This window comes from Hymenobacter roseosalivarius DSM 11622 (assembly GCF_900176135.1).
In the GTDB taxonomy this organism is placed as follows: Bacteria; Bacteroidota; Bacteroidia; order Cytophagales; family Hymenobacteraceae; genus Hymenobacter; species Hymenobacter roseosalivarius.
This window is the reverse complement of record NZ_FWWW01000095.1, coordinates 1-57671: the sequence shown is the minus strand read 5'-3', so window position 1 is coordinate 57671 and position 57671 is coordinate 1. Positions and strand designations below refer to the sequence as shown.

52 protein-coding genes and 1 pseudogene are annotated in these 57671 nt (G+C 57.3%); 39 read left to right on the top strand and 14 right to left on the bottom strand.

Going from position 1 to position 57671, the window contains the following annotated elements:
* Positions 1-49 precede the first annotated feature (49 nt).
* The 7 genes from B9A24_RS18285 to bshB1 all read left to right on the top strand — a co-directional run bounded on the left by B9A24_RS18285 (position 50) and on the right by bshB1 (position 8543).
* Positions 50-1483: an LptF/LptG family permease gene (locus B9A24_RS18285; RefSeq protein WP_084447459.1), complete on the top strand. Its 1434-nt coding sequence runs from the start codon at positions 50-52 to the stop codon at positions 1481-1483.
* 177 nt (positions 1484-1660) lie between these two features.
* The gene (rpsO, locus tag B9A24_RS18280; RefSeq protein ID WP_084447458.1) at positions 1661-1936 is read left to right on the top strand and encodes a 30S ribosomal protein S15; all 276 of its coding nucleotides are present in this window, start codon (positions 1661-1663) and stop codon (positions 1934-1936) included.
* A 198-nt stretch (positions 1937-2134) separates the two neighbouring features.
* On the top strand, positions 2135-4300 hold the full coding sequence (gene pnp / locus B9A24_RS18275) for a polyribonucleotide nucleotidyltransferase (protein ID WP_084447457.1): 2166 nt from the start codon (positions 2135-2137) through the stop codon (positions 4298-4300).
* A 109-nt stretch (positions 4301-4409) separates the two neighbouring features.
* A complete protein-coding gene (locus B9A24_RS18270) occupies positions 4410-5273 on the top strand; it encodes a sigma-70 family RNA polymerase sigma factor (protein WP_084447456.1) in 864 nt (287 codons plus the stop codon).
* A gap of 196 nt (positions 5274-5469) precedes the next feature.
* The gene (gene trxB, locus B9A24_RS18265) at positions 5470-6417 is read left to right on the top strand and encodes a thioredoxin-disulfide reductase (RefSeq protein WP_084447455.1); all 948 of its coding nucleotides are present in this window, start codon (positions 5470-5472) and stop codon (positions 6415-6417) included.
* Between the two features lie 199 nt (positions 6418-6616).
* A complete protein-coding gene (locus B9A24_RS18260; protein ID WP_234997499.1) occupies positions 6617-7729 on the top strand; it encodes a M23 family metallopeptidase in 1113 nt (370 codons plus the stop codon).
* Between the two features lie 94 nt (positions 7730-7823).
* On the top strand, positions 7824-8543 hold the full coding sequence (bshB1, locus tag B9A24_RS18255) for a bacillithiol biosynthesis deacetylase BshB1 (RefSeq protein ID WP_084447454.1): 720 nt from the start codon (positions 7824-7826) through the stop codon (positions 8541-8543).
* Between the two features lie 140 nt (positions 8544-8683).
* Here the strand turns inward: bshB1 and accC are convergent, their stop codons facing one another.
* Positions 8684-10195, bottom strand: a complete 1512-nt coding sequence (gene accC / locus B9A24_RS18250; protein ID WP_084447453.1) for an acetyl-CoA carboxylase biotin carboxylase subunit — start codon at positions 10193-10195, stop codon at positions 8684-8686.
* 299 nt (positions 10196-10494) lie between these two features.
* Here accC and B9A24_RS18245 point away from each other — a divergent pair, with 299 nt between their 5' ends.
* Together B9A24_RS18245 and B9A24_RS18240 are read left to right on the top strand one after the other, a co-directional pair.
* Entirely contained in the window at positions 10495-11739 is a 1245-nt protein-coding gene (locus B9A24_RS18245; RefSeq protein ID WP_084447452.1) for an aminotransferase class I/II-fold pyridoxal phosphate-dependent enzyme, read from the top strand.
* A 248-nt stretch (positions 11740-11987) separates the two neighbouring features.
* Positions 11988-12161, top strand: a pseudogene (locus B9A24_RS18240) (histone H1); the annotation flags it as partial.
* A 236-nt stretch (positions 12162-12397) separates the two neighbouring features.
* Here B9A24_RS18240 and tyrS read toward each other — a convergent pair.
* On the bottom strand, positions 12398-13711 hold the full coding sequence (gene tyrS, locus B9A24_RS18235) for a tyrosine--tRNA ligase (protein WP_084447450.1): 1314 nt from the start codon (positions 13709-13711) through the stop codon (positions 12398-12400).
* Between the two features lie 198 nt (positions 13712-13909).
* On the opposite strand from tyrS, the gene holA reads away from it, so the two are divergent.
* From holA to B9A24_RS18175, 12 genes are all read left to right on the top strand, one after another.
* Positions 13910-14962 carry a DNA polymerase III subunit delta gene (holA, locus tag B9A24_RS18230; protein ID WP_084447449.1) on the top strand — a complete coding sequence of 351 codons (1053 nt, stop codon included), beginning with the start codon at positions 13910-13912 and terminating at the stop codon, positions 14960-14962.
* A gap of 137 nt (positions 14963-15099) precedes the next feature.
* The gene (locus tag B9A24_RS18225) at positions 15100-15534 is read left to right on the top strand and encodes a response regulator (protein WP_084447448.1); all 435 of its coding nucleotides are present in this window, start codon (positions 15100-15102) and stop codon (positions 15532-15534) included.
* 289 nt (positions 15535-15823) lie between these two features.
* Positions 15824-16354: a hypothetical protein gene (locus B9A24_RS18220; RefSeq protein ID WP_143435038.1), complete on the top strand. Its 531-nt coding sequence runs from the start codon at positions 15824-15826 to the stop codon at positions 16352-16354.
* Positions 16355-16594: 240 nt separating this feature from the next.
* Positions 16595-19807: a tetratricopeptide repeat protein gene (locus B9A24_RS18215; RefSeq protein WP_084447446.1), complete on the top strand. Its 3213-nt coding sequence runs from the start codon at positions 16595-16597 to the stop codon at positions 19805-19807.
* A gap of 99 nt (positions 19808-19906) precedes the next feature.
* A complete protein-coding gene (locus B9A24_RS18210) occupies positions 19907-21604 on the top strand; it encodes a TonB-dependent receptor (RefSeq protein WP_084447445.1) in 1698 nt (565 codons plus the stop codon).
* 129 nt (positions 21605-21733) lie between these two features.
* Positions 21734-22978, top strand: coding sequence for an HU domain-containing protein (locus tag B9A24_RS18205; protein ID WP_143435037.1), 1245 nt, complete (start codon positions 21734-21736; stop codon positions 22976-22978).
* Position 22979: 1 nt separating this feature from the next.
* A complete protein-coding gene (locus B9A24_RS18200) occupies positions 22980-23681 on the top strand; it encodes a MotA/TolQ/ExbB proton channel family protein (protein WP_084447443.1) in 702 nt (233 codons plus the stop codon).
* 117 nt (positions 23682-23798) lie between these two features.
* On the top strand, positions 23799-24212 hold the full coding sequence (locus B9A24_RS18195) for an ExbD/TolR family protein (RefSeq protein WP_084447442.1): 414 nt from the start codon (positions 23799-23801) through the stop codon (positions 24210-24212).
* 56 nt (positions 24213-24268) lie between these two features.
* Positions 24269-25222 (top strand): hypothetical protein, encoded by a 954-nt coding sequence (locus B9A24_RS18190; RefSeq protein WP_084447441.1) that lies wholly within the window; start codon positions 24269-24271, stop codon positions 25220-25222.
* Between the two features lie 145 nt (positions 25223-25367).
* Positions 25368-26675: a bifunctional folylpolyglutamate synthase/dihydrofolate synthase gene (locus B9A24_RS18185; RefSeq protein WP_084447440.1), complete on the top strand. Its 1308-nt coding sequence runs from the start codon at positions 25368-25370 to the stop codon at positions 26673-26675.
* Positions 26676-26933: 258 nt separating this feature from the next.
* Positions 26934-27596: a tRNA (guanosine(46)-N7)-methyltransferase TrmB gene (trmB, locus tag B9A24_RS18180; protein WP_084447439.1), complete on the top strand. Its 663-nt coding sequence runs from the start codon at positions 26934-26936 to the stop codon at positions 27594-27596.
* A 9-nt stretch (positions 27597-27605) separates the two neighbouring features.
* Positions 27606-28457 carry a maleylpyruvate isomerase N-terminal domain-containing protein gene (locus B9A24_RS18175; RefSeq protein ID WP_084447438.1) on the top strand — a complete coding sequence of 284 codons (852 nt, stop codon included), beginning with the start codon at positions 27606-27608 and terminating at the stop codon, positions 28455-28457.
* 12 nt (positions 28458-28469) lie between these two features.
* Here the strand turns inward: B9A24_RS18175 and B9A24_RS23010 are convergent, their stop codons facing one another.
* From B9A24_RS23010 to B9A24_RS18145, 7 genes are all read right to left on the bottom strand, one after another.
* On the bottom strand, positions 28470-28595 hold the full coding sequence (locus tag B9A24_RS23010; RefSeq protein WP_262490611.1) for a hypothetical protein: 126 nt from the start codon (positions 28593-28595) through the stop codon (positions 28470-28472).
* 77 nt (positions 28596-28672) lie between these two features.
* Positions 28673-29641: a sensor histidine kinase gene (locus tag B9A24_RS18170; RefSeq protein WP_262490612.1), complete on the bottom strand. Its 969-nt coding sequence runs from the start codon at positions 29639-29641 to the stop codon at positions 28673-28675.
* 177 nt (positions 29642-29818) lie between these two features.
* Positions 29819-30202 (bottom strand): CZB domain-containing protein, encoded by a 384-nt coding sequence (locus B9A24_RS18165; protein WP_143435036.1) that lies wholly within the window; start codon positions 30200-30202, stop codon positions 29819-29821.
* 24 nt (positions 30203-30226) lie between these two features.
* On the bottom strand, positions 30227-31522 hold the full coding sequence (locus B9A24_RS18160; RefSeq protein ID WP_084447435.1) for a PAS domain-containing protein: 1296 nt from the start codon (positions 31520-31522) through the stop codon (positions 30227-30229).
* Positions 31523-31553: 31 nt separating this feature from the next.
* Complete coding sequence (locus B9A24_RS18155) at positions 31554-31844, bottom strand: hypothetical protein (RefSeq protein ID WP_084447434.1); 291 nt, start codon at positions 31842-31844, stop codon at positions 31554-31556.
* A gap of 271 nt (positions 31845-32115) precedes the next feature.
* A complete protein-coding gene (locus B9A24_RS18150) occupies positions 32116-32541 on the bottom strand; it encodes a hypothetical protein (RefSeq protein WP_084447433.1) in 426 nt (141 codons plus the stop codon).
* A 158-nt stretch (positions 32542-32699) separates the two neighbouring features.
* A complete protein-coding gene (locus B9A24_RS18145; protein ID WP_084447432.1) occupies positions 32700-33320 on the bottom strand; it encodes a beta/alpha barrel domain-containing protein in 621 nt (206 codons plus the stop codon).
* Between the two features lie 192 nt (positions 33321-33512).
* Here B9A24_RS18145 and mnmA point away from each other — a divergent pair, with 192 nt between their 5' ends.
* The 4 genes from mnmA (at position 33513) to B9A24_RS18125 (ending at position 37899) form a co-directional block, all read left to right on the top strand.
* Complete coding sequence (gene mnmA / locus B9A24_RS18140; protein WP_143435035.1) at positions 33513-34685, top strand: tRNA 2-thiouridine(34) synthase MnmA; 1173 nt, start codon at positions 33513-33515, stop codon at positions 34683-34685.
* 12 nt (positions 34686-34697) lie between these two features.
* Entirely contained in the window at positions 34698-35459 is a 762-nt protein-coding gene (locus B9A24_RS18135) for a hypothetical protein (protein WP_143435034.1), read from the top strand.
* Positions 35460-35801: 342 nt separating this feature from the next.
* Positions 35802-37448: a S8 family serine peptidase gene (locus tag B9A24_RS18130; RefSeq protein ID WP_159452101.1), complete on the top strand. Its 1647-nt coding sequence runs from the start codon at positions 35802-35804 to the stop codon at positions 37446-37448.
* 139 nt (positions 37449-37587) lie between these two features.
* Positions 37588-37899: a hypothetical protein gene (locus B9A24_RS18125; protein WP_084447429.1), complete on the top strand. Its 312-nt coding sequence runs from the start codon at positions 37588-37590 to the stop codon at positions 37897-37899.
* 107 nt (positions 37900-38006) lie between these two features.
* Here the strand turns inward: B9A24_RS18125 and B9A24_RS18120 are convergent, their stop codons facing one another.
* The 3 genes from B9A24_RS18120 to B9A24_RS18110 form a co-directional block, all read right to left on the bottom strand.
* Positions 38007-38717 carry a hypothetical protein gene (locus B9A24_RS18120; RefSeq protein WP_143435033.1) on the bottom strand — a complete coding sequence of 237 codons (711 nt, stop codon included), beginning with the start codon at positions 38715-38717 and terminating at the stop codon, positions 38007-38009.
* Positions 38718-38804: 87 nt separating this feature from the next.
* Positions 38805-39233, bottom strand: coding sequence for a DUF4932 domain-containing protein (locus B9A24_RS18115; RefSeq protein WP_084447427.1), 429 nt, complete (start codon positions 39231-39233; stop codon positions 38805-38807).
* A 64-nt stretch (positions 39234-39297) separates the two neighbouring features.
* Entirely contained in the window at positions 39298-39831 is a 534-nt protein-coding gene (locus B9A24_RS18110; protein WP_084447426.1) for a hypothetical protein, read from the bottom strand.
* A 403-nt stretch (positions 39832-40234) separates the two neighbouring features.
* Here B9A24_RS18110 and parS point away from each other — a divergent pair, with 403 nt between their 5' ends.
* Positions 40235-40660, top strand: coding sequence for a type II RES/Xre toxin-antitoxin system antitoxin (gene parS / locus B9A24_RS18105; protein WP_084447425.1), 426 nt, complete (start codon positions 40235-40237; stop codon positions 40658-40660).
* A gap of 12 nt (positions 40661-40672) precedes the next feature.
* Complete coding sequence (locus B9A24_RS18100) at positions 40673-41134, top strand: RES family NAD+ phosphorylase (RefSeq protein WP_084447424.1); 462 nt, start codon at positions 40673-40675, stop codon at positions 41132-41134.
* Between the two features lie 191 nt (positions 41135-41325).
* Here the strand turns inward: B9A24_RS18100 and B9A24_RS18095 are convergent, their stop codons facing one another.
* Entirely contained in the window at positions 41326-42546 is a 1221-nt protein-coding gene (locus B9A24_RS18095; RefSeq protein WP_084447423.1) for a hypothetical protein, read from the bottom strand.
* Between the two features lie 247 nt (positions 42547-42793).
* Between B9A24_RS18095 and rpe the strand changes: the two genes are divergently transcribed.
* Together rpe and B9A24_RS18085 are read left to right on the top strand one after the other, a co-directional pair.
* Positions 42794-43513 carry a ribulose-phosphate 3-epimerase gene (gene rpe / locus B9A24_RS18090; RefSeq protein WP_084447422.1) on the top strand — a complete coding sequence of 240 codons (720 nt, stop codon included), beginning with the start codon at positions 42794-42796 and terminating at the stop codon, positions 43511-43513.
* Entirely contained in the window at positions 43513-46020 is a 2508-nt protein-coding gene (locus B9A24_RS18085; protein WP_084447421.1) for a TonB-dependent receptor, read from the top strand. Before rpe ends, B9A24_RS18085 begins: the two co-directional genes overlap by 1 nt.
* A gap of 123 nt (positions 46021-46143) precedes the next feature.
* Here B9A24_RS18085 and B9A24_RS18080 read toward each other — a convergent pair whose 3' ends face one another.
* Entirely contained in the window at positions 46144-47064 is a 921-nt protein-coding gene (locus B9A24_RS18080; protein ID WP_084447420.1) for a DUF2911 domain-containing protein, read from the bottom strand.
* A 510-nt stretch (positions 47065-47574) separates the two neighbouring features.
* On the opposite strand from B9A24_RS18080, the gene hisG reads away from it, so the two are divergent.
* From hisG to B9A24_RS18030, 10 genes are all read left to right on the top strand, one after another.
* A complete protein-coding gene (gene hisG / locus B9A24_RS18075) occupies positions 47575-48426 on the top strand; it encodes an ATP phosphoribosyltransferase (protein ID WP_084447419.1) in 852 nt (283 codons plus the stop codon).
* 83 nt (positions 48427-48509) lie between these two features.
* On the top strand, positions 48510-49799 hold the full coding sequence (gene hisD / locus B9A24_RS18070) for a histidinol dehydrogenase (RefSeq protein WP_084447418.1): 1290 nt from the start codon (positions 48510-48512) through the stop codon (positions 49797-49799).
* Positions 49800-49937: 138 nt separating this feature from the next.
* The gene (gene hisC, locus B9A24_RS18065; protein ID WP_317044261.1) at positions 49938-50984 is read left to right on the top strand and encodes a histidinol-phosphate transaminase; all 1047 of its coding nucleotides are present in this window, start codon (positions 49938-49940) and stop codon (positions 50982-50984) included.
* A gap of 102 nt (positions 50985-51086) precedes the next feature.
* Positions 51087-52187 (top strand): bifunctional histidinol-phosphatase/imidazoleglycerol-phosphate dehydratase HisB, encoded by a 1101-nt coding sequence (hisB, locus tag B9A24_RS18060; RefSeq protein WP_084447461.1) that lies wholly within the window; start codon positions 51087-51089, stop codon positions 52185-52187.
* 271 nt (positions 52188-52458) lie between these two features.
* Positions 52459-53046 (top strand): imidazole glycerol phosphate synthase subunit HisH, encoded by a 588-nt coding sequence (hisH, locus tag B9A24_RS18055; protein ID WP_084447417.1) that lies wholly within the window; start codon positions 52459-52461, stop codon positions 53044-53046.
* A gap of 96 nt (positions 53047-53142) precedes the next feature.
* Entirely contained in the window at positions 53143-53859 is a 717-nt protein-coding gene (gene hisA / locus B9A24_RS18050) for a 1-(5-phosphoribosyl)-5-[(5-phosphoribosylamino)methylideneamino]imidazole-4-carboxamide isomerase (protein ID WP_084447416.1), read from the top strand.
* A gap of 91 nt (positions 53860-53950) precedes the next feature.
* Entirely contained in the window at positions 53951-54709 is a 759-nt protein-coding gene (gene hisF, locus B9A24_RS18045) for an imidazole glycerol phosphate synthase subunit HisF (protein WP_084447415.1), read from the top strand.
* A 366-nt stretch (positions 54710-55075) separates the two neighbouring features.
* Positions 55076-55714: a bifunctional phosphoribosyl-AMP cyclohydrolase/phosphoribosyl-ATP diphosphatase HisIE gene (gene hisIE, locus B9A24_RS18040; RefSeq protein ID WP_084447414.1), complete on the top strand. Its 639-nt coding sequence runs from the start codon at positions 55076-55078 to the stop codon at positions 55712-55714.
* Positions 55715-55964: 250 nt separating this feature from the next.
* Positions 55965-56741, top strand: a complete 777-nt coding sequence (locus tag B9A24_RS18035; protein WP_084447413.1) for a glycosyltransferase — start codon at positions 55965-55967, stop codon at positions 56739-56741.
* A gap of 9 nt (positions 56742-56750) precedes the next feature.
* Positions 56751-57410 carry a lipid-A-disaccharide synthase N-terminal domain-containing protein gene (locus B9A24_RS18030; protein ID WP_084447412.1) on the top strand — a complete coding sequence of 220 codons (660 nt, stop codon included), beginning with the start codon at positions 56751-56753 and terminating at the stop codon, positions 57408-57410.
* The last annotated feature ends 261 nt before the right edge of the window (positions 57411-57671 follow it).

Below are 57671 nucleotides of genomic sequence, written 5' to 3'. Positions count from 1 at the left end.
CTCCTTTTTTAGTGGAAGTGTCCCCCAGCGGTACATTTCTGGCCAATCAATGAAAAAACTCGATAAATTAATTCTGAAGGCCTTCGCTGGCCCTTTTTTACTGACGTTCGCGGTGGTAGAGTTTATCCTACTGACGCAGTATATGCTTAAGTATATGGATGATATAATTGGCAAAGACCTCGGCTTTGGGGTTATTGGCCAGTTATTATTCTTCTTTAGTGTGCTGATGGTGCCAATAGCATTGCCTTTGGCCGTGCTATTATCGTCGCTCATGACCTACGGGACATTGGGTGAACACCAAGAGTTGACTGCCATCAAGACCTCCGGGATTTCGCTTACACGCATTCTGAGGCCGGTACTGCTGGTGAGTCTGGTGTTGGCCGTTGGAGCATTTTGGTTTAATAATACTATCGTTCCTAAGGCAAACCTGAACGCCTATAGTCTGTTGTGGGATGTGCGCCAGCAAAAACTATCCTTGGATATTCGGGAAGGCGTGTTTTACAACGGTATTCCGGGCTACACTATCAAGGTGAATGAGAAGGCTGGTGAGAATGGTGACCTTCTCAAAGGGGTAATGATTTATGACCACACCAACACTGATGGCAACTCCAAAGTTATTCTGGCCGATTCAGGGCGGATGTTTATGCGCTTTGAGGGACAATATTTGGGGCTAGAGCTATTTAAAGGGGTAATTTATATGGAGCAACCTGATGCTCGCGACAGGGCAGGAGCCAGCTTCGTGCGACAGGCTTTTTCGCGCAACCTGATTACCTTTTCTTTGGCGTCTTTTGATTTGAACCGGACCCAGCAGGAACTGTTCACTGAGAACAAGATGATGATGAACCTGCCGCGCCTACATCAGTACACCGATTCGCTGCATAAGCGCCTAGGCACTGAGCGGCAGCAGCAGGTGCGGATGCTGAACCCTTATTATGTGCATATGCGCCTGGATACCACAGGGAAAGCTGCCAATCAGCGCGTGGCAAGCTGGCAGGTGTCAACCAAAAAATTGCCCCCTCTCACGCTCAATCAGGTGCAGCAGGCTACCAACCGGGCCCGCAACCTACGCGGCTATCTGAGTAGCTCGGTGGAGCGACTCACCACGCTAGCGCGCGAAACCGGCAACTACCGCATCGAAATTTACCGCAAATACACGCAGTCAGCTGCCGTACTGATTATGTTTTTGATTGGGGCACCGCTGGGGGCCATTATCAAGAAAGGCGGGTTGGGCGTACCGGTACTGATTTCTATTCTGTTCTTTATTATCTACTATGTGGCCTCCATTATGGGGGAGAAGTACGGCCGCGAGGGTGTGCTGCCAGTTGGGCTGGGCATGTGGATTGCCGATGCGCTGCTATTGCCAGTGGGTCTGTTTTTCCTCTACCAAGCACGGCGCGACTCAGGCGTACTGGAAGTAGACTTTTGGCGCCGTATACCAGCCAAGATTCGCTGGCCATTCGGTGGTTACCGACGGGTAGATTAATTCACTTTTTACGCCGTGATGCGCTTTTGCTATAATCTCAGGTAGCAGTAAGTGCGAATCTGAAGTAGCGAAAAAGAACAACGAGCAAGAAAAACCCTTACCTTTGCGGCCACTCCGAGATGCGGGGTGGCCTTTTTTCTCATATTTTAATTCCAGACGGGTAATTCCTATCTGCCGATGAAACTCACTACCGAAGCAAAACAGACTATTTTCGCTGAAAATAGCCTCACCAAATCCGCCACCGATACCGGTTCGGCCGAATCACAAATTGCGCTGTTTACCCACCGCATCACTCATCTGACGGAGCACCTGAAGGTGAACAAGAAAGATTTTTCGACGCGCTTAGGTTTGCTTAAGCTTGTAGGTAAGCGTCGCCGTTTGCTTGATTATCTGCAGCATCGCGAAATCAATCGCTACCGCTCTATCATCAAGGAGCTGGGTATTCGCAAGTAACCCCGTCCGTAGGAGCAGGGAGCCCTCTTTAGAGGGTTCCCTGCTCTTTTTTTGACCCTTTTGGTCACCTTTTGGGTAGGACAGGTTGTTTGCTTTACAAAATGCCCCCCCACACGATTCTAGAGTAAAATAGTACCGGAGGCCGGTACCATTTTTTTGGCTGCTCGCCCGCTGTCGCTTTTCTAAGCAATCTTCCCGATGCCCAATTACCACGCTATTACCAAAACTATTACGCTGCCAGATGGTCGGCAGATAACCCTTGAAACCGGCAAGCTGGCCAAATTCGCCGATGGGGCGGTAGTGGTACGCCTTGGTGATGCCATGCTGCTGGCTACAGTGGTATCGCAGCCCAGCCAGCGCGGAGACGTTGATTTCCTGCCTTTGTCAGTTGATTATCAGGAAAAATTCGGCTCGGCCGGCAAAATCCCTGGTTCATTCCAGCGCCGTGAAGGCCGCTTGTCGGATTCCGAAATCCTCGTTAGCCGCCTTGTTGACCGCATTCTGCGTCCCATGTTCCCCAAGGATTATCACTATGAGGTGCAGGTGATGATTTCGCTGATTTCAGCTGACAAGGATGTACAGCCGGACGCGCTAGCCGCCTTGGCCGCCTCAGCTGCATTGTCTGTTTCTGATATTCCATTTGCTGGCCCAATCTCGGAAGTACGAGTAGCGCGCATTGATGGCAAACTGCAAATCAACCCTAAGACCTCGGATATCGCCCGCGCTGACATCGACCTCATTGTAGGTGCCACGGCCGACTCAGTGGCGATGGTAGAGGGCGAGATGAATGAAGTGAGCGAAGAGGAAATGGTGCAAGCCATTGCCTATGCCCACGAAGCCATTAAAGAGCAGGTGCGTGTGCAGATGGAGCTAGGCGCTGTAGTTGAGAAAGCTGCCGTCAAGCGTGATTACCCAAAATACGAGGAGGATGCCGAACTGAAGCAGCGCATTACGGATGCTGTTTATCAGAAAGCTTATACTGTCGCTTACTCTGGCAATACCAGTAAGCAAGGCCGCAAGGAAGGTTTTGGCTCTATTAAGAAGGAGTTGATCGAAAATCTATTAGCTGAGCAGCCTGATCTGAACATGAAAATGTTCAGCCGCTACCACGCATCAGCTGAGAAGAAAGCTATCCGCGACATGATGATCAAGGAGCGTACGCGCTTGGATGGTCGGCAGCTCACGGAAATTCGCCCCATTTGGAGTGAAATCAACTATTTGCCCGGCGCGCACGGCTCTGCTTTGTTCACGCGGGGTGAAACTCAGTCGCTGACTACGGTGACTTTGGGCACTAAGCTGGATGAGCAAATCATTGATTCCGCTATGCTTTCGGGCTATAGCAAGTTTATGCTACACTATAACTTCCCAGCCTTCTCAACTGGCGAGGTAAAGCCGAACCGCGGTCCGGGTCGTCGGGAAATTGGCCACGGTAACTTGGCTATGCGCTCTTTGAAACGAGTATTGCCCAGTGAAGACGAAAACCCTTATACTATCCGCATCGTGTCAGACATCCTGGAGTCGAACGGCTCTTCGTCGATGGCTACGGTGTGTGCTGGTTCGCTGGCACTAATGGATGCGGGGGTGAAAGTTCGCGCCGCAGTATCGGGTATCGCTATGGGCCTTGTGCAAGACAAGGAAACCGGTGAGTACGCTGTCCTGTCTGACATCTTGGGTGATGAGGACCACTTGGGCGACATGGACTTCAAGGTGACGGGTACGGAAAAGGGTATCGTGGCTTGCCAGATGGATATCAAAATTCAGGGGCTAAGCAGCGGAATACTGACTGCCGCTTTGCATCAGGCTCGTGAGGGCCGTCTGCACATCCTAAGCGAAATGGCGAAGACTATCAGCCAGCCAGCCGCCGACATGAAGCCGCATACGCCTCGCTCGCATAAGATGCTGATTGAGAAAGAATTTATTGGTGCTATTATCGGACCTGGTGGCAAAGTCATTCAGCAAATCCAGAAGGACACCAACGCCACGGTAATTATTGAGGAGAAGGATGAGAAAGGTCATGTAAGCATTTACGCTTCCAACCAAGAGGATATGGAGGCTGCCATTGGCCGCATCCGCGCCATTGCGGCTCAGCCAGAAATAGGTGAGACTTATAAAGGCAAAGTGCGCAGCATCCAACCGTATGGTGCTTTCGTAGAAATCATGCCTGGCAAAGACGGCCTGTTGCACATTTCAGAAGTAGGTCACGAGCGCCTCAATAGCTTAGAAGGCGTACTGGAAGTCGGTCAGGAAATTGATGTAAAACTGCTCGATATCGATAAGAAGACAGGCAAATATCGTCTATCGCGTAAGGTCTTGTTGCCTCGCCCTGAGCGCACGGCTGCTGATAATGGTGAAGCCCAGGCTTAATCAGGCGAACTTTCGCGGGTACCGGTACGTTGCCCTTAACTGACCGATACCCGTAAAAGGTATCAGTAACATTCAAAAATTATCACAATACAACTCTTTCGCGCCCGCAATGAGACAGCTTAAAATCAGCAAGCAAATCACCAACCGCGAAAGCCAGTCGCTGGATAAATACCTCCAGGAGATTGGCAAAGTGGATTTGCTCACCCCCGACGAGGAGGTAACGCTGGCGCAGCGGATTAGGGAAGGCGACCAACAAGCACTGGAAAAGCTTACCAAAGCTAACTTGCGCTTCGTGGTATCAGTAGCCAAACAATATCAGAACCAGGGGCTTTCACTGGGCGACCTGATCAACGAGGGTAACCTAGGCTTGATTAAGGCAGCTAAGCGTTTTGATGAAACCCGCGGCTTTAAGTTTATTTCTTATGCCGTGTGGTGGATTCGTCAGTCCATTCTGCAAGCCTTGGCCGAGCAATCGCGCATTGTGCGCCTGCCGCTGAACCGGGTAGGTTCCCTAAATAAAATTTCGAAATCCTTCTCCGAACTAGAGCAAAAATTTGAGCGGGAGCCCTCGCCTGAAGAAATTGCCGAAGTACTGGAACTGACTACCTCTGAAGTAGTAGATACGCTCAAGATTTCAGGTCGCCATGTGTCGGTGGACGCGCCGTTCGTGCAAGGGGAAGAAAACCGCTTGCTCGACGTGCTCGAAAACGAAGACGAGGAATCGCCGGATACGGGCTTGATGAACGACTCTCTGCGCAAAGAAGTGCAGCGCGCCCTCTCCACGCTTACCAAGCGTGAAGCGGATGTGATTACTCTTTATTTCGGCCTGAATGGCGAGCATTCGCTCACGCTGGAAGAAATAGGGGAGAAGTTCAGCCTGACTCGGGAGCGGGTTCGCCAGATCAAGGAGAAAGCTATTCGCCGCCTGCGCCATACCTCGCGCTCCAAAGCCCTGAAGCCTTATCTGGGGTAAATTTTGCCCCCCAGCTTTAAAAACCCCAGCCTATTCGTTGGGGTTTTTTGTTACATGTGGCGTTAGTAAAGCCCCAGCATATTATTCTTATATAAGAACTGGGGGGCATTTTTGCTACTATTGCTTTGGCGTTTAAGGCTGAAGTAAGCGCCAGCACTACATTCACTTTTTTATTGCATCTCTGCTTTCACCAGCAATGGAACATACCAATTCAGAACACATCAAGTGTTTAATTATCGGCTCGGGGCCAGCTGGCTATACCGCAGCTATTTATGCGGCCCGTGCCAACATGCAGCCTGTCATGTATCAGGGCTTGCAGCCTGGCGGACAGCTTACGATTACCAATGATGTCGAGAACTTTCCCGGTTACCCGGATGGAGTGATGGGACCGGCTATGATGGAGGATTTGAAGAACCAGGCGTCGCGCTTCGGGACTGATGTTCGTTATGGTCTGGCCACGGCCGTTGATTTTTCGGGGCACCCGCACCAAGTAACCATTGACGAGCATAAAACCATCACCGCTGACACCGTGATTATTGCTACTGGCGCCTCGGCAAAGTGGCTGGGTTTGGAGTCGGAGGCGCGACTGAATGGCTCGGGTGTATCAGCTTGCGCTGTTTGCGATGGGTTCTTCTATCGCGGGAAGGAAGTAGCTATTGTGGGTGCCGGCGACACGGCGGCTGAGGAGGCAACTTATCTGGCCAATCTGTGCTCGAAAGTGTACATGATTGTGCGTAAGGGAGAGATGCGCGCTTCAAAAATTATGCAGAAGCGGGTCACTGATAACCCGAAGATTGAAGTGCTGTGGAATACCGTGACGGACGAAATTCTGGGCGAGCACGCCGTAGAAGCCGTACGCGTGAAGAATACATTGACGCATGAAACGCGTGAAATCCCTGTCGAGGGCTTCTTTGTCGCTATCGGGCATGAGCCCAACTCAAAGATTTTTCAGCCCTTTATGCACCATGATGAGCAAGGCTATTTAAAAACGATTCCGGGCTCATCCAAAACCAACGTGGATGGCGTGTTTGCTTGTGGTGATGTGCAGGATTATACTTATCGGCAGGCCGTAACGGCTGCCGGTACGGGCTGCATGGCCGCTTTGGATGCTGAACGCTATCTGGCTGCTTTAGGCGAGCATTAAGAGATTATTTGAGGAGAGAGTCAGGTCAGGCTGAGCAAAATACTTTGACTTGCCTGGCCTGACATTTCATTGATTTGAGTTTTCCGGACTCTTCGTCTTTCTCCACACACTAGCCACCACGCATTCACGTTTGGTTACTTACCTTGCTATCTTGAAAACTGCCCCCTAGGGGTGAGGAACGCCTCAACGCCATTCGCTTTTGTTGAATTTTTTAAAATACGGGCTACTGCTCCTGTTACTGATTGGGCTGCTACTCGCGTGGCCCACCTCAGCCCAGGCCCAACGCCGAAAAGCCCCCCAGCCGAAAGCCAAGGGTGGCTCGGCGGGCCAGCGGAAGGATTTCTTCCGCATAAAATCGCCCACGATCCGCTACGTACGGCCTGATACGACTGTTCTGATAAAGACGGAAGATCTGCCCGATGACAACTCGGAAGCGGCTAAATCCATCTTCTTTAACCCAGCCAAAAAGCTGTCCTTAGTTAGTGAGGATACCACCTCGCTTAACGAAGGCGAGCAGCACATTGTAGAAATGTCCGATGAAGTTCGCATCGACAGTGCATGGGTGAAAGTGGCCGGCTATTACTCTATCTGGGATACCCGCAACATCAATCCGTATCGGGTGGATGGTCGTCGGCTGCGTGATACGTTGACCCTGAAGTTAGTAGATCCGCCCCGGAAGCGCTACGCCAAGATGCCGCTGGAAACCACGCCTACCACCTCCGATTTTGGCTTCCGGGGTAGTCGCTGGCATTACGGCGTCGATTTGGATCTGGAAACCGGCGACTCCGTACGGGCTGCCTTCGATGGGGTGGTGCGCATCTCGAAATGGGATGGCAGCGGCTACGGCAATTATCTGCTAGTGCGTCATTATAACGGCATCGAAACCCTCTACGGCCACATGAGCAAGGCCTTGGTCACGACGGGTACCTTTGTTAAAGCTGGACAGGTTATAGGGCTGGGGGGCAATACTGGCCGTAGTACGGGCTCACACCTGCACTACGAGGTACGCTATGAAGGCAACCCCATCGACCCCGAGCGGATGTATGACTTTCCGGATTATAAGCTCCGCCAGGACAATTTTCAAATTACCTCGGCTTTGTTTAACTACTACAGCCGGGCTGTTCAAAGCCGCTCGCGCTCCACAAGCAGTAGTAAGCCATCAGCCGCCCGAAGAGTCGTAACGCATCGCGTCCGTAGCGGCGATACGCTGTCCGAAATTGCCCAGAAATACGGTGTTTCCGTTAGCCAGATCAAGCGTCTGAATGGTGGCACGGGTACTCTGCGCATCGGTCGTACGCTGCGGGTTAAATAAATGAATGGCAAAATGGTTGGCTGGTTAAATGGTTGGTCGTTCTAACAACCGTATAGAACATCAGCCATTTAACCAGCCAACCATTTAAAATAACATGAAATTAGATATTCTGGCCATCGCTGCCCACCCCGACGACGCGGAAATGTCCTGTGCCGGCACCTTGCTAGCCGCCGCCGCCCAAGGCAAAAAGATAGGAATAGTCGACTTAACGCGAGGAGAGTTAGGCACGCGTGGGACACCTGAAATACGGGCAGCAGAGGCGGCCGCCGCTTCCAAAATACTAGGCTTACACGCCCGCGAAAACTTAGGATTGTCCGACGGTTTTTTCCAGAATGACCGGGAGCACCAATTGCCAATAATTGCCGCCGTGCGCCGCTATCAGCCCGATATCGTGCTGCTCAATGCCATCCACGACCGCCACCCGGACCACGGCCGCGGCTCTCAGTTAGCCTCCGAATCGTGCTTTCTATCGGGGCTGAAGATGATAGAAACCCTGGACGAAAACGGCCAGCCCCAAGCGGCCTGGCGGCCCCGATTGGTGTACCACTACATACAGGACCGGCAGATTGCGCCCGACTTTGTGGTGGATATATCGGAGTTCTGGGATAAGAAGTGGGAGGCAATTCAAGCGTTCAAAAGCCAGTTCTTTAATGCTAACAGCACCGAGCTGGTTACCTATTTGTCCACGCCCGCCTTTTCCAAGTTTATGGAAGCCCGAGCCCGGGAGTTCGGACATTTGATAGGAGTAGAGTTCGGGGAAGGCTTCACCCGTGAGCGGACGCTTGGGGTAAGGCAGCTGTCAGATTTGGTTTAAGAGGATACTCTGTTTTTGGCTGGCCTAGTAAAAAGGGAAGCATACAAACCAAAAGCTCGGCCAATACAGCTTGTCCTTACCCGACACCACAAAGCCGGGGCGGCTTTGTGGTGTTGCAGCGCCGAATAAGTAGCTGCGGTTTACCGCACGCCCAAGCGGTTCCGCTTCCACGCCGAGCCAGTCACACTAGCAGCTGCCGTAGCGCCGTCAACTTGGGGTTTCTTCGCCGTGAGCAGCATGGCGCCCAGCACAGCGGCTAGCTTGTTGATTTCGGCTTCGTCGTCGGTGGTAGGAGTTAAATCGGCGGGGGTGAAGTGGTCGCGGATAAAGTTCGTGTCGAAATTGCCCCCTACGAAGGCCGGGTGCTGAAGCACGTAGCGGCCAAAGGACAGCGTTGTTTGGATGCCGGTAATCTGGTACTCGTCGATGGCGCGAAGCATGCGGGCAATTGCTTCCGCGCGGTCCTTGCCGAAGGTGACGAGCTTGGCAATCATCGGGTCGTAGTAAATAGGGATGTCCATGCCCTGCTCGAAGCCGTCGTCGACGCGCACGCCGGGGCCCTGGGGGCGCACGTAGGTGGTGAGTGTGCCGATATCGGGCAGGAAGTTATTGGCCGGGTCTTCGGCGTACACGCGCAGTTCCAGGGCGTGGCCGGTAATGGTGAGGTCGGCTTGCTGGAAGGGCAGGGGCAGGCCCTGGGCCACCCGAATCTGCTCTTTCACCAGGTCAAGTCCCGTGATCTGCTCCGTGACGGGGTGCTCGACCTGGAGGCGGGTATTCATCTCCAGGAAGTAGAAGTTATGGTTTTCGTCGAGCAGAAACTCCACGGTGCCGGCCCCGGTATAGTGGCAGGCGCGGGCCACGTCGACGGCGGCGCGGCCCATCTGCTCGCGCAGCTCAGGCGTCAGCACCGAGGAAGGTGCCTCCTCAATCACCTTCTGGTGGCGGCGCTGAATGCTGCATTCGCGCTCAAACAAATGCACGATGTTACCGTGCTCATCGCCCAGCACCTGAATCTCGATGTGGCGGGGCGAGCCGATGTACTTCTCGATAAACACAGCACCGTCGCCGAACGCGCTGGTAGCCTCCGATACGGCCAGTTGCATCTGCTCCTCAAACTCGCTCTCGGCATTCACAATGCGCATGCCTTTGCCGCCGCCCCCGGCCGAGGCCTTGATCAGAATCGGAAAGCCGACCTGGCGGGCTACGGCTTTGGCTGCCTCCACGTCGGTGATGGCTTCTTCGGTGCCGGGCACCATCGGGATGTTGAAGTGCGCCACGGCGGCTTTGGCGGCCAGCTTGGAGCCCATCAGCTCCATCGCCTCGGGCGTAGGGCCAACGAAGATCAGGCCGGCCTCCTTCACCTGCCGGGCGAAGGTGGCGTTTTCGCTCAGAAAGCCGTAGCCGGGGTGAATGGCATCCACGCCAAGCTGGCGGCAGACGGCCAAAATCTTGTCGCCGCGCAGGTAGCTTTCGCTCGATTGGGGGCCGCCCACGCACACGGCCTCGTCGGCGTAGCGCACATGCAAGGCCTGGCGGTCGGCCTCACTGTAGATAGCTACGGTCTGAATGCCCATTTCCTTAGCCGAGCGCAGCACGCGCAGCGCGATTTCGCCCCGGTTGGCGACCAATAGTTTTTTTATTTGCTTCATGGAGGTGGGGTGGGAATGCGGGAAGAGGACGCTGTGCTACCCGCTTAGGAGGACTACAAAGTCAGTTTTTTGTGCTATACTGGAAACTGACAAGGAACAATTTACCGCTAACTTAGCCCAAAGAAACACCAATCTGTCGGCTTGGGGAAGTGCTGGGGGGCATTTTTGTGCTGCCCCAGCAAAGTAGAAAGCCCCATCTTTGGCAGTTACCTTCGTGAATTGCCATAACTTTGCACAAACTCGGTAGTTGTGCCCAGTATACTACTGCCGTATTCATTTCACATTTAATTTATTCCTCCGTGGATCTTTTCGAGAAGATTGCTTCCAACCGCGGCCCATTGGGCAGCCACTCGCATTACGCGCACGGCTACTTTACTTTTCCCAAGCTAGAAGGCGAAATCAAGCCCCGCATGATTTTCCGTGGGAAGGAAGTGCTTACTTGGAGCTTAAATAATTACCTGGGTCTGGCCAATCACCCTGAAGTGCGTCGGGTAGATGGCGAATCGGCCGTTGAGTGGGGCATGGGTACGCCCATGGGGGCCCGTATTATGAGCGGCAACTCCAACCTGCACGAGCAGCTGGAGGCTGAGCTGGCCGACTTCGTGCAGAAGCCCGACGCGCTGCTACTCAACTTCGGCTATCAGGGCATCGTGTCTATCATCGACGCGGTGGTGAACCGCCACGATGTGATTGTGTACGACGCGGAGTCGCATGCCTGCATTATCGATGGGGTACGGCTGCACCAGGGCAAGCGCTTCGTGTATCCGCACAACGATATGGAAAGCCTGGAAAAGCAACTCCAGCGGGCTACCCGCATGGTGGGCGAAACCGGCGGCGGTATTCTCGTAATTACCGAGGGTGTATTCGGGATGTCGGGCAACCAGGGCAACCTGCGCGAAGTAGTGGCTCTGAAGGAAAAATATCAGTTCCGCTTGCTCGTTGATGATGCCCACGGATTCGGCACGATGGGCGCTACGGGCGCCGGAGCGGGCGAAGAACAAGGCGTTCAGGACGGTATTGATCTTTATTTTTCAACGTTTGCGAAGAGCATGGCGAGCATCGGAGCCTTCGTAGCAGGCCCTGAGAGTGTAATTGAATATTTGCGATACAATATGCGTAGCCAGATTTTCGCCAAATCGCTACCTATGCCGCTTGTAATCGGTGCAATGAAGCGTTTGGAGTTGCTCCGCACCCAACCAGAGCTGAAAGACAATCTCTGGACAGTGGTTAGAGCGTTGCAGAGCGGTTTGCGGGAAAAGGGCTTCAATATCGGCACTACGCAGTCGCCGGTGACTCCTGTATTCCTGAGTGGCGAAATCCCCGACGCAACCCAAATAACCTTCGATTTACGCGAGAATCACGGTATTTTCTGCTCTATCGTGGTTTATCCGGTCGTTCCAAAGGGGGTAATTATGCTTCGCCTTATCCCAACGGCCGTACATACGCTGGAAGACGTTCGTCAGACTATTACGGCCTTCGAGGCAGTGGCTGAAAAGCTCAATAAGGGCTTATACTCCAAGAGTACTGCGTCGGTGCAAGTCTAGTGAATTTAGCAATATATGGAAGCGCGCACGCCAATAGTCCTAATGGCTGTCGGCGTAGTTTTTTGCACTGTGCCGATATAAGCTCGAATTTGAGAAAGTGCTGATCAGGGTGTAAGAAGGGTAAAAATCGCCCTACTAAGCGCTGGGGGGCATTTTAGAAAAAAAATAGAAATATTGCTTGTATTTGAAATCCCTGTATATTAGGGCCAGTCAACAACAACCTTTCTTCCCCCATAAACCCTTTTCCAATGAACAATTTTAGCAAGCTCAAGGACCTGGTCATGTCGCTCGAGGGTGACTTCGACAAGTTTTACGACAAGCAGAACTCGGCCGCCGGTACCCGCGTGCGCAAAGGAATGCAGGAGTTGAAGAACATGGCCCAAGAGATCCGCACGGAAGTGCAGAACATGAAGAACACTAGCGGCGAAGCTGCTGGTGCCAAAGCTGCTCCCGCCGCAAAGAAAGCCGCTCCCGCTGCTGCCAAGAAAGCCGCTCCAGCGAAGAAGAAGTAAAGTCTGAACCACGGACTCCGTGGAAGATTCTTACAAAAAAGCCCCCCAGAATAAATCTGGGGGGCTTTTTTGTGTCTTAATTTAACGATGCGCCACGAGTGTAATAGTCAGCTGCAAAAGCCCCTAAATCCGCAGAAATCTGTGGTTCAGACCAGCGCAATCAGAAAGTAGCTCTTTTTGCCTTTCTGGGCCACCAGATACTTATCCTGCAGCAAAGGCAGCTCCGCTACAGCCTGATCAGCGGCGGCTACTTTTTGACGGTTCAGGCTTACCCCGCCGCCTTGAATCATCTTTTTAACCTCGCTTTTGGAAGGAAAAATCTGGTATTGGGTGGCTTCGCTGAGCAAATCGGCTACCAGCAGACTGTTGGCCTGCTCGCGGGGCACTTCCAGGCGCGGTACGCCGGCGAATACGTCAAGCAGCGTAGGCTCGTCGAGACGTTGCAAATCTTCCAGGTCACCTTTGCCGAACAGAATTTCGGACGCGGCTACCGCTGCTTCATACGCCTCGGCGGAGTGGACGCGGGTGGTAACGTCTTTGGCCAGTGCTTTCTGTAGAATGCGCTGGTGCGGTGCCGGGGCGTGCTGCGCTTCCAACTCCAGAATGTCGGTTTCGCTGAGCAAAGTAAACACGCGAATAAGACGGCTGGCGTCAGCGTCGGCGGCGTTGAGCCAGAATTGATAGAACTGGTAGGGTGAAGTCATCTGCGGTGAGAGCCACACGTTGCCGCTTTCTGACTTGCCGAACTTGCTGCCATCGGCCTTCGTGACCAGCGGGCAGGTGAGGGCGAAAGCCTTGCCGCCGTCGAGGCGACGGATCAGCTCGGTGCCGGTAGTAATGTTGCCCCACTGGTCGGAGCCGCCCATTTGCAGAGTGCAGTTCAGCGTTTGGAACAAGTGGCGAAAGTCGTAGCCTTGCAACAGCTGGTAGCTGAACTCGGTGTAAGAAAGGCCTTCGGCGCGCTGCTCGCCTTCGGCCTCGGGCGTGCCCAGGCGGCGCTTTACCGAGTCCTTAGCCATCATGTAGTTTACCGTGAGGTGCTTACCGACATCGCGCAGAAATTGCAGGAAGCCAAAGTCCTTAAACCAGTCGTAATTATTGACCACCACGGCCCCGGTCGGCGAGTCGTTGAACTCCAAGAACTTCTCTAATTGCGCTTTAATGCCTGCCTGGTTGCCGCGCAGCGTGTTTTCATCCAGCAGGTTGCGCTCCGATGACTTGCCCGAGGGGTCGCCAATCATGCCGGTGGCGCCGCCCACGAGGGCTACGGGCCGGTGGCCGGCCCGCTGCAAATGCACCAGCAGCATGATAGTAGCCAGGTTGCCAATGTGCAGGGAAGCGGCCGTCGGGTCGAAGCCGATGTAGCCGCTGATGGGCTGATTTTCAGCCAGGTGTTCGGCCATGCCGGGCATCGTATCGTGCAGCATTCCGCGCCAGCGGAGTTCGTCGAGAAGGTCCAATGAGTGAGTGGGTGAATGAGTGAGTGGATGAATGAGTCACTTGGGTAAGCTGAGTAAAGCCCAAGACTGGGCCAAGTGGCAGCTCCAATGTGTCCATAACAACTGGACAAAGGTAGTAAGCAATGATACCTTTGCTTACCTGGAGTGAATACCTAGCATTCACCCATCCACTCATTTACCCATTTACCCATTCACTCCGTGCCCAACTTCAGCCCCGACGAGATTCTGAAGCAGCTCCAGCAGCGGCAGTTCGCGCCCGTGTATTTCCTGCAAGGGGAGGAGCCGTACTATATTGATCTGATTGCCGACATCATCGAGAAAAGCGTGATGCCCGACCACGAGCGCGGCTTTAACCAGGTAGTGCTCTACGGCAAGGACGTGGACGTGGCGACTATTCTGGGCCAGGCGCGGCGCTTTCCGATGATGGCGGAGCGCTCGGTAGTTATTGTAAAGGAAGCGCAATCGGTCGCCGACCTGGAGCGGGAGAGCAGCTATCCGTTTTTTGAGGCGTATCTGAAAAACCCACTGGCCAGCACGGTGCTCGTATTTTGCTACAAGCATAAAACCCTGGACGGCCGGAAGGCGCTGTCCAAAGCAATGACCAAGCACGCGGCCGTGCTAACCAGCAAAAAACTTTACGATAACCAGGTAGCGCCCTGGCTGACGAGCCACATACGCAGCAAACAGCAGCAAATTGCCCCCCAGGCCGTGGCTATGCTCAGCGAGTACATCGGGCCTGACCTCGGCCGGCTGACAAATGAGATTGACAAGCTGCTGCTCAACGTGAAGCCCGGTCAGGCCATCGACGAGGATTTGGTGCAGCGCTTGGTCGGTATCAGCAAAGACTACAACATCTTTGAGCTGCAGCGGGCTTTAATACAGCGCGATGTGCTGAAGGCCAACCGGATTCTACATTACTTCGAGGCCAACCCCAAGGCTAATCCCATCATCCCTAATCTGACGTTGCTGTTTGGTTTTTTTACCAAGCTGCTCGTGCTGCATCAGGCTGGCAACCCTTCCGACGCCGATTATAAAAAGCTGGGCATCGTGAATAGCTTTCAGCAGAAAGACTATCAGCTGGCCATGCGTAACTACAGCTTCCAGCGCACCCGCGATATTATTCATCTGCTGCGCCGCGCCGATGCTCAGAGCAAGGGTATTGAGTCGGGCTCGATGACGGAAGGGGAGATTTTGCGCGAGCTGGTATTCCTTATTCTGCACTCTGTGCCGCTGAGTGCCATTGTGGGCTGAAATGGATAAGAACCCGGTGGGTTGGCTAGCGCAGGTACGTCTGCTGTTCAGTTTTAATCTTAGATTTGCCCATCAGTGCCTTTCTTTCCAGGAAACAATAGTTTTCCATTGGCCTCAACATCTATTTAGCTATTACCGTGGAGAAGCTACCGTGTATCTTATTAGTAGACGACGACCCCGTTAATAATTTTCTTAATCAGCGACTGCTGGAAGATTTAGCTATTGCCGATCAGCTATTGGTAGCACTGAACGGACAGGAGGCGTTTGCATTACTAGAACAGCACTGCCCCGATACCGCGTGCCCGGCCCTGATTCTGCTAGATGTGAATATGCCCGTGATGAATGGGTTCGAGTTTCTATTTTCCTATCAGCAGCTGCCGCTGGCGCAGAAAGAGGCAATTGTTATTATTATGCTCACCACGTCTGTGCATGCCCAGGACGTAGAGCGGGGGCGGCAGCTCCACGTAGCGGACTTCCTGAGGAAGCCGCTAACTAAAGAGAAGGTGAGAGGAATGCTCAGAAAGCACTTTGGGTGGCAACTGGCCGAGGGCGAGACAGAGCATAGAAACTAAACAATTGGCTTGTCGATTGCCATAGCAGACTCTCTGGCCTTTTCAGCGTATCGGTAGTTGAAGGCGAGCGTTCTACTATTTGTTTACTACTTGTACTGTGAATCGTAACTCACTTTTCGGTCTGCTAGGAATTACACTGCTAACATTCTTGGGCGCCTTTATTCTGGGCCGGTGGACTCGGCCTGCCCGCTCACAACACGCCAGCCTGCCAGCCGTGGCCGCAGGCTCGGCATTCGCGGCGGGATCATTGAACTCAGCCGACTCAGAATCTAATAGGCAGCTGGCGGCCATGCGAACTGAAGCATACCAGGAGGAAGCCCTCGAGGAAGATCTGGCGCTCAACGCTTCAACGCCTTCGAAAAAGCTAAGTGTCGCTAGTAAATTCCGTTCAAAAGACATAACCAACGCAGTCCCCCTCGCAACGGCTACTCGCCAGCCCGAAGCTGGGCCAACCAAATCAACTGCCACGGCGCAACTTCCTGCTACCGCACCGGCCGGAACTGCCGACACAGTCGCTGATTCGACTTTCACTACTAAAAGCATCGCGCCAAAAACAGTGATAGCTAAAGACGTTATCGCCATTGAGGAGCGCCAAAACTATGCTGCTCAGTTGCCCGAAGAGCTGCGGCAAAAAGGGGTGGAGGCCAAAATAAACGTAGTCGGTGAGTTGGCCGACGTTATTATTATGTCGTCGCCGACTTTTGATGCGCGGAGCAAGGATACGATAATCAAGCAGGTATGCATTGACCTGAAAACGCTAGGCTTTAAGCGTGTGCACATCACCGATGGTGGCGACTACACCATGCATTTTGGCCTGTAAAAAGCCCCCCAGTGGGTATAACGGCCGTAATATCTTGTTGTAGAGTTAGCAAAAGCCCCGGTAGTATGGTAGCAAACATGCTATTCTGCGGGCCGGCAGCTACGGGCCGTGCCCTATACCAAAAAGTCCCCCAGCACGTTGCCTAGGCGCGAGAACGCCTTTTCTGTGCAACCTCCGCCACTTTTTCGCTACTTTTGGCCATTCCCGGGCCGGCAGCGCCCTTTCTTGTAACGCCCCGCAATGAAGTTATTTCCACGCTTGGCGCTGGCCGCCACGCTCAGCACCGCGGCCCCGCTGGTAGCCGCAGCCCAGCAAACGCAGGTTTTTGCCGCCGACGAGCGTCATTTCCAGGAGGGCCTTGAGCTTTTTGACCGCGGTAAGTATGGTGCCGCCCAACAGTCTTTTCAGCGTTACCTCGACCAGACCCAACGCCGCACCGGCGAGCTGCGCGACCGCACCACCGACGCGGAATATTATTACGCCGTAGCGGGGCTCTACCTGTTTCACCCCGATGCCGAAGACCGGATTCTGGCCTTCGCGGCTAATAACCCAGCGCACCCGAAGGCTGCCGAGGCGTTTTTTCAACTCGGAAAATTTTATTTCGATAAGAAGACCTACGCCAAGGCCGCTGAGTATATGCAGCGCGTCGGCCCCGACAACTTAACGCTGGAGCAGCGTGAGGAATCAGAGTTTAAGCTGGCTTACAGCTACTTTGCCCAGAAGGAGTTTGACAAAGCGCGCCTGCTATTCGACCGCACCAAGCAGGGCAGCTCGGAGTACCGCTATGCCAGCAGCTACTACGCCGGCTACCTGGCCTTCCGGGCGGGGGATTTTGCCGGTGCCCGCCGCGATTTGGCCGTGGCCGAGGAAAGCGAAGGCTACCGCCTCGTAGTGCCGGCCGTCATGACCCAGATTTATTACAAGGAAGGTGACTTCGACGGCCTGATTGCCTACGGCTCGAAGGCATTGGCCCAAACGCCGTCGCCCCAGGGTGCCGACGAAATTCAGCTGTTGGTAGGCGACGCCTTTTACCAGAAAGGCGACTTTCAGAGCGCGGCCGAGTATTTTAACCGCTACGCTGCTGGCCGCAAGAAAATGGAGCCGACGGTGCAGTACAAAATTGGGTACGCCAATTATAAGATGGGCGACTTCAAGGGGGCCGTCAATGGCCTGAAAGGCGTGGCGGCCCGTAAGGACTCGCTGGGTCAGAATGCGGCCTATCATATGGGCTTGAGCTATTTGCAGCTCAAGCAGAAGCAGCCTGCCTTGAACGCTTTCGATGCCGCCCGCAATGCTACTTTCGACCGCAACATCACCGAAAACGCCACGCTCAAATACGCGCAGGTGAACTACGAGCTGGGCAATGCCCGGGAAGTTATTGCCTCGCTGAAAGACTTTAACAAGAAGTTTCCGCGTTCCAAAAATGCGGCGGCGGCAGACGATATTCTGAGTGAGAGCTTTTTGAACTCATCGGATTACGCCCAAGCCATCAGTTACCTCGAGGGCCTGGACAACCGCAGTAGCCGCCTGAACGCGACGTATCAGCGCGTGACTTACCTGCAGGCCGCCACGCTCTACAACAATAGCAAGTTTAATGAGGCGCTGCCCTTGCTGGATAAGTCGCTCAAGTATCCGCAGGACGACGCCCTGCGCGCCGCCGCCCAGGTGTTGCGCGGCGAGATTTATAGTATTGGTCAGAAGTATCCCGAAGCCATTCAGAGCTATACGGCCGCCGCGCGCACGGCCCGCTCCGGCAGCGCCGCCGAGACGGACTTCGACCAGAAAGCCCGCTATGGCCTGGGCTACGCGTATTACAACACCAAGCAATATGATCGGGCGCGGCCTCAGTTTCAGGCGTATTTGAAGGACGCCGAAACCCGTAAGCCAGGCGACGACCCGAACTACTACGACGTGACGCTGCGCCTGGCCGATACCTATTATGTGGCCAAAGATTACAAACAGGCCCTGACTGGCTACGACAAAGTCATTGCTTCCAACGCCTCTGATAAGGACTACGCCTATTACCAGAAAAGTGTAACCTTGGGTTTATTAGGTCGTCAGGGAGAAGCTACGAACACGCTGAATACTTTGCTTAAAACCGCCCCCCAGTCGCGCTACGCCGACGACGCGGTGTTCCAGCAGGCCCAGTTTGAGTTTGAGGGGGGTAATTTTCAGCCTGCCGTGGATGGGTTTTCGCGTCTGATTCGGGCCCGGCCCAATAGCGCCCTGATTCCGCAGGCCTTGCAGAAGCGGGGCGTGGCTTACGCCAACCTCAACCAGCATGATAAAGCCGTGGCCGATTTCCGCCAGGTACTGGAACGTTTTCCTCGTACCAAGTCGGCAACTAATGCGCTGTCGGGCCTGCAGGAAAGCCTGGCAGCGCTAGGCCGCACGGAGGATTTCGATCAGGCCCTGGGCCAGTACAAGCAGCAGAATCCGCAGAGCGGAGCCACGGAGAGCGTGGAGTTTGAAGCGGCGAAGTCATTGTACACCGCCGAGAAGTACGCTCAGGCTATTCCCCGGCTGGAAGCTTACCTGAAGCAGTACCCTGCTACGGCTCTGGCGGCCGACGGACGCTATTTCCTCAGTGATTCGTACCTGAAAACCGGGAAGCAGGCTGAGGGCCTGGCCGGGCTGAAAAATGTAGTAACAGAGGGCAAGAGCGAGTTTGTGAACCGGGCCGTGGGTCGGGTGGCTGACCTGGAGTTTGCTAATAAAAACTACCCCGAAGCCATCAAGTACTACACCCGCCTGCGGGAGGTGTCGCAGAACAAGCGCGACGTGGCCAACGCTGGCATTGGGCTAATGCTGAGCTACTATGAGAGCGGCGACTACGACGGCACCCGCCGCGTAGCCCAGGAGCTGCGCGCCCTGGGTAGCGCTTCGCTTAATGCTACGAATGCTGCTCTGCTGTATCTGGGCAAAGCCAGCTACAAAGCCGGCAACCTCGATCAGGCTATTCCAGAGTTGACCACGGCTGCGGCCACCGCCACCGACGAGAACGGAGCCGAAGCACAATACCTGTTGGCCCAGATTCTATTCGAGCAGAAGAAATACCCCGAGGCACTGGACGCGGCTTATAAAACCAATGCCTCCAAGTACCAGCTATGGCAGGGTCGGGGCTTCCTGCTCATCGCCGACATCTATACCTTGCAGGGTGATAATTTTCAGGCCCGCGCCACGTTGAATTCTATCGTCGACAACAAGTTTCCGGTGGCGGAAATCATTGAAGGTGCCAAGCAGCGTCTGGCTGCTTTGCCCGCCGATGGAGCTGCGCCTGCACCAGCAAGCGGTAGTGCCAAACCAGCCCCCACGCCCGCCGCGGGGGGCAAAATGACGCCCGCAAAACCGGCTTCACCGGCCGCTCGCCGGGCTGCTGCGCGTCAGTCTTTGCAGCCTACTCAAACTCAGTCCACTGACTCTACCGCTTCCCCCGTACCTGTGGAAGAATAGATGGGAGCTTATTTTGCTTGGTATAATAAATAATTGATTTACAATTGGTTGAATATAGTAAGCTTAATCTAAGCTTCTATTCGGTCTAACTCCCTTGCTATGACGCTTCGCTCGCCTTACTCCCTGGCTTTGGCCGCTTTGCTGGCCGCGGCCGCACCCCGCGTTTCGTGGGCGCAGCAGCGGCCGGGGGGCAAAATTGAAGACGCCGAAATCGAAATAGTGAAGGAGCGGGTGAACGAGTTGCCCGAGGCGACGCGCAACTTTGATAAGATCAAAGTGGAGGCCCCGACCCCGCAGGCGCAGGCAGTGCCGTACACCTATCCCGACTTCCGCCTGCCCGCCGACCGGCTCAATCCTTCTGTGCGTGTACTGACCATCAAGCAGGAAGAATTAGCCCCCCAGACCGGCAATTACCTGAAGGGCGCATTGGGCAACTATGGCACCCTCTACGGAAAAGCCTACCTGCACAATACCCGCAGCGACGCCGCTTCCTACGGCCTCGATTTCAGCCATATTTCCTCGTCGCGCGGCCCCGTAGACCGTAAGAACTCCAGCCTGAGTCAAACCAGTCTGGGCCTGAACGGCGAAACTTACAGCGGCACGGCTGCGCTGGGAGCTAAGCTGGATCTGGGCCGGGAACGCTACAACTTCTACGGCTACAACCGCGAGACCCAGAATTTGCCCCCCGATGTCGATGATATTAAGCAGGTGTTCACCCGCGCCGCCGCCCGGATTTACGCCCGCAACCGCGCCACCGATGCCGCCTTGCAATATGACTTCGGCGTAGGTTTTAACTACTGGAAAGACCGGTTCGCGGCCAGCGAGAACAACTTCAACGCCTCGTTGCGCTCAGCTTATGCATTAGGCGAGAAAGGGCGCATAGCCTTGAATGGCGACGTTTCCTTTATCTCTCAGAAGGATGAGCTAACCACTACCAGCCGGCCATTTGTGCAGGTTACGCCGGCGTTTGAGGCAAATCTGAACCGGCTGGCGGTATCGGTGGGAGCCACCCTGGGGTACACTGGCGATACTATAGGCACGGCTTCGCAGTTCAATGTGTATCCGGCCATTCGCCTGGGCTACACCGTGACCGAAGATAAATTCGTGGTATTTGGCGGCCTGGGTGGGGCCTTGCAGCGTGTAACCATGTACGACCTCACTACCGAAAACCCCTGGCTCGCTCCCAACCAGCGCGTAGCCGACACGCACCGCGGCCCAACCGTCTACGGGGGCTTCACGGCTACGCCTGCGCGTGGCCTTTCGGTGAGTGCCAAGGTCACGGCTTCCAACGACCGTAACTTGTACTTCTACGCCAACAGCCCCACGGATACCTCACGCTTTGATCTGGTGTACGACCGCAAATCCACCCAATTGCTCAACGTTCATGGAGAAATACTTTATAACGCCGCCGAGCAGTTTCGTCTGGGCGTGAAGGCTGATTATAATGGGTATAACACCAAGACTTTGGCTGAAGCGTTTCACCGCCCGGCTTTCCAATCTGCGCTGTTCGGGACGTATAATATGGGTGATAAAATCCTGCTGGGCGCGGAGTTATATACCTACAGCTCCAGTTTCGGAGTAGGATATAAGCGCTCGGGGACTACGGGCACCCTCACGCAAGTAGTGCGTCCCACCGACACGGTAGTAGATTTGAACCTGCGTGGCGATTATCGTTTCTCGGAAAATCTGTCAATCTTTGCTTTAGGCAACAATTTGCTGGGCCGCAAGTACGAGCGTTTCCTGAACTACCCGGTGAAGGGCATCAACGTGCTGGCGGGCGTGACTTATGATTTTTAATTTTTTACTGCGCTAATAAGCTGGTAAGGAATAGCATATTCCGAAGCATCTGCTTTTAAGAATGAGCTCACTTGCAGTAGCGTATCAACTCAGTAAAAGTCAACACATCAGAAACACAACAGACCGACTTTGCCGATTTCCGACCATATCCTCAGCTTGCTCCGGGACCACGATTGCGTGATTATTCCCGGTTTCGGTGGCCTCATCGCCGATTACGCCCCAGCCCGGATTCATCCGGTGCGCCACACCCTGACACCTCCCACCAAAACCGTAGCCTTCAACGGTGCCCTCACCCGCAACGATGGCCTATTGGTTGATGCTCTGAGCCACACCTTGGGCGTGCCAGCCTCAGAAGCCCGGCAAATGGTGCGTCATGCTGTGGGCCATTTGCAGGCTGAGCTGGATAGCGCCCAGCGCACAGAACTGCCTGGTATCGGCATATTTCGCCGGGCTTTTGGCCGAGGTCTGGAGTTTGAGTACACGGGAACTCAGAACCTGCTTGCAGCCAGCTACGGGTTGCCTGAGCTGGTTTCGCGGCCGGTACGGGCTACCGATGCTCTGCTGGCTCGGGAAAGGCAGCCTACGGGGCCTCAGCTCACGGTAGCAGGTCGCTCACGGCGTTCGGCGCGGGTGTTCAATGTGGCCGCTGCCACTATCCTTACCGGGCTGATGCTGTCGGCGGGCTACCTGTTTGCTTTGCGCCTGGGCCACCTGCCCGACAGCGTACGTGCAGTACCGGCTTCGTGGGTAGCGCAGGAGCAGAAAATGCCCCCCAGCGCGGTGAAGCCAAACGCCAATGCCCGGCAACAGGCTACTTTGGCAAATCATGGCTGGAGCGAAGAGTTCGTGCCCGATGGTGCTCCCGATGCCAAGGCTCCGGTAACCGTACCAACCGCCGAAATTGCTGACTGGGACGCGGCGAAACCAGTTGATGCAGCCTCCACTGCTCTCACTAATGTCAACCAGCTGGGGGAACCGGCCGCTAAGCCTATGGCTGCTGCTAAGGCGGTTGCAGTTCCTAAAGCTATTGTAGCACCTGCTCCGGCAAAGCCAGCGACTGTGGCAAAGGTTACCCCCGCTGCAACGCCCGCTACAGCTACTTCGGCTACAACAATTAAAAACCGTACGGGCCGTTTCTACGTGGTGGCGGGCAGCTTCGATACACCTCGTAGCGTGGAGAAAGCTCGTGCTGCTTTAGCCCGCAAAAACCGTCCTGCGCAGATATTGTGGCCCGTGCGCCCAACGCGGGCTTCTGCAGGCAGCCGCTTCTACCGCCTTACAGTAGGTGAATTTACTGACCGCGCTTCGGCGGACCGCAGCCTTTCTCAATTACGCAAACAATACGGCTCAGCACTCTGGGTTCTTAAGTACTAAAATGACATCATTGCTCCTGCAAATCACCACCACTGCTCCCCTTGATACCGCGGCTGTTGCCGCCAATGCTGCAGCCAATGCCGCTGCCCCCGAGCTTTCCCTTATTGATTTGGTGTTGCAGGGCGGGTGGGTAATGATTCCCATTTTCATTCTCTTCTCTATCTCTGTTTTCATCATTCTGGAGCGCTACATCACCATTCGCAAAGCCACCAGCAACCCCGATTCCTTTATGGGGGGCATTCGGGGGCTGATGGTGAAAGGCGATTTGCAGGGAGCCAAAATGCTGTGCGCTCAGAACGCTTCTCCTTTGGCACGCATGATTGAGAAGGGTATTCGCCGCATTGGCTTACCGCTCAAAGACATTGAAACGAGTGTTGAGAACGTGGGCAAAATCGAGATTGCCCGTCTGGAAAAGAACATTAGCATTCTCGGTATTATTGCTGGTATTGCCCCCATGCTGGGCTTCGTGGGCACGATTATCGGCGTAATCAAGATTTTCTACGCCATCAGCACCACCGGCGACTTCGGTATCGCTCAGATTTCGGGCGGTTTGTATACCAAGATGGTCACGTCGGCGGCTGGTCTTATCGTTGGCATTATCGCGCACGTCGGCTACCACTGGCTCAGTATCATGGTTGAGCGCCTGGTTTTTCGTATGGAGAACTCGGCCATTGAGTTCATGGATATCTTGCAGGATAACTAGATGCTACGCTTAATGAAGAATTAGGAATGAAGAATGAGGAATTGACGAACGTATCCCTCATTAAGCGAAGTGCCCTCAATTCCTCATTCTTCATTCCTAATTCTTCATTCAAATAAGATGAACCTCAGCCGCCGCCGCAAGCTTTCCTCGCACGTCGAGACCAGCTCGATGAACGACATCATGTTCTTCCTGATGCTGTTCTTTCTGATTGTGAGCACGATGGTAAATCCCAACGTGATTAAGCTGCTTTTGCCGAATGCCCGTTCGGGCAAGGCCGTGATGAAAGAAACCATCAATATCTCCGTTGACGCCGCTGGGCAGTATTTTCTGGACCGTCAGCCCGTGACGTCCACGGATTTAGAATCAGCCCTTAGTAAGCGTGTAGCCGGCCTCGATCAGCCCACGGTAGTGTTGCGCGTTGATGCCTCTTTGAACGTGCAGAAGCTGGTTGATATCCTCGAAATCGGCAACCGCCTGAAGGTGAAAATGGTCATGGCCACGCAGGCTCAGCAGAGTGCAGGTCGTGGGTAGGAACGCGCCATTACTGGTTTGCGTTGAATAACTCGGTACCCTAATTAAGACAACCCATGGCACTCGATTACCGCGAACATCACCGCCAAGAGGCGCTAGTCGGGACGGTGGTCGTTCATGTCTTGCTGTTATTACTGTTTATTTTCACCGTTTTTAAAGGCCCTGATCCGCCGCTGACGGAAATTGGCGGCGGCGGCGTAGAGCTGAACTACGGTGTAGACGAAGCCGGCTACGGTGATATTCAAACCTTAGCCCAAGCCAATAACTCGCGCAACACGAACGACAGCCGCCCGCCGGCCCGCAACCCTGATCCGCAGCCCGCGCCCCAGCCGACGCGGGCCGCCGCGCCTACGCCGCCAGATGCCGCCGAGGAGAAAATCGTGACCAGCGAAGCGGAAGAAAGCCCCGTAAAAATTCCGCCGGTTGAGCGCCCTGTGCCGCGCAAGGAAGTGGTGCGCGAAACTCCGCCCGTAGAAAAGCCTGAACCGGTTAAGGAAGTAGTACGCGAAGCCCCTCCGGCTCCGAAGCCCCGCACGCTGTACACGCCCAAGGGCAGTGATGATGGTGGTGGCAACGGTTCTGCCGGCACCAGCAACACGCCCACCGGCAATAACAATGGCGACCGACCCGGCGCTACCGGCGACCAGGGTAATCCTAAAGGAAGCCTTGATGCCCGTGCTCTCTATGGCACGCCGGGCAGTGGCGGGGGCGATGGTGGAGGCTCGGGGGGCGGCAGTGGCTCCGGCGACGGCTTTGGCAACGGTGGCTGGGCTTTCGCTAATAAGCCCCAACCCCCGCTGGTTGATAATCAGGGTGGCTACTTACGCTTTAAAATCACGATTGATGGCGAAGGCGAGATTGTCTCAGTTAATAAAGTGGGCGGCACGATGTCGGCTACGCAGGTAGAGGCTTGCCTTAAAACGATTCGCGAACGATTTTCCTTCCGCAAAACGCGCTCTGATCCGGGCGGGGGGGTAGGCTATATCACCTTCCGCTTCCGGTTGGAGTAGGTCTTGATTTCGCTTGTTTCTATAATCGCCGGTCGGATTTATCCGGCCGGCGGTTTTCTTTTGCACTCGAATTAACTCATCTTTCTCCTTTATTGACTAATGAAGGAAGTGAGGTGATCAATAAATTTTCTTGTTGCCTCAACCCATGACTTACGCCGAAACGCTGGCTTATCTGTACGAGCAACTGCCCATGTTTCAGCGGGTTGGGGCGGCAGGATTTAAGAAAGGCTTGGGCAATACGCAAGTGCTAGCGGCCGCGCTGGGCAACCCGGAGCGGAAGTTTAGGAGCGTGCATGTGGCGGGCACCAATGGCAAGGGCAGTAGCTCGCATCTGCTCGCGTCCGTGTTGCAGGCAGCCGGCTACAAAGTGGGTTTGTACACTTCTCCCCACCTGCGAGAGTTTACGGAGCGTATAAAAATAAACGGCCAGGAATTGCCCCCCGAGTATCTCGTGGCTTTCGTGGAGCAATGGCGACCGTTGTTTGAGGAGGTAAAACCGTCTTTTTTCGAGATGTGCGTGGCTCTGGCTTTCCGGTACTTCGCCGACGAAAAAGTCGATATCGCCATTGTGGAGGTCGGCTTGGGTGGGCGGCTTGACTCCACCAATATTATCACTCCGCTGGTGTCGCTGATCACGAATATCAGCTTCGATCATCAGGCTTTGCTAGGCGATACGCTCCCGCTGATTGCGGCTGAGAAAGCAGGTATCATAAAGGCTGGCGTGCCGGCCGTTGTTAGTCAGACCCAGCCGGAAGTCGTCGCCGTTTTTGCGGAAGCCGCTCGTAGCCTGGCCGCACCGCTTACCTTTGCTGATCAGCACTATTACGCCACCATAATTGCCCCCCAGTCTCCAGAAGCAGAGTCGCAGCGGGTGCGCGTGACGCTCAATGGCACCGTGTTGCTCGATGAGCTTGAGCTTGGCTTGGTAGGCGACTATCAGCGCCTGAATCTGCCGGGCGTGCTGGCCGTGCTGAATGAATTGCGGCAGCAAAATTTTGGTATTCCCGAAGCGGCCGTGCGCCAGGGGCTGCGCGATGTGCGTCAGCTTACGGGCCTTCGGGGGCGTTGGAGCATTATCGGCCGCCGGCCGCTGGTAGTGTGTGATACGGGCCATAATGAAGCCGGCCTGCGCCTGGTAACCGCCCAGCTGGCGCGGCTCACGTACCGGCAGCTGCACGTAGTGCTGGGCGTGGTCAATGATAAAGATGTAACCCAGATGCTCACCATTTTGCCCCCCACGGCCATCTACTACTTTTGCCAGGCTGGCATCCCGCGGGCCCTGCCCGCCGCCGAGCTAGCCGAGCGAGCGGCCACGGTTGGGCTCCGGGGGGCAATTTACGGGCCTGTATCGGCGGCGGTGAAGGCTGCCCGCCTAGCGGCCGGGCCCGATGATGTAGTATTTATCGGTGGCAGTACTTTTGTGGTGGCGGAGGTGGAGGAGCTGTACGAATAGGAGCGAGGGTAGCTCGTGCCTATCTCTTACTTGCTTTGCTCATTACTTCCAATAAAAACGGCGGTCATGCAGAGCATTCCGCGTGACTATCTACTAAGAGTAGGGCTTACGCAGTTGAAATAAAAAATATTGAAAATTAAGCAGTTAGTGTAGTCACAAAAGCGACGGGGCAACCTGAAAAAAGCCCCCAGGGGCGGTAGAGGCGATTTCGCACAGGCAACTGCGTAAGCCCTAAAGATAAATCAATAAGTCAAAAGAATGAGTCGAGTGAAACTAGTACGCTTCGCCAGCAACGCGGAGCGGGCCGATATCGTGGAGCCGGGCAAAGCCAACTACGAGCAGCTGGGGGGGCGCTGGCACCAGGATTTCTTTCAAAATGACAACCCCATTACCCTGGAAATGGGCTGCGGCAAGGGCGACTACACCGTAGGGCTGGCCGCGCGCTATCCCGAGCGCAACTTTCTGGGCCTCGATATAAAGGGCGACCGAATATGGCGAGGCAGTACCCGCGCCGAGGAGCTGGATCTGACCAACGTGGGCTTCGTGCGCACCCGCGCCGAGGCGCTGGCCGCTCATTTTGCCCCCCAGGAGCTAGCCGAAATCTGGGTCACTTTCCCCGACCCCCGACCCCGCGACCGGGATATCAAGCGCCGGCTTACCTCCCCGCGCTTTCTCAATCTGTACCAGGAAATACTACGGGCTGGCGGTCTGGTTCACCTCAAAACCGACGATACGCCGCTCTACGAATATACTTTGGAGGTTTTGCAAAACCGCCGCGCTGCCCGCATCCTGGCCCACACCGCTGATATGTATGCCACGCCTGAGATGTTGCCCCACGCCGAGGATATTCAAACCCATTATGAGCGCCGCTTCCGGGCCGAGGGCATTGCCATCAAGTACATTCAGTTTACGCTGAGCTAACCCTGCATCATGCCCGCCGTGCGTCCCGTACCTATCGAAACCTTGCCCTTGTTTCCCATTCTGGATGAGAAGCTGCTTGCCTTTCTTAAGGATTTGCAGCCCGCAGAATGGCAGCGGCAAACCGTGGCACCGCAATGGAAGGTGATGGATGTGGCCCTGCACCTGCTGGCTGGCAACCTGCAAACCCTGTCTATGCTGCGCGACGGTTATTTTGGGGTGCAACCCGCCGATCCGAATAGCTACGAGGGCATCGTGCAGTTTCTGAATAAGCTGAACGCTGATTGGATAAAAGCCGCCCGGCGGTTGAGTCCGCGCATCGTGCTGGAGCTGCTTGAGTCGTCGGGGCAGGAATACACGGCTTTTTTGCGGACGCTGGACCCGTGGGAGCAGGCTGCTTTTGCCGTGGGGTGGGCCGGAGAGCAAACCTCGCTCAACTGGTTTCACATCGCCCGCGATTACACCGAAAAGTGGCACCACCAGCAACAGATACGGCAGGCGGTGGGGCGAGGGGAAAATGAGTTACTAACCAAAGAATTATATCACCCTTTTCTGGCAACCGGCATCCGGACGCTGCCGCATCATTACCGCTACCTGTCGGCCGAGCTTGGGCAAACGCTGCAATTCAGCGTAACAGGCGCAGGTGGCGGCACCTGGTACCTTCACTACAGCAGTGCCGGGCAGTGGGAGCTACAGGAAAGCGCCGCTGGGCCTTTGGTCGCTACCGTGACTATTGATGGAGCCGTGGCTTGGCGATTGTTTACTAAAAGTCTGCCCCGCCCGCAAGCCGAAGCCTACGTTCGGATAACGGGCGATGAACGATTGGGGCAGCAGGTGTTTGATCTACTAATGGTGCTGGGCTAACGGTAGCTTGGTTTAGTCCTCTTCCAGCGCCTCAAATACCGCCGCTAGCTCCTCAAAATCACGCAAGCCCGGCTTAATTTCGTTGCCGCCATCGAGAATAAGGCCTGCGGGCTGAATGACGCTAAGCAAGCCGGACACATTGGCGGCAGTTATGGTGCCGCTCAGCCAGAGTGGAAGTTGGGTAGCACAAGAGTAGAAGCGGAAAAGCCCTGGCGCTAAGCAGGACCGAGGTAAGCCCGGAAGGTAGCGCCCGCGCCCACCTGGCTGTCCACTTCTAGGTGGCCGCCCTTAGCGAGCAGCAGGCGGTTGACGAGGTAGAGGCCCACGCCGGTGCCCTCGACGTGGGCGTGAAAGCGGCGAAAGAGCTGGAACAGCTCGGGGCCGTGACCAGCGGCGTCGAAGCCCACGCCGTTGTCTTTCACCCACAGCACGGGCTCGCCGGCCGCGAGCCAGAGCGAGCAGTGGATGCGGGCGGGGCGGGTGGGGTCGGCGTACTTCAGTGCGTTGCTGAGCAGGTTGAGCAGGACGGTGTGCAGGCTGGCCCGCGGGTAGGTGAGCGTGGGCCGGGCGGCGAAGTCGGTGCTGACGCGGGCATTGGCCGCACGCACCTGCGGTTCCAGCGTGTGCAGGATTTCCTCGACCAAGGCCTCCAGCATCATCGGCTCGGCCGGGGCGTGCGCCGCCTGCTGGGCCCGGCCCAGGGCGGCTAGGTCGTCGAGGGAAGTGCTGAGCTGGTGCAGGGCCTGGGTAATGAGGGGCACCAGTAGGGCTTCTTCGGCGGCATCGGTGAAAGAAACACCGCGGCGCAGCTCGTCGAAGAGGCCGGCCAAGTTGAGCACGGGCAATTTAAGGTCGTGACTGGCCGCGTACACGAAGTTGTCGAGGTCCTGGTTGGCATAGGTGAGCTGGGCATTGCTGTGGCTGAGGGCCTCGTTGGCGACCTGGCTCGCGCCATGGGCCGTGTGCAGGGTTGCGTAGTTGGCGGCCAGCTCCTGGCCCACATGTTCGAGGCGCCGGCGGGCCAGTACCTGTTCGGTCACGTCGGTGGCCACCACCGTGATGCCGCTGATGCGGCCGTCGGCATCGGGCAGGGGCTGGTACACGAAATTCCAGTACACGGTGTCGCGCTGGCCGGCGCGGTCGAGGACGTCCATAAGCTGGGTACGTTCTGCCTCCTCGACCAGAAGCAGCGCTACCTAAATGAAGCCCAATAGCTGATTCTGCAGGATCTGGCTGCTATTGCGATGGACGAGATTGAGCTGCGCCTGGCCGCGCGGCTGGCGGCGCAGGAAAATGCCCGGCGAGTGGCCGAGCTGCAGCAGCAGATGCCCCGCAAGGCCTGGACGCTGGCTAGGTGGTCCTCAGGCGGCCAGCGGCGTCGGGCGCGTGCCGAGCCGCTGCAGGACGGTGACCAGCTCCTCGCCGACCCGGTCGATGCGGGTGAGGCCCCGGCGGGCTTCGTCAATCTGCCCGTGGCGGTACTGGGTGGCCAGCTCGCGGCCGGTGCTGAGCAACTGCTGGAGCAGGCGCTCGGCTTCGCGCACGTCGGGGTGGCCAGGGTAGCGGGGCTTCACCTCCGTGCTCAGCCACTGGCCCAGGGCGCTGCCCTGCGGCGAGAACAGGGCCTCGTCGGCCTCGCGCACGCCGTAGAGCACCGAGCGCAGCTGCGACTTAAACAGAATCTGCTTAATGCGGGCTTGCTGAAAATCGAGGGTAGTAAGGTCCATGGGTAAGCGAGTGGGCAAAGGTAGAGGAGCACACTTTCTTACTTAGGAAGCAGCCGGGGGCAGAGCCGTGAGGGTTTCCAGCTTCTGCCGGGCCTGCACCATTTCCGTCACCTCGAAAGCGAAGACGAAAATGCCCACTATTGTTCCATTCTCCTTAAAAGCCTGATAGGTGAAATCGAAGTACCGGTCCTCGGGGGGGGCCGTGGGGTAGCGCTGCAGCCGCGCCAGCACTTCTTTGCCGTAGAACGGCTCGCCGGTTTGGTACACCTGGTCGAGCAGGGCCAGGAAGCCTTGCTCGGCGATTTCGGGTATCACCTCTACCGAGGGGTGGCCCAGGAACTCGCGGCCGGGCAACAGCTCCTCGTACAGCGGGTTGGCCAGCTCGAACACGTACTGCGGGCCCCGCAGGATGGCGATGAGGGCCGGGGCCTGCATGAAGAGGGTGTGGAAGGTTTCGCGCTGGGACTGGGCCAGCTGGTAGGCCCGGTACGACTGGTCGGAGAGGACGGCCTGCTCTTCGCTGGCCTGCAGCAGCTCCTGCACCATGAGCTTCTGGTCGTGGATGTCGGTGCAGCAGCCCACCCACATGGTGATGGCGCCGGCGGCACTGAGGCGCGGAATGCCCAGGGCCAGCACCCAGCGGTAGTCGCCGTCGGCGCAGCGGAGGCGGTATTCGGTCTGGTAGGACCGGCCCGACTCGTAGGCTCCGCGCCAGGCGGCGGCCGCACCGGCGCGGTCGTCGGGGTGCACGCCGTCGAGCCAGCCGGACTCGATTTCAGCCTCCAGGGGTTTGCCCGTAAATGTGAGCCAGCGCTGGTTGAAGTAGTCGGCCGAGCCGTCGGGGCGGGTGGTCCAGACCATGACGGGCAAGGACTCAAGGATAAAGCGGGAACGTTCCTGGCTTTCGAGCAGGTCGTGATGCGTGGCGGCGGCGCGGTGCGGCGCGGTCACGTCCTCGGTTTTGACCAGGATGGCCTGCACCCGGCCCTGCGCGTCGAGCTGGGGGTAGTTGGTGGTTTGCCAGTACCGCTCTTCCAGGCCGCCGCCCTGCTCGGCGGGACGCGTAATGTCGTAGCGGATGCGGGGCATGGTGTGGGGCGTGGCGTGCTGGCGCACGTGCTCGAAGGAGTCGGCAAATGCCCGCCAGTCATTCTGCTCTGCGCGGGGAAACACGTCGAACACGTTGCGCCCCACAATGGCGTCGCGCTGCCGGCGCGTGGTGGCCAGGTACCGGTCACTGGCGTCGAGAATGGTGTAGTCGGGCGCCAGCAGCAAATAATCCTCGGGCAGCTGCCACATGTAATAAAACGTGCCGGGGGCGGAGAGCGAAGGAGTCATGGAGCGAAAAAACAAAGCGGGTACCGGGCCCTTACATGCTGCGGAGCCACGCGGCGGCCGGGGCCAGGTCGCGGAACGGCATAAAGATAATGCCGGCGGCGGTTTGCTGCAAGGCCAGCTCGGCCGAGAGCTGGCTGTAGTGCTCGGGCGAGTACACCCACGAGAAGTAGCGGCAGCCCGCCGCGTGGAGCTGCGGGAAAAACACGTCGCTGCCCCACTGGGCCGCGTTGGCCCACAGGCCGGAGACGCGGGTGTTGTCGTTGAGCACTTTGGCGCAGCGCTCCTGCTGCAGCAGCTCGAGTACCTTCGGGGCCCCAGCCATGACCGTTTCGTCGTCGAGGTTGCCGTGCCAGTCGAGGTACAGCCAGTCGTCGGCGTAGTTATTAGGAGATAGTGAGGGTGGGAGTGTCGTAGAGGATGCGGTGGGCCATGGCAGGGAGTAGCTAGGCGGGTGTACGGCCCCGGTGAAGCGGGGTTGGGCCTGGCCTGCTACTAGCCGTTAGGTGCGGAAAGCTGTCGGCGAAAGTCACCCTTGGTTTGCAACGGGGCCGCTGGCTCCTTCCAGCCGATGGGCCGGTGCCGCCGCCGGGCGCTTACGGCACTTGCTGCAGCCATTCCTGCCCCGCTGCTTCGGAGTCGAACAGGTGGTAGGTGAGGGCGGCGGCCCGGGTTTCGGTCATAACCTGGCTCACGGAAAGGCGGACAAACGTGTCCTGGGGCAGCAGCACGGCCCCGTAGATGGTGGCGGTGCCGCGCTGCTCGGCCGTGAGCAAATAGTCGGCAATCCACTGGCCTTCCTCCGGCGTGAAGGGTGCCATCAGGCGCTGGTCGCCGAAAAGCTTGTGCCAGCCCCGCAGGCGTTGGCCCGTGTGGGCGAGGAAGGCCTGGAGATAGTCTAGCTTGCGGGGGCCGGGCTCATAGATGATATGGAGACCATCAAAAAGTGTGGAGCAGTGGTGATCAACCGCCTCTCGGGTTAATTTGGAAAGCCGTAATTGTTGGTAAAAGCAATGACCCAATCAGCAGTTCCTCCCCCCTCTTGCCTTTGATACTGACCGATTGCCCCACACTTGTTGATGCTCTCCAAGCCGAAGCCCACGTTCGGATAACGGGCGATGAACGATTGGGGCAGCAGGTGTTTGATCTACTAATGGTGCTGGGCTAACGGTAGCTTGGTTTAGTCCTCTTCCAGCGCCTCAAATACCGCCGCTAGCTCCTCAAAATCACGCAAGCCCGGCTTAATTTCGTTGCCGCCATCGAGAATAAGGCCTGCGGGCTGAATGACGCTAAGCAAGCCGGACACATTGGCGGCAGTTATGGTGCCGCTCAGCCAGAGTGGAAGTTGGGTAGCCGCCGCCGCCAAGGCTTCCTGTCTGGCCTCGGGCAAATCGTCCATATTCAACGACGCGACGACGCCCAGGCCCGCAGCGAGAACCGGCTGATATTGGAGCAGCATCTCATTTCTTAAACTATCAGAGGTAATAAGAAAGAGCGGGGCGTGCAGTAGTGCTGGCACCGAGAGCGCTGCTTCGGGCCGCTGATGAAGTAATACTCGCTGTAAGCCACACTCTTCTACCAAGCGATTCATCTCTGATACGGGCATTTCTTCGCCAAACTCCCCAATCAGCTCCACGCCGGCTACCCAACCGGCCAGCTCGCGTACGGTGGCGGCATCTACGGCGCCGGGTAGGGCAGGGTCGAGGGTGAAAATGAGGCCATCGGCGCCCATACCGGCGCAATAGCGGGCGTCGGAGAGGTTGTTAATGCCGCGCACCAGCACGGAGGTAAGCAAAGCCATAGGTAGAGAAATAGAAGGCCCGCGTGAAGGCGGACCATGAATTGATAGTGCGCGAAAGTAAGGAATCTGGGCTACTACAGCACCCGGCATGTGCTTTGTACGGCAGTAGCAACAGGTACCGAACCACGGAGGCGTGCCGGGTGTTATCTTTGCCATCGCGGCCGGAGCCTTGACCTCACGGGCGCTTCTATTATGACTTCAATTACCTCCCCAACGCCGTCCGCTCGCGGGCGCATTCTCGTCGCCATGAGCGGCGGCATCGACTCATCCGTAGCGGCTGTGCTTTTGCACGAACAGGGCTACGAAGTGGTGGGCATGACCATGAAAACCTGGGATTACGCCTCGGCGGGCGGCTCCAAAAAAGAAACCGGCTGCTGCTCCCTCGACTCTATTAACGACGCCCGCCAGATTGCCGTAGAGCTTGGCTTTCCCCACTTTATCATTGATATCCGGGATGAGTTTGGCGACTTCGTAATCAACAATTTTACCGACGAATACCTGGCCGGCCGTACGCCAAATCCGTGCGTGCTCTGCAACACCCACATTAAGTGGGATGCCCTGCTGCGCCGCGCCGACCAGCTTGGCTGTCAGTTTATTGCTACGGGTCACTACGCCAACGTACGCCACGAAGATGGTCGCTACGTGGTGAGCAAAGGCCTGGATGAAAACAAAGACCAGTCGTACGCGCTGTGGGGCGTATCGCAGGAAAGCTTGGCGCGGACGCTGTTTCCGCTGGGCGGCATGCGCAAAACCGAGATTTACGACGAGGCCCGTCGGCGCGGCTTTACGGAGCTGGTAAACAAACCCGAGAGCTACGAAATCTGCTTTATCCCCGACAACGACTACCGTGGCTTTCTGAAGCGGCGCGTGGAAGGGCTGGAGGCCCGCGTGGCTGGGGGGCAATTTGTGCTGCGCGACGGCACCGTAGTCGGCAAGCACGAGGGGTATCCTTTCTACACCATCGGGCAGCGCAAGGGCCTGGGTATTGCGTTGGGTTTTCCGGCCTACGTCACCGAAATTCGCCCCGATACCAACCAGGTTGTGCTGGGCAATTTTGAAGACTTAGCCAGCACGACTACCGTTGTCGGCAAGCTGAATATGGGTAAATACGCTTCGCTGGAAGGACGGGGGTTAGTGCCCTCCACGACAAAAATTCGCTACAATCACGATGGTGCCGCGGCTTTCCTCGAACAGATTGGTGACAAAATTTATGCTTACTTCGAGGAGCCCGTGCACGCCGTTACTCCTGGTCAGGCCGCCGTTTTTTACGAAGGCAATGACGTGCTGGGCGGCGGCTGGATTGAACGCCATGTGATATCTGATCCTGCTACTCAAGCTACGGCGCTTGCCGGTTCAGCCTTTTAATTCTGCATTCGCATGAGCCACTTCTATCGTTCGCGTTTATCTTGGTTACTTACTGGTCGTCGCGCTGTGGCGGCTGGTATGCTGGCGATGGGAGTGGTGGGGGCCTGTACCCGCGAAACCGAACCGGGGCCTGAGTTGGGTTTGGAGTACTATCCGGTGCAGGTTGGGGCGTACCGGGTGTATGCCGTGGTAGATTCCATTTATCAGAATAACCGGGGTACGGCTACCCGCTTTCAGTTTCGGGAACGTGTGGACGAAACGTTTATCGATGCTGCCGGCGACTCAGTCTACCGAGTGGTACGCTCCCGACGCACGCTGCCCACCGATGCCTGGCGCGATGATAGTGTGCTGATTATCAAGGCCACGCCGAACACTCTTCTGCTTACCCGCAGCAACCGCCGCACGGTGGAGCTGGTATTTCCGGTGCGGGCGGGCCGCAGATGGAACGCCAACGCCTACAACTCCGGCGATACGATCACGGCCGAGAAAAGAGCCTACGACCGGGTGGGCGAGCCGTTTGAGCTAACTGCTTCCACCCAGCCATCGCGCTACGCGCAGACCGTAACTACTGCCGACACGACCGCCTACGACCTGTTTAACCTTAATATTCAACGCCAGGTGTATGCCCGGGAAGTAGGGCCCATCCATCGGTGGCGGCGGCGGTACGTGTATGGCTGCCCACCCGGCTCGCCCGCCGACTGCTCTCTCGTGCCTGGTTATAGATTGGCTGGTAACTCTCGGGTTGAAACATTGATCGAGAGCGGAAAGCTGTAACTAGTCGCAGCGTGAGGGCAACTTTTAGTAGCGCTCGGCAATGGCAGTTTAAAAATTGCCATTGCCGGGCGCTATTGTAAGCTGAGCTGCTGGGGGGCATTTTGCGGAGGCAAGCAATGCAACGACTTCTCTTGCGCCGGTGTTCTTAGCCTGCCATTTTCTGTTAGGCTACCCAGCGAATTAATTTGTCTGCTAACCTGGGGTTTTACTTGGCCTGGGGGGCTTTTTGCTAGCCAACAGTTGATTTGTTTCTTTTGTCCTGGTTCTTTTCACTTGCCATTAATGCGAATTTCTCTGCTTGTAATATTCTGGATGGGACTCAGTAGCCACCTAAGTAGTGCTGTGCCCCAATCGAGCCCCAGCAGTCCGCCGCAGGCAACGGCCGTAGTGGGCCGGCATTTGGTTTTCTTTAAGGATAAAGTCAACTCTCCTTATAGCCTCACCCAGCCCCAGGCGTATTTATCGGCCCGTGCCATTACCCGTCGTACGCGCCAGAATATCGCCATTCAGCCCCGCGACTTGCCCGTCAATCCTACCTATGTAGCCCAGATCAAGGCGGTGCCCGGCGTGCAGGTATGGTACACGTCGCGCTGGTTTAATGCCGCCGTGGTGGTCTGCGACTCCGCCACGCTGGCTTCGCTCCGCGCGCTGCCTTCGGTGCGGGGCACCCAAACCCTGATTCGGGCGCAGGCCACGCCCGCCGCGCCCATAGCAACTAATCCGCCAGCTACCGCGCCGCCCGCTACCACTACCGCGCCGGGCCGGCCTACTTACGGGCCAGCCTACGGACAAGCGCAGATGCTGGGTGCCGTAGCTATGCACGAAGCCGGCTTTCGGGGCGAGGGCATGCAGATTGCCGTCTTCGATGGTGGGTTTTCGGGCGTTGACCGCCTGCCGGCCTTTGCCCCTTTATTCGAGGAAAAACGCCTGCTGAGTACTTACAACTTCGTCGAGCGCAATAAGTCTGTGTACGGGCGCAATGAGCACGGTACTCAGTGCTTATCAACGATGGGCGCTAATCAGCCCGGTTTTTTTGTGGGCACCGCTCCTATGGCCAGCTACCATTTGCTAGTGACGGAAGATGTGAAGTCGGAGCACCCGATAGAGGAAGCAAACTGGCTATTAGCCGCCGAGTACGCCGATTCGGTAGGCGTGGATATTATCAGCTCTTCTTTGGGCTACAACGACTTTGATCAGCCCTCGCCCGACTATGCCTACGCCGATTTGAACGGCCGCACGGCCCTTTCGTCGCGGGCGGCTACGGTGGCGGCCCGCGTGGGTATGCTGGTCGTAAATAGCGCCGGTAATGAGGGCAGCAGCCCCTGGCGCTACGTCAATGCCCCCGCCGACGCCGACTCCATCCTGACCGTGGGTGCCGTCGATTCGGTGCTGTTGCAGCGAGCTGCTTTCAGCTCCGTTGGCCCGACGGCCGACGGGCGCATCAAGCCCGCGCTGGCGGCGCAGGGCCGGGCATCGGCCGTACTCACGGCGGCCGGTACGGTGGTGAATGGCAACGGAACTTCCTATGCTTGTCCGACGCTGGCGGGCTTCGTTGCGGGTTTCTGGCAAGCTAATCCTATGCTAACGGCGCAGCAGGTAATCGCCACGCTGCAGCGCTCCGGCTCCCAAGCTGAACGCCCCGATAATGAGCTGGGCTACGGTATTCCTGACTTTAGCCGGGCCCAAAAGCTAGCGGCCGGCACGCTGCTTCCCGCAACCGCGCCAGTTGCCGCACGCGGTCAACTGGCAGTTTATCCTAATCCTGCCCGCAATGATGCCCTGTTCTTGCAGCTTACTCCCGAGCTTCAAAACGTAGCCTTGGTGGTGCGCCTCATCGACTCGCGGGGCCGGGTAGTGGTGGAGCAAAAAGCGCCCGCGACTTCGGCACCGCAGGTAGAGCTGCGGCCGGGCGTACTGGCCAAAGGCACGTACACCTGCGACGTCAGGGCCGGGCGCGTGCGCCGCTCGGTGCGGTTCGTTAAGCTTTAATTTTTTTTAAAAAAAAGCCCCCCGGCAACAGTTTTACTTGTCTGGGGGGCTTTTTTGTGGACTTTTGTTTGCAGTAAAACCGTTATTCTTACTTCAATAGTAGCATTCACTTCCCAACGTTTTCGCTGTGCTTCAACTCATGATTACCAAGCGCATTGGGCGCCGGCAGTTTCACTTCACCGTGCAGGGCGGTAATTTCCACGACGTGGTATCCGAGTACGACCGCCTGAGCTTCGCCGATGTGCCCGCCTGCGGCCTCTGCGGCTCCGACAACCTCGATCTTACTTCCCGCGTAGCCCAGGACAAGTTCAAGTACACCTCCGTCAAGTGCCTCGACTGCCGCGGCGATGTGACCTTCGGCAAAACTCAGAAAGACGATCAAACCGTGTTCCTGCGCCGCCGCGAAAACGGGGAGCTGGACTGGCAGCCCTGGAAAAAAGGGGAGAAGTAAAGCAGATTTCCTCTCAGAAAACGGTGAATTCCCTGCTCTGCCTGTTTGTGGGAGTGGTCGTCGAGATGCTTTAGCGGGTAGTGGCGATTCCAGGGCCTAGTATCAGGCTAGACGCCACGCCCACTACTACCACCCCCACAACCCATCGTATGGAGAAGGCCAGGGGCTCGGCAGCTTCGCGTCGCCCAGCGGTCAGCGCGGGCCGGCACGAGCCCCTGGCCTAGGGGAAGCACAAGGGCTTGCGGGATGGCGCGCGTCGCGCACGCAATCAGACCCGCCGCCGCCCAGGCGCTATACACGAGAGTGGTTGCGCGGGCGCGGGGCAACGCAAAAGGTGCCAGCTGTAGGCTGAGCATGCGCATCGTCAGCCAGTAGGCCGCCAGGCCAAACGCCAGCAGGCCGTACCGCAGCGGCTCCGGTACGCGGTAGTACCGCAAGGGCCACGCCCAGTCATCGGTCTTCGTGGCCACGTCGAACAGCAGCTGCCCCGCAAAATAGAGCAGATTGAAGCCGGCGGTCAGCACCAGAAAAAGACGCGTGGCAGCGGCGGTTCGTGGGATGAAGCGGGCGGCCCCCAGCGCTACCGCTCCCAGCAGCAGATTCGCTAGTGGGCCGGCCAGGTCTACCACGGCGTTTTTGCACGAGCACTGCGCGAACACGGAGGTAAGGACCTCCACGCGCCCGCCTACCTCAACGCAAGCGCCCCCGTGCCCGACGACATGTTGGGCGACAGCGGCAGATACGTACGCCACGAGCCCGATGGCAGCCACTGTCGCGAAGCTGTCCCTGGGGGTGGCGGGTGGGAGGTGAGCAGGCATAGCAAGCGAAGAGGTAACAGCTGGGTTTAGCCAGTGGTGTGCCTTTATACTAGAGCCGGTAGCTTGGCATAAAGGCTCATTCGTGCATTATCGGGCCAACTCAGGCAGAGCACGGATAAGGTTGGGCAAAAACGATTCGATAGTCGGGTAGCGGGCGCGGTTGGCTTCGTAGCGCTGCAGCTGCGCCTCGAAAAAGGGCAGGTAGATCCAGGTGGAATAGGCTGTTCGCAACTGCTGACTCACCTCGGGCAGGCCAAGCGCCAAGGCAATACGCACTTCCCCGGCCCGCACGAGGTGTTCATTGAACGACGTCTGCCAGTCGCGGTATTGAAGCTGGCCCGGAATGGGTTTGAATAGCGCCTGGTGCGCCGTCAGGCCGGGGGCCACAGCTGGCAGAACTGTGAGCGGGTTTATAAACGTGTGCCCAAATTCGTGCACCGACAGATTGCGCACGGCTTCGGCGTTATCAAACCCCGCATTAGTCACCTGTCCACGCACGAGCGTTTGTTCCCCCATGGGCGCGGCAATCTGAACGGCGGTGATGCCTTTGGTCCCGCTTACCTGTCAGGCCATTCCCCATTCAGCCTTGAAAAATGGGTTCACGATAAGGCGATAGGCAGCTTTTCGAGCCCCATAATACCCCTCCATGGCTGGGATAAAGGCTGGGGGGCGGCAGGTTACGCCTCACCTCTGCCACGGCTTGCGTATAAGCGTGCCGGTAGCGCCGCTGAAAATGGGCAAAGTGTGCCTCGCGGTAAAAGCGTCCGACCAGCTGCAGGTATTCGTCGGCTTGACGCGTGGCAGAATCGGGGTTCGGGTGGAGCGCTTCCAGAATTTCGGGCGAGATGGGCGTATGCCGCCGCGGCTGCGGAAACCCTTCGTAGAAAAGCGGCAGTAGGTACACGCTCGTGCCGAGGTTATCGGCTAGCTGCTGGGTGCGCCGCACGGCCGCGTGCTGCCGAAACGGCGCGAAGTACTCATAGCTGACGCGCATCAACCGCGTGTTGCGAAACAGGTTAAACAGGTTGGGGTCGGCAGCTGAGTCTTGAAGAAATTCGGGCGAAATCTGGACGAATAGCGCATTCACTAGCTCCACGCCCAATTCGGGCTCCATCGTGATGCCTGGACTTTGTGCCCAGCAGGAAAAAGAATGCCACCCAGTAGTAGCAGGCAGCAGATAAAACTATTCATGTGGGTTGGAGAAGCTGGTCGCTTCGATAACTTAATTCAGCGGTAATGCATAATGGGAACTAGGGGATGGTGCCCAGTTCTTTTGGTGGTTACAAGAAAGTTACTCTATGGTATATAAGGGCTGTCTTTTGAATGTAGAGATGATCATTTGTTTGCATTTATAGTAGTTCTTACGTCATTGGCTTTGCCAGGCCATCATCGGAAGCTCACAAAAAGGCTAAATCGAACAAAAGGAATATTTTCCGAGTTTAAAGGAAAATATTCCTATATTTGGAGAAGAACGAAATAATCTCTGTCACATGAGCAGCTTAGCAACACCTCGCAAAATGACTGTTCCCGCCGCCGGGTCGGAGCTAACCGCACTTAAGACGGTGGTAAAGGATTCTTTTTCTCTGGTGATGGCCGCGCGGCAGGGCATTTCGGCCGCTACCGCTATTGCCGTGGCCGGGTTGCTGCACCTGCACCCCGAGCAGCTCGCTGATATTCTCAATATCACGACCAAAACCTTGCGTACGTACCGCCAGGAGCAGAAAAACCTGAGCCCTGCCCACAGCGAACAAACCCTGAAGCTGCTGGCCCTGCACATGCGCGGGCAGCAGGTATTTGGTGAAGCCGGTGCTTTTGTACGGTGGCTCGAAAAGCCCGCCTACGGCCTCGATGACCAGGTGCCGCTCACCTTGCTGGAAACCAGCGGCGGCATTGATCTGGTGCTGGAGGAGCTGGATCGGATTGCCTATGGCGACCTGGCCTAAACGCGCGGTAAGGTGGAAGTATACCGTATTTGCCTGGCTGAGTATGCCCAGGATTTATTTGCCTCGGGCAACCGGGGGCGTTGGAATTCCAAAGGCCATTTCGTTATCTACACGGCCAGCAGTAGGGCGTTGGCGTGCCTGGAAAACGTGGTACACCGAGGTGGGGAAGGGCTGAATCAGCGGTTCAGGGTGGTGGTTATCCAGATTCCCGATGATTTGGCCGTGGAGAATATTGCCTTGGAAGAATTGCCCCCCAGCTGGCACAAAACCCGCAGCTACGCCCTTTGCCAGCCCCTGGGTGACGCGTGGTACGAACGGAAAACGGCGGCGGTGCTGCGGGTGCCGTCTTCCATTATCGCCAGCGAATACAACTACATATTACACGCACGTCACCCCGATTTTGCCCGAATTCGCATTAGTAGTCGGGAGGAGTTTGCCTTCGACCCCCGGATCAAAGCGGAAAATCAGGAATGATGAGTTGATGAGCACAGGCTTCTGGCAAAATGCGGCATTGCTCCCTCACTCCCCGTACTATGCGTGTTACACCAATACGTAAAGTCCGGTCAACCAGCGGGCTGCTTGACCGGACTCTGCTGGAAAATATCGATTGGCTCATTCGGTTCGGCAAGCAACTGCCAGTGCTATTGTCAATACGTCCGATTGGCTTACCGACTCAGAGGCTGAGCAATTACCGGGCAATTGATGATGGCACGTGAAGGTTTAAGACTGGCTACAAACCTGTTGGGGATTCCCATGTTGCCCGCGGCATCCGTGACGGAGCCTTCTTTAACCAGCTGTTCCAGGTCGGCGAAGCTCTTGATGCGCCGGCGCTTACCCGCTTGGATAGCCTGCGGCGTCCAAGCATTGATGTGGGCATCCCACATAGGGCTATAATTGTTAGCGTCTTTTTTGTTATTGTCTGGGTCCAGAGGGAAAACGTTGATCGGGTCGAAGGTTTGCCCGTCCAAGATAGTGGAATTTAGGCCCTGCCGTTCGGGATTATTAGCACCGGTTTCGCCGTTGGCCACCGGTGAGAAGCCCAGCAACGCCGATTTGTCGGTGAGTAGGCTTTGTCCGAACGTGGGCAGGTTGGCCAGCCGGGGCGTATAAGTGCCCCGCTCGATGGTGGCGGCGCCCTTATCCGACGATTCGGTCACGAGGTGAAAGTAGTATTGTGCCCCGCCCTCAAAGCCGTCCAGTAATTCAAATACCACCGTGCCCTTGGCATAGTCGATACTCACCAGGTGGTCGTGGGTACCCGTGCTGTTGGCCACAATAGACGCGCTAACGACGGAGCCGCTGGGCAGTACTACCAGCGGGGAATAGCGGGCATCGCCCACGGCTCCCGGCTGGGCCACAGCGGGTGGAAAAGTATTGGGAAAGGGGCCGGGCTGCACAAGGCGTTGAGGGCTGAAATCAACGTCGCCCTCAAACTGGAGCTGCCCGTTCACGAAGGTTGCCTTTTGGCTGCCCTCCGTGTCCCGCCCATACACCAGCTTGGGGGCATAGTTAACGCCCAACCGCTTGGCCACGTTGAAGTTGGCCGCTTCGGTAAGAATGTAGTAAGTAGGGTTGCCGCCAGGGCCGAGACCTTTGTAGAGGGGCAGAGTAACCGTTGGTACGCTCCGCTTGAAATCAACGGCCAGTGCCCCCGGAAAAAAGACGTTCTGCTGCTGAGTAAACCGGCCCGGAGCCCGGGCCTGCAGCAATTCTGCTTTGCTGATGCCCGCGATTCGGGCGGCCTCCGTCAGCAATATATCGGCTTCCCGAAGGGCGGCCGTTTCAAATAATTGATTTGTCGGAATCTGGTATTTTTCCTGGTCGCAGCTAACCAAAGCCAGGCCTATGAGGCAGGTTCCGAGGAAATGTTGGAAGGTCGGTTTCATAAAAGGAGGATAGGAAGATGAGAAAAATGGTCAGTAACGCTATCGGAGTGCCGTCGATAAGTAATAAGCTGAACGTGGCCAGTCGGGGGTAGTTGTCACGTAACTGTAACATTATCATCCTTTTAGTATGGCTGGTGTAGGTCATCCCGCCCCGCCGGAGGCAGCGGCGACGAAGAAAACCGGGCAGTGCGCTGAGGTCAGTACTTTTGTCCATCCAAGCTCGCCCCCAAACGCTTACCTTCGCGGTATGACTTCTACCCGCCGCCTGGCTCCGTTATTGGCTCCTTCGCTGCTCGCCGCCGATTTTGCCAACCTCCAATTTGAAATCGAGCGCCTCGCCGGTAGCGCCGCCGACTGGCTGCACTGCGATATTATGGATGGTCGTTTTGTGCCGAATATTTCGTTCGGGGTGCCGGTGTTGCAGGCCATTGGTCGGCACGCTAAGCAGCCGCTCGATGTGCATTTAATGATTGAAGAACCCCAGAATTATCTGGCCGCCGTGCGCAATGCGGGCGCGACCAACATCACAGTGCACTACGAGGCTTGCCCGCATCTGCACCGCGTTATTCAGCAAATAAAGGCCCTGGGCTGCCGGGCGGGCGTGGCCCTGAATCCGCATACGCCCGTGTGGCTGCTGGAGGATATTGCCGCCGATCTGGATGTGGTGTGCGTAATGTCGGTGAACCCAGGCTTTGGCGGACAGGCCTTTATTCCGAATACCCTGCGCAAAGTGGCCGCTCTGAAAGAGCTGCTGGTGGATAGTGGCTCTTCGGCTCTGATTGAGGTTGACGGGGGCGTGAGCCGCGACAATGCCGCCGCGTTGGTGGAAGCCGGGGCCGATGTGTTGGTGGCTGGCAACTTCGTATTCGGCTCGCCCGACCCCGTAGCTACGCTGGCGGAGTTGCGCGCTCAGTTGAGCGAAAGCGAGATGCTGGAGGATGAATCGGAGGAGAGCCAGCACGCCTGATGCATTTGCTTACTCGCCTGAGAAATAAGCCCTTTTCCCTACTACTGACCTTGCTGCTGGTGCTGGCCGGAGCGGGGGTGATGGCTCAGCAAACCGCCACGCGCATCCTGGTCAGCGGTACCGTCCGCGACGCGGATGGGCAGCCGCTGGAGCTTGTGGATATCGGCGTAGAAGGCCAGCCCGGCGGCACTACGACTGACGCTGGGGGGCAATTTTCGCTGCGCGTGACGCCGTCCGCGCCCGGCGCGCCGGCTCTGGTGCTCGTAGCGCGTCGCCTGGGCTACAAAGTCTTGCGTACCCCGCTCGATTTAACCAAAAATGCCCCCCAGCGGCTTACGCTCGCCACCGATGCCCGCGCCCTGGGCAACGTGACGGTGCGCGGCCGAGGGCAAAGCGCCGATACCCGCGAGCAAGTCAGCCTCACCCGCATCAACCCACGGTCAGCCAAGGAGTTACCTTCGGCCTTCGGTGATTTCAACAAAATTCTGACCACGCTGCCTGGTGTCGTGGCCAATAATGAGCTGACTAGTACCTACTCGGTGCGGGGCGGCAATTACGAGGAAAATCTCGTGTACGTGAACGGCATTGAGGTGTACCGGCCGTTTCTGGTAACCGCCGCCCAGCAGGAGGGATTGAGCTTTATTAACCCTGACTTGGTAAGCCAGGTGGCGTTTTCGACGGGCGGCTGGCAACCGAAGTTTGGGGATAAGCTCTCCTCGGTGCTGGATGTGGAGTACAAAACGCCCACCCGATTTGGAGCCTCGGCCACGGCTAGTCTGGTGGGCGGCACGGCTCATGTGGAGGCCACTTCACCCAATAAGCGCGTGAGCTACCTGGCGGGAGTTCGGTATAAAAATGCCCAATATGTGCTTAGCTCCCTGCGGCAGGCGCAGGGTGGGTATAACCCGACTTTTTACGACGGTCAACTGTACATCAACGCCGCGCTGGGGGGAAAATCGGAGCCGGCGCGAACGAGCCTGGGCCTGCTCACCTCATTTGCCCACAACGATTACCGCTTCACGCCCGAAACTGGTCAAAGCACGTTCAGCACGGCTACCAACCAGTTTACGCGTCTTTTTATCGCCTACGACGGCCGTGAACGAATGCAGTACGACACCTACCAGGGCGGCCTGAACCTGCGCCACGAGTTTACGCCTAAGTTTACGGGTGAGCTGCTGGCCGGGGGGCTAATTTCGCGGGAGCTGGAGTTTCGGGATGTGGAGGCCAGCTACCGTTTCGCCGATATCAACGTGGACCCGAACTCGCCGGACTTCAACCGACCCGTGCGCATCCGCGACCTGGGCTCGCGCTTCGATCATTCGCGCAATACCCTCAGCGCCCGCCTGGCTACTCTCGAAGCCCGCGGCACCTGGACGCCCACCAGTCGTCACGCGGTACGCTGGGGGGTAAAAGCCGGCCGCGAGCACATCGAGGATACGCTCAACGAGTACGGCTTCGTCGATTCGGCGGGCTTTGTGCCCGAGGCTCGCTTTACTCGCCTGCGGACTGATCTGACGCTTGATAGTGAGCGTTACCAAGGCTACGCCCAACATACTATCACGTTCGACTCGTTGCGCACGCTTACCTACGGAGTGCGCGCCCACTACTGGAGCGTGAACCGCCAGCTGGTGATTAGCCCGCGGGTGCAGTACTCGTTTATTACCCGCCGCAACCCGGAGTTGGCGTTCAAAGTGGCGGCGGGCGTGTATTACCAGCCGCCATTTTATCGGGAGCTGCGCAATCAGCAAGCTATCCTGAACCCGGAGCTGCGGGCCCAGCGCTCCCTGCACCTCATTGCCGGCCAGGATCTGAAGTTTCAGCAATGGGGACGGCCGTTTCGCTTCACCGGCGAAGTCTATTTCAAATACCTCACCGACGTAGTGCCCTACGATCTGGACAATGTGCGCCTGCGCTATTTCGCCCGCAACAACGCCACCGCCTACGCCGCCGGCCTCGATGCCCGCGTGGCCGGGGAGTTTGTACCTGGCACCGAGTCCTGGTTTAGCCTGGGCGTGCTCACCACCCGCGAAAACCTCGACTATGACTTCATCACCCTGCGTGATGCCGATGGCCAGGAGATAGGCCGGGAAGAGAAAGGCTACATCCGCCGACCTACCGACCAGCGCCTGAACGTGGGTATTTTCCTGCAGGATCATCTGCCCAATAACCCTTCGGTGAAAGGCTACGTGAACTTCGTATTTGGTTCGGGCCTGCCGTTCAGTCCGCCCAATCTGCCTGAGGAGCGCGGCACCACTAAGCTCAGCCGCTCCTACAAGCGCGTCGATCTGGGAGTTTCCAAAGTGCTCACCCTAAGCAGTGCCGGCGCAACGCCGCGCCGCGCCGGGCAATTGGAAAGCCTGTGGCTGGGTCTGGAAGTCCTGAATGTGCTGGCCGCTAACAACGTGGGCGGCTACAGCTACTTGCAGGATGTAAACGGCGACACCTATTCCGTTCCGAACTACCTGTCTCAGCGTCTAGTAAATCTGCGGGTGATTGCGCGGTTTTAAATTGCTTATCGAGTATAAAGTAATAGCTGCTTTAAAGACTGAATAATGGTTTCAGCAGTAGACTATATTGATTTTGTAAAGCTGGTTTACTCATTTCTTACATCTGATTTTGGGTTTGGCAAGTTAATACGCCTTGGCCTGCCAGTCGGTGAGGGCGATGCGCATACCGGGCAGCTGGGCCTTAAAGGTGTCGTCACTTTTGTCGCCCAGCTTGATGGCCTTGCGGGCGTAGGCGATGGCGGTGGTATAATCCTGCTTGGAAGCCAGCAGACGGGCTTTTATCCAGTTATTGGTATACACATTCCGGAGGCGAATCGACTCATTGATGTAGCGCAGGGCCAGCTCGCCGTGCAGGTTGTTCTGCACCAGGTAGTCGGCGGCCTGAGCCAGCAGCTGCCAGTTGTTGGGGGTAGCCGCCAGGGTTTGCTGAATGCCGCGCAGGGCCTGCTCGTGTACTTCTGTCTCGATAGTCATGCTCACGGTGCGCTTTTCCCAGGTCAGGTTGAGGCGGGCCGTGGTGGGCTTCACGTCGGAAAACCAATACAGCAGCGTTTCGTGGAAGGGCGCGGCCTCTGAGGAGGCAGGTACCCGCAGCAAGTCATCCTTCGCGTCGTAGCCTTCGCTGCCCCAGTGCGTGGTTACCCGGTTGAGAATGAGTTGCCAGTCCTGGTTGTCTTGGGGCAGCACGTAGAAGGAATATTTGCCGGCGGGCACGGCCTGGCCGTTTACTTTTACCGGCTCCGAGAAGGTAATAAGCGTGTTTTCGTTGGCCCCGGCTCGCCATACCTGGTTCCAGGGTACGAGGGTGCCCCACACCGGGCGGCCCTTTACGCCGGGGGCGTGGTAGTCCACGGTCACGTCGGTCAGGCCGATGGTTTGCAGCACCAGGGCGCGGGGGCTGGCCTGGGGCAGGGGCAATTCGGGGGCGGAGGCCATGGGCTGCTGGGCGGCAGCCGGCGGGCCGCTCAGGGTCAGCAGCAGGCAGCACACGCCGCCGGTGGTCAGCAGGAGGGAGCGGGAACGGGAAACCAGGGACAACCGCATACACAGGTACAATAGGAGGGAAAACTAGGGCGAAAAAGGGAATCGATTGGGCTTTCTGAAACAATAGTGCCAAAATTACCAGCCACCGTCACTTCTGAAAGGCCGGAATATGAAAACTTTTTAGCCCAAAAGTTTTCAACCCTCGTATCTGCTCGTACTTTTGCCCCGCAATCTGCCTTTATGCCCGTCGCCTCGCGCCTGCCTGTTTCCCTGAGCCCCCCGGCCTCCCTGCTGTCCGGGGCCGCTGCCGGCGTGGGCGCGCCGCACCCTCATCACCACGGGCATCATTCCTCTTTCTAGAGGAATCAAGCAAGCATATCGTCCCCGTGGGGTGAGTCGCAGTTGGCTCCCCGGCCGCCCAACCAGGGCGGCCCCGGTCGTATTGGCCTTTTTTGCCCGATCTGCGCCCGTGCTGCCCGCCATTTGCCCGTTTTTACGGTTCTCCATCGAAGCCCAACTGCCGGCCCCGGCTCCAGCTCGGCTTTTCATTCTCTCCTTATCCCTGACCCTATGATTCGTCTGGCCATCCAGAAGTCGGGCCGCCTGAGCGAAGATTCCCTGAATCTGATCCGTGAGTGCGGTATTTCCTTCGTCAGCAGCACCTACAAGCTCAAGACCGAAGCCACCAATTTCCCCCTCGAAATCCTGTTTCTGCGCGACGACGACATCCCCGGCTATGTGCAGGACGGCGTGGCCGACCTGGGCATCGTGGGCCAGAACGTGCTGGTCGAGGCCGGCCACCCTGATCTGGAAGTGGAAGCCCTGGGCTTTAGCAAGTGCCGCCTGTCATTGGCCGTGCCGCGGGGGGTAAATTATACGTCGGTGGCCGACTTGCAGGGGTTGAACATCGCCACGTCCTACCCCGAAATCCTGGGCCGCTACCTGGCCGGTGAGGGCGTACAGGCGCACCTGCACACCATCAGCGGCTCGGTGGAAATCGCGCCCAGCATCGGGCTGGCCGACGCTATCTGCGACATCGTGTCGTCGGGCTCCACGCTGCTGGGCAACGGTCTGCGCGAAGTCGAAACCGTGTTTCGCTCCGAGGCCGTGCTCATTGCCACCCAGAATCTGTCGGCCGAGAAGCAGGAGATTCTGGATCAGCTGCGCTTTCGGATGCAGGCCGTGCGCCGGGCGCGCCGCAATAAGTATATCATCCTGAATGCTCCCCAGAGCGCGCTGGAGGCGGTTTATGCGCTCTTGCCCGGCATCAAGTCGCCCACCGTGACGCCCCTGGCCGAGGAAGGCTGGGTATCGGTGCAGTCGGTAGTAAACGAGGACGATTTCTGGCACATCACCGGCCAGCTCAAAGCCGTCGGCGCCGAAGGAATTCTGGTACTGCCCATCGAAAAAATGATTTCCTAAAGAGTGAATCAGTGGATAAGTGATTATTCACTTCCAACAATGAGGTATTCACTCACTCACTCACTCACTCACAGTACCCTCATATGCAACTCATCCGTTATCCTGATATGGCCGGGTGGCCGGCCTTGCAGCAGCGCGCCGCCGCCGGCGAGGCCCGCGAGCTGGAAGAGCGCGTAGCCACCATCTTTGCCGAGGTGCGAGAGCGCGGCGACGAGGCCCTGCGTGAGTACACCGCCCGCTTCGACGGGGTCACGCTCAGTGACTTGCGCGTGCGGCCCGAGGAAATGGCCGGGGCCGCTGCCCTGGTTCCGGCTGCCTTGCAAGCTGCCATTCGTCAGGCGCACGCCAATCTGGAGAAGTTTCACCAGCTCCAGCGCCCCGTGGAGGAGCGCATCGAAACCATGCCGGGCGTGGAGTGCTGGCGGCGGGCGGTGCCCGTGCAGCGGGTAGGCCTCTATATTCCGGGCGGCTCGGCCCCGCTGTTCAGCACCCTGCTCATGCTGGGCGTGCCCGCCCGCCTGGCCGAGTGCCCCGACATTGTCCTCTGCACGCCGCCCGCCCCGGATGGCTCCGTGAACCCCATCATCCTGTTCACGGCGCAGCTGCTGGGTATCACTACCATTATCAAAGCCGGTGGTGCCCAGGCCATTGCCGCCTTATCCGGGGGCACGGAAAGCGTGCCGGGCGTCGATAAAATCTTCGGTCCCGGCAACCGCTACGTCACCGCCGCCAAGCAGCTGGCTACCCGCTACGGCGTGGCCATCGATATGCCCGCCGGCCCGTCGGAAGTGTTGGTTATCGCCGATGAAACCGCGAATCCGGCGTTTGTGGCGGCCGATCTGCTGAGCCAGGCCGAGCACGGCCCCGATTCGCAGGTGATCTTGCTCACCACCTCCGATGCGCTGCTGGTGGCCGTGACCCAGGAAGTAGAGCGGCAGCTGGCCACGCTGCCCCGCCGCGAGGTGGCCGCATTAGCCTTGCGGGAAAGCCGCGCCATTTTGTTGCGCACACCGGAGGAAATGCTGTTTTTTTCCAACCAATACGCGCCCGAGCACCTGATTCTGGCCCTAGAGGAAGCAGAGGTATTCAGCGTGGGCGTTACCAGCGCCGGCTCGGTATTCCTGGGTCACCTCACGCCCGAAGCGGCCGGCGACTACGCTTCCGGCACCAATCATACCCTGCCCACCAACGGCTACGCCCGCAACTACAGCGGTGTCTCGCTCGATTCCTTTCTGAAAAAAATCACCTTCCAGCGCCTGACTCCCGAGGGCCTGCGCAACGTGGGCCCCGTGGTCGAGACGATGGCCGAGGCTGAAGGACTGCACGCTCACGCCCGCGCCGTGACGTTGCGGCTGGAAAGTTTGGGCAATTAATTATTAGTAGAACGTCATGCAGAGCGGAGCGAAGCATCTCGCCTGCTGACGTTGGATTACTATTCTCATTACCGCGAGCGAGATGCTTCGCTTCGCTCTGCATGACGTACTAGTGTCAACAAGCAGTTTAAATTGATCATGGATTTAGAAAGCCTTGTTCGTCCCAACATTCGGGCGATGAAACCTTACTCTTCGGCGCGTGACGAATTCCAGGGCGACGCTCAGGTGATGCTCGACGCCAACGAAAACAGCCTGGGCAGCGCCGGCCCCGCCACCTTCAACCGCTACCCCGATCCGCAGCAGCGGGCGGTGAAAGCAGAGCTGGCCCAACTCAAAAACGTGGCCGGGGGGCAAATTTTCCTCGGCAACGGCTCCGACGAAGCCATCGACCTGCTGGTGCGCCTTACTTGCATTCCCGGCCAGGATAGCATCCTGATTTTGCCCCCCACGTACGGCATGTACGAGGTGGCCGCTAACCTCAACGACGTAGCTATTCAGCGCCTGCCGCTGACCGCCGACTTTCAGCTTTCTGCCGAAATCGTGGCCGGCATCATCGCCTCCGATGCTAAGCTGGTATTCATTTGTTCGCCTAATAACCCCACCGGCAACCTGCTCCATGCTGCCGCCATCGAAGAGATTCTGCGCGGCTTTCGCGGCCTGGTGGTCGTGGATGAAGCCTACGCCGACTTCGCCGCCGCCCCGAGCTGGACCACCCGCCTGGCCGAGTTTCCCAATCTGGTGATCCTGCAAACCTTCTCCAAGGCCTGGGGCTTGGCTGGCCTGCGCCTGGGCATGGCTTTCGCCTCGCCAGAAATCATTGGGTATCTGAATAAAATCAAGCCTCCTTATAATGTGTCGGAGGCCACGCAGCAGCACGCGCTGGCGGCGTTGGCGGCTGGGGGGCATTTTGACAACTTGCGCAATGACTTACTGGTGGGTCGCCAGTGGCTGGCCGAGCGTCTGCCTGCGCTGGCCATTGTCGAGCGGGTATTTCCTTCCGATGCCAACTTTCTGCTGGTGCGCTTCCGGCCCGACGCCACGGCCGTGTATGAGTACCTCCTCAACCGCGGCATTGTAGTGCGCAACCGCACGACCCAGCCTGGCTGCGCCGGCACCCTGCGCCTTACCGTAGGTACACCCGCCGAAAACGGGCAGCTGCTGACGGCGCTGCGCGAGTTCAGGTAACGCGAAGCGGTGCTTCGCCTCGCGTTGCAGTCACCCGCGAAAATGCCCCCCAGCCCGTCGTTCAACGAGCGAAGCACCGCTTCGCGTGACATCACCCATTCTATGAAAAAAATACTCTTTATCGACCGCGACGGCACCATCCTCATCGAGCCGCCGACGGATTTTCAGATCGACTCTTTAGAGAAGTTTCAGTTTCTGCCTGGCTCGATCAGCAACCTGGCGCGCATTGCCCGCGAGCTGGACTACGAGTTGGTGCTGGTGAGCAACCAGGATGGCCTGGGCACCAGCAGCTTCCCGGAGGAAACCTTCTGGCCGGCCCACAACCTCATGCTGGATATTCTGCGCGGAGAAGGAGTGGAGTTTGTCCGCGAGCACATCGACCGCAGCTTTCCCCACGAAAACCTGCCCACCCGCAAGCCCGGCACCGGCATGCTCGCTCAATACCTAGGAAGTGAAAGTGGCTACGACCTTCAACACTCCTTCGTTATCGGCGACCGACTTACGGATGTGGAGCTAGCGCAGAACCTGGGCTGCCAATCTATCCTGCTTCGCGCGGAGGCCGACGAGCGCGCCGCCCTCACTACCCAAAGCTGGGACGATATCTACCGCTTCCTGCGCCTGCCCGCCCGCACCGCCCTGGTGCAGCGCGACACGAACGAAACCAAAATCCGCGTCGAGCTAAACCTCGACGGTCAGGGCCGCCCCCATATGCACACCGGCCTGGGCTTCTTCGACCACATGCTCGACCAGCTCAGCAAGCACTCGGGCGTGGATATGAAAATCGAGGTACACGGCGACCTGCACATCGACGAGCATCACACCATCGAGGACACTGCATTGGCCCTGGGCGAAGCCTTTGCCCAGGCTCTGGGCGACAAGCGCGGCCTTTCGCGCTACGGTTTTTTACTGCCCATGGACGACGCGTTGGCTCAGACCGCTATAGACTTTTCGGGCCGTCCGTGGCTGGTCTGGGACGCGGAGTTTAAGCGCGAGCGGGTAGGGGATATGCCCACCGAGATGTTCTACCACTTCTTCAAAAGCTTCTCCGACGGTGCCCGCTGCAACCTCAATATTCAGTGCCAGGGCGACAATGAGCATCATAAAATAGAAGCCATTTTCAAGGCGGTAGCCAAAGCCATGAAGATGGCCCTGGTGCGCGACGCGGCTAAGATGGAGATTCCAAGCACGAAGGGAGTTTTGTAGGATTATCCATTTGTTTAAACATTTGGATATGCTGAACAAAGCTGAGGAGCTTATTCATCTCATAAGCTGATTTGATTTAAGACGGTCATGCTTGATCTGGCGTCCGCTTGTCGAAGCATCTCTACCGCTTCGGCGCACTAGTAACCCACCGAAGCGGTAGAGATGCTTCGACTCCGCTCTATTTCGCTCAGCATGAACGCCTGTATAGTTTTCAGCGGAGTTAAATTTTACAAATGTTTAAACAAATGAGTAAATAGTTAACTATTCTCAAATGGAAATAGCAGTCATTGACTATAAAGGGGGCAACGTGCAGTCGGTGCTGTTTGCCCTGGAGCGCTTAGGGTGCCGGCCCACCCTCACGGCCGATCCCGAAGCAATCCGGCGGGCCGATAAGATCATCTTTCCGGGGGAAGGAGAAGCCGCTTCGGCCATGCGGGAGCTGCGGGCCCAGGGCCTGGATGTACTGCTGCCCACGCTTACCCAACCCTTCCTGGGCGTGTGCCTGGGGATGCAACTGCTGGGCACCCATAGCGAGGAGAACGACGCGACCATGCTCGGTATTCTGCCCTTTGAAGTGAAGCGCTTCCCTGCGTTGCCGGAGTACAAAGTTCCACACATGGGCTGGAACACCTTGCAACGGCTGCGCTCCCCACTGTTCGCCGGACTCGGCGCTGAAGACTACGTATATTTCGTACATAGCTACTACGCGCCGGTCGGAGACTATACTATTGCTGAAGCCAAATACCCGGCGCCCTTCAGCGCGGCTGTGCAGCACAAGAATTTCTACGCGGTCCAGTTTCACACCGAAAAAAGCGGCCCGGTGGGTACGCGCATTCTGGAGAACTTTCTTAAACTCTAACTCTAAGCTCTCGCCTGGCGAATCATGGCGGATGTTGTTAGCCGTGTATGTAGCGCGACCTTTCCGTTCGCGTTTCGTTAAATCATCTTTTCTCCCATGAACATCATCCCCGCCATCGACCTGATTAACGGGCAGTGCGTCCGCCTTACCGAGGGCGACTTCGCCCAGCAAACCACCTACGATGCCGATCCGCTGGCCGTGGCCCAGCGCTTTGAGCAGCAAGGCGTGCGCCGCCTGCATCTGGTTGATCTGGATGGGGCCCGCGCCCGGCGGCCGGTGAATCTGCCCGTGCTGGAGAAAATTGCCCGCCATACCCAGCTCCATATCGACTTCGGCGGGGGCCTGCAAAGCGAGCAAGCCGTGCGCCAGGCTTTTGATGCGGGCGCGGCGCAGATTACGGCCGGCAGCATTGCCGTGCGCGAGCCGGGCGTAGTGCAGCACTGGCTGACCACGTTTGGAGCCGAAAAGATCATCGTGGGGGCTGATTTTCGTCACAATCATATTGCCATCAACGCCTGGGCCGACCAGTCGGAGTGGACGCTGAGCGCTTTTATCGGGGAGTACCTGGAGGCGGGCACTACCACCTTCATCTGCACCGACGTGAGCAAGGACGGCAAGCTGCAAGGCCCCTCGCTGCCCATGTATCAGGAGCTGCGCCAGCAGTACCCGCAGGCCCAGCTCGTGGCCAGCGGCGGCGTGACGACTATGGAGGATGTGGAAGCGCTTGCCGGGATAGGCATGCACGGCGCTATTATCGGCAAAGCGCTCTACGAAGGTACCATTACGCTGGAGCAGCTACAGTCGCGGCTGTAACTGCCGAGTTTATACGAAGTGTTTGACAGCGCCACGTCGAAGCGCCAACCAGATAACAACCCTAAAAAGTAGTCAAAAAAGCCCCCCCCCCATGCTCACCAAACGCATTATTCCCTGCCTCGACGTGAAAGACGGCCGCACCGTGAAGGGCGTCCGCTTCGAGGGCCTGCGCGACGCCGGCGACCCGGTGGCTTTGGCCGCCCGCTACGCCCGCGAGGGAGCCGACGAGCTGGTTTTTCTCGATATCACGGCTACCAACCAGAAGCGCGCCACCCTGGTAGCCCTGGTACGCGACGTGGCCCGCGAGCTGGATATTCCCTTCACCGTGGGCGGCGGCATCGGCACCGTGGCCGATGTGGAAGCCTTACTCATGAACGGCGCCGATAAAGTCAGCATCAACTCCGCCGCCCTTCATCGCCCCGAGCTGATCGACGAGCTGGCCCGCCGCTTTGGCTCCCAGTGCATCGTGGTGGCCGCCGACGCCCGCTTTCACGAGCCCGAAGGCTGGCAAATCTACACCCGTGCTGGCACTCACAACACCGGCCGCGACGCCGTGCAGTGGTGCCGGGAAGCGGCCGAGCGCGGGGCCGGCGAAATCCTGCTCACCAGCATGAGCAACGACGGCACCAAGGACGGCTTTGCCCTGGATATCACCGGGGCCGTGAGCCGGGCCGTTTCTGTGCCCGTGGTCGCTTCGGGCGGCGCCGGCAGCAAACAGCACTTCACGGACGTATTTCAAAATGCACATGCTGACGCCGGCCTGGCCGCCAGCATTTTTCACTTCGGCGAAATTGGGATTCGCGAGCTGAAAGAACACTTGCGTCAGGATGGGATTCCGGTGCGGCTATAAGCAGCTATTCTTGATAGCTTAGATTTGCATATGGGAAGCAAACACGTATGTTTTATTTGTAGAAAGGCCTTCAATGCCCCCTACGGATCTACTGGACCTTCTAGCTGCCCTGATTGTGGGCAGGCTGTGGTGGTATTACCCCATTGTTTCCGTCCGCCTAAAAAAGGGAAGTAGCTAAGTGGGAATTAGTTAAGTACTTAGTTGAACACGGCTTTTTTTATTACCATATTTCTTCTCCCGATAAGCCCTCATATGGGAAGTATCCTGAAAATATGAGGGACGCTGAGGAGTTTGTTAAAACCTATCAGACACTAGCATAAGAAAGCTAGTTGTTTAATCATCCAAAACATACTTCTCTGCCACTTAATGGATTTCAATAAAATGCCCGATGGGTTAATCCCCGCCGTGGTGCAGGACGACCAGACGGGCCAGGTGCTGATGCTGGGCTACGTGAACCAGGAAGCGCTGACCAAAACCCAGCAGGAAGGTCGCGTCACCTTTTTCTCCCGCTCCAAAAACCGCCTTTGGACCAAGGGTGAAACCTCCGGTAACTTCCTCTCGGTCGTAAGCCTGCACCCCGACTGCGACGGCGACGCGCTGCTCATCCGCGCCCGGCCCGACGGCCCCACCTGCCACCGCGGTACCGTCAGCTGCTTCGAGCAGCCCGACCAAACCGCCATTCCCGCCGCCCCCATCGGGTTTCTGGCCGAGCTGGAGCGCCTGGTGCAGCGCCGCCGCGACTTTCCTGAGGAAGACCCGAAGTCGTACACGGCCTCGCTGTTTCGCAAAGGCATGCCCAAGATTGCCCAAAAAGTAGGGGAGGAAGCCGTAGAAACAGTAATTGATGCCGTGGGGGGCAATTTTGAGGGTTTGAAAGGCGAAGCCGCCGACTTACTTTATCATCTGCTGGTGCTGCTGGCCGCTTCCAGCCTCACGCTGGACGATGTAGTAGCTGTGCTGCGCGAGCGGCACAGCACGATTTCGGCGGGTGTACGGCGGGAGTAAGGAGCTTGCCTTATTCAATTAGAAAAAGTAGAACGTCATGCAGAGCGGTAGCGAAGCATCTCGCGTGCTGATGCTGGATTAGTAATCTCACTACCGCGAGCGAGATGCTTCGCTACCGCTCTGCATGACGTTCTCTATTAACAGACCGTACTCAAAAGCACTCTGGGGGGCATTTTTGCGCGCGTTACTCATCCGACAAGCAGCTGGCGCTAAATCCTTTTTACCTTGCGCCCCGCTACCTCGCTTTTCTATGTCCGCTGCTCCTTCCGCTTACCTCGTCACCCAGTCGCTCACGGTGCTTGTTCCCGTTTATAACGAGGAAGAAAGCCTGCCGCAATTTGTGGTGGAGATGGATAAGTTCCTGGCTCAAACGCCCGTCGCGACGACCGTCTTGTTTGTCAACGATGGATCCACGGATGGTTCCCTGGCGTTGCTGCGCGACATCTGCCGCCCCGGCACCCGCTATGAGTTTATTAGTCTGGCCCAGAACCGCGGGCTGAGCACGGCCATCAAAGCTGGCATCGACCACTGCCGCAGTACCCTGATCGGCTACATCGACAGCGACATTCAAACCACCCCGCTCGACTTTCTGACTTTCTTCGAGTTTCTGCCCGAGTTTGACATGATGAACGGTATTCGGGCCAAGCGCCAGGATACACTGGTCAAGAAGCTTTCCTCCAAAGTCGCCAACACGGTGCGGCGCACGCTCATCAACGACGGCATTCAGGATACGGGCTGCCCGCTGAAGATTATCAAGATCGAGTACGCCCGGCGGGTACCGCTGTTTCATGGGATGCACCGATTTCTGGGGGCGCTGGTACAATTGCAGGGGGGCAAAGTAAAGCAGCTGCCCGTGCGCCACTTCCCGCGCTTCGCCGGCACGGCCAAGTATAACCTCTGGAACCGGGCCTGGAAGCCCCTGGTCGATACCTTCGGGTTTCGCTGGATTCGGAGCCGCTGGCTGAACTACGCCATCGGGGAGGAGCAGCGCCAGCAGGCACAAGCTGGCCGCACCCTTGAAGGCTAGCCCTGCAGCATGAAGACGGAAGTAGTCGCTTACGGGGTCGGGCTTATTGCGCAGCTGCTGTTTTCGAGCCGCATTATTCTGCAATGGATTCAAAGCGAGCGGGCCCGGCGGGTGCTGGTGCCGGTGCTGTTCTGGCAAATCAGCCTGATATCATCGTTTCTGATGATCCTCTACGGCATGCTCCGCCACGACCCCATCATCCTGGCGGCCCAGCTCATCAGCTACGCTATCTATATCCGCAACCTGCAGCTGCTGGGCGAGTGGGGTAAGCTGCCCGGCGCGTTTCGGGTGGCCGCCTACGGCTTTCCGCTGGCCGCCATCGGCTGGTTTGTGAATGGCACCGCGTTTTTCAGCCTGCAAACCATGCTCACCAACCGGATTCCGGGGGGCGTATTGGTGCTCGGGGCGGTGGGCCAAACCATCTTTCTGCTGCGCTTCGTGTACCAGTGGCTGTATTCCGAGCGCAAGGGCGAGTCGGTGCTGCCGCTGGGGTTCTGGCTGGTTAGCCTGATTGGCTCAATCCTGATTCTCTGCTACGCCGTGCTGCGTCGGCCCGTGGATTACGTGCTGATTCTGGGCAACGTGCCGGGTATCGTCGTGTACGCCCGCAACGTGGTACTGCTGAGGCGCGAAATAAAAGGCCTTCGGGTGGAGGAAATGGAGAAATAAAGAACGCTTTAGCTGAATGTCGGCTAACTTGGCTACCTGCCCAAAAATACTTTTTACATAGAATAAAAAGCCCCCCAACTCTCCGGGGGGCTTTTTTGTGCATCAATACTAGCAGGAGTCAGGTCAATTTGTTGTGTCCAGCCTCGTACGCACCAAAAGGGGTAAATTACGGCTTGCTGACGGTTTCCACAGAGCAGGGTGGTAGATGCCTGCTACCTGGGGCGCGAGCGAAAAAAACAGGCTGGCTTTAAGGCAATGCTT

Excerpts from the sequence above, each read along its gene's own strand:
- B9A24_RS18175 (WP_084447438.1), top strand. The coding sequence starts at position 27,606 with ATGCCCGCCGTGCGTCCCGTACCTATCGAAACCTTGCCCTTGTTTCCC.
- B9A24_RS18190 (WP_084447441.1), top strand. The coding sequence starts at position 24,269 with ATGGCACTCGATTACCGCGAACATCACCGCCAAGAGGCGCTAGTCGGG.
- pnp (WP_084447457.1), top strand. The coding sequence starts at position 2,135 with ATGCCCAATTACCACGCTATTACCAAAACTATTACGCTGCCAGATGGT.
- B9A24_RS18115 (WP_084447427.1), bottom strand. The coding sequence starts at position 39,233 with ATGGGGGAACAAACGCTCGTGCGTGGACAGGTGACTAATGCGGGGTTT.
- hisIE (WP_084447414.1), top strand. The coding sequence starts at position 55,076 with ATGGATTTCAATAAAATGCCCGATGGGTTAATCCCCGCCGTGGTGCAG.
- B9A24_RS18125 (WP_084447429.1), top strand. The coding sequence starts at position 37,588 with ATGATTACCAAGCGCATTGGGCGCCGGCAGTTTCACTTCACCGTGCAG.
- trmB (WP_084447439.1), top strand. The coding sequence starts at position 26,934 with ATGAGTCGAGTGAAACTAGTACGCTTCGCCAGCAACGCGGAGCGGGCC.
- hisH (WP_084447417.1), top strand. The coding sequence starts at position 52,459 with ATGGAAATAGCAGTCATTGACTATAAAGGGGGCAACGTGCAGTCGGTG.
- B9A24_RS18095 (WP_084447423.1), bottom strand. The coding sequence starts at position 42,546 with ATGAAACCGACCTTCCAACATTTCCTCGGAACCTGCCTCATAGGCCTG.
- hisF (WP_084447415.1), top strand. The coding sequence starts at position 53,951 with ATGCTCACCAAACGCATTATTCCCTGCCTCGACGTGAAAGACGGCCGC.
- rpe (WP_084447422.1), top strand. The coding sequence starts at position 42,794 with ATGACTTCTACCCGCCGCCTGGCTCCGTTATTGGCTCCTTCGCTGCTC.
- B9A24_RS18195 (WP_084447442.1), top strand. The coding sequence starts at position 23,799 with ATGAACCTCAGCCGCCGCCGCAAGCTTTCCTCGCACGTCGAGACCAGC.
- B9A24_RS18135 (WP_143435034.1), top strand. The coding sequence starts at position 34,698 with ATGAGCCACTTCTATCGTTCGCGTTTATCTTGGTTACTTACTGGTCGT.
- B9A24_RS18085 (WP_084447421.1), top strand. The coding sequence starts at position 43,513 with ATGCATTTGCTTACTCGCCTGAGAAATAAGCCCTTTTCCCTACTACTG.
- hisG (WP_084447419.1), top strand. The coding sequence starts at position 47,575 with ATGATTCGTCTGGCCATCCAGAAGTCGGGCCGCCTGAGCGAAGATTCC.
- parS (WP_084447425.1), top strand. The coding sequence starts at position 40,235 with ATGACTGTTCCCGCCGCCGGGTCGGAGCTAACCGCACTTAAGACGGTG.
- B9A24_RS18270 (WP_084447456.1), top strand. The coding sequence starts at position 4,410 with ATGAGACAGCTTAAAATCAGCAAGCAAATCACCAACCGCGAAAGCCAG.
- B9A24_RS18155 (WP_084447434.1), bottom strand. The coding sequence starts at position 31,844 with ATGGCTGGGGCCCCGAAGGTACTCGAGCTGCTGCAGCAGGAGCGCTGC.
- B9A24_RS18185 (WP_084447440.1), top strand. The coding sequence starts at position 25,368 with ATGACTTACGCCGAAACGCTGGCTTATCTGTACGAGCAACTGCCCATG.
- hisD (WP_084447418.1), top strand. The coding sequence starts at position 48,510 with ATGCAACTCATCCGTTATCCTGATATGGCCGGGTGGCCGGCCTTGCAG.
- B9A24_RS18080 (WP_084447420.1), bottom strand. The coding sequence starts at position 47,064 with ATGCGGTTGTCCCTGGTTTCCCGTTCCCGCTCCCTCCTGCTGACCACC.
- B9A24_RS18145 (WP_084447432.1), bottom strand. The coding sequence starts at position 33,320 with ATGGCTTTGCTTACCTCCGTGCTGGTGCGCGGCATTAACAACCTCTCC.
- B9A24_RS18160 (WP_084447435.1), bottom strand. The coding sequence starts at position 31,522 with ATGACTCCTTCGCTCTCCGCCCCCGGCACGTTTTATTACATGTGGCAG.
- trxB (WP_084447455.1), top strand. The coding sequence starts at position 5,470 with ATGGAACATACCAATTCAGAACACATCAAGTGTTTAATTATCGGCTCG.
- B9A24_RS18120 (WP_143435033.1), bottom strand. The coding sequence starts at position 38,717 with ATGCCTGCTCACCTCCCACCCGCCACCCCCAGGGACAGCTTCGCGACA.
- B9A24_RS18110 (WP_084447426.1), bottom strand. The coding sequence starts at position 39,831 with ATGGAGCCCGAATTGGGCGTGGAGCTAGTGAATGCGCTATTCGTCCAG.
- mnmA (WP_143435035.1), top strand. The coding sequence starts at position 33,513 with ATGACTTCAATTACCTCCCCAACGCCGTCCGCTCGCGGGCGCATTCTC.
- hisC (WP_317044261.1), top strand. The coding sequence starts at position 49,938 with ATGGATTTAGAAAGCCTTGTTCGTCCCAACATTCGGGCGATGAAACCT.
- B9A24_RS18200 (WP_084447443.1), top strand. The coding sequence starts at position 22,980 with ATGACATCATTGCTCCTGCAAATCACCACCACTGCTCCCCTTGATACC.
- hisB (WP_084447461.1), top strand. The coding sequence starts at position 51,087 with ATGAAAAAAATACTCTTTATCGACCGCGACGGCACCATCCTCATCGAG.
- B9A24_RS18220 (WP_143435038.1), top strand. The coding sequence starts at position 15,824 with ATGCGAACTGAAGCATACCAGGAGGAAGCCCTCGAGGAAGATCTGGCG.
- B9A24_RS18210 (WP_084447445.1), top strand. The coding sequence starts at position 19,907 with ATGACGCTTCGCTCGCCTTACTCCCTGGCTTTGGCCGCTTTGCTGGCC.
- B9A24_RS18285 (WP_084447459.1), top strand. The coding sequence starts at position 50 with ATGAAAAAACTCGATAAATTAATTCTGAAGGCCTTCGCTGGCCCTTTT.
- B9A24_RS18030 (WP_084447412.1), top strand. The coding sequence starts at position 56,751 with ATGAAGACGGAAGTAGTCGCTTACGGGGTCGGGCTTATTGCGCAGCTG.
- accC (WP_084447453.1), bottom strand. The coding sequence starts at position 10,195 with ATGAAGCAAATAAAAAAACTATTGGTCGCCAACCGGGGCGAAATCGCG.
- B9A24_RS18035 (WP_084447413.1), top strand. The coding sequence starts at position 55,965 with ATGTCCGCTGCTCCTTCCGCTTACCTCGTCACCCAGTCGCTCACGGTG.
- rpsO (WP_084447458.1), top strand. The coding sequence starts at position 1,661 with ATGAAACTCACTACCGAAGCAAAACAGACTATTTTCGCTGAAAATAGC.
- B9A24_RS18215 (WP_084447446.1), top strand. The coding sequence starts at position 16,595 with ATGAAGTTATTTCCACGCTTGGCGCTGGCCGCCACGCTCAGCACCGCG.
- bshB1 (WP_084447454.1), top strand. The coding sequence starts at position 7,824 with ATGAAATTAGATATTCTGGCCATCGCTGCCCACCCCGACGACGCGGAA.
- hisA (WP_084447416.1), top strand. The coding sequence starts at position 53,143 with ATGAACATCATCCCCGCCATCGACCTGATTAACGGGCAGTGCGTCCGC.